43 protein-coding genes (1 of these 43 cut by a window edge) are annotated in these 57,671 nt (G+C 54.7%); 33 read left to right on the top strand and 10 right to left on the bottom strand.

Translation table 11 applies throughout. The features are described 5' to 3' along the window. Window positions 1-5: 5 nt before the first annotated feature. The 4 genes from cydC to U869_RS32775 all read right to left on the bottom strand — a co-directional run bounded on the left by cydC (window position 6) and on the right by U869_RS32775 (window position 5,266). On the bottom strand, window positions 6-1,742 hold the full coding sequence (gene cydC, locus U869_RS0113685) for a cysteine/glutathione ABC transporter ATP-binding protein/permease CydC (RefSeq protein WP_025119363.1): 1,737 nt from the start codon (window positions 1,740-1,742) through the stop codon (window positions 6-8). A 2-nt stretch (window positions 1,743-1,744) separates the two neighbouring features. Continuing rightward, complete coding sequence (gene cydD, locus U869_RS0113690; RefSeq protein ID WP_025119364.1) at window positions 1,745-3,511, bottom strand: cysteine/glutathione ABC transporter permease/ATP-binding protein CydD; 1,767 nt, start codon at window positions 3,509-3,511, stop codon at window positions 1,745-1,747. 309 nt (window positions 3,512-3,820) lie between these two features. Further along, window positions 3,821-4,792, bottom strand: a complete 972-nt coding sequence (gene trxB / locus U869_RS0113695) for a thioredoxin-disulfide reductase (protein WP_025119365.1) — start codon at window positions 4,790-4,792, stop codon at window positions 3,821-3,823. A gap of 351 nt (window positions 4,793-5,143) precedes the next feature. Next, window positions 5,144-5,266, bottom strand: a complete 123-nt coding sequence (locus U869_RS32775) for a hypothetical protein (RefSeq protein ID WP_255329449.1) — start codon at window positions 5,264-5,266, stop codon at window positions 5,144-5,146. 215 nt (window positions 5,267-5,481) lie between these two features. Here U869_RS32775 and lrp point away from each other — a divergent pair, with 215 nt between their 5' ends. From lrp to U869_RS0113760, 12 genes are all read left to right on the top strand, one after another. Beyond that, window positions 5,482-5,976, top strand: coding sequence for a leucine-responsive transcriptional regulator Lrp (gene lrp / locus U869_RS0113705; RefSeq protein ID WP_021804943.1), 495 nt, complete (start codon window positions 5,482-5,484; stop codon window positions 5,974-5,976). Between the two features lie 120 nt (window positions 5,977-6,096). Continuing rightward, a complete protein-coding gene (locus U869_RS0113710) occupies window positions 6,097-9,564 on the top strand; it encodes a DNA translocase FtsK 4TM domain-containing protein (RefSeq protein ID WP_025119366.1) in 3,468 nt (1,155 codons plus the stop codon). A 182-nt stretch (window positions 9,565-9,746) separates the two neighbouring features. Next, entirely contained in the window at window positions 9,747-10,358 is a 612-nt protein-coding gene (lolA, locus tag U869_RS0113715; protein WP_025119367.1) for an outer membrane lipoprotein chaperone LolA, read from the top strand. A gap of 7 nt (window positions 10,359-10,365) precedes the next feature. Continuing rightward, a complete protein-coding gene (locus tag U869_RS0113720) occupies window positions 10,366-11,709 on the top strand; it encodes a replication-associated recombination protein A (RefSeq protein ID WP_025119368.1) in 1,344 nt (447 codons plus the stop codon). Between the two features lie 108 nt (window positions 11,710-11,817). Next, window positions 11,818-13,110, top strand: coding sequence for a serine--tRNA ligase (gene serS, locus U869_RS0113725; RefSeq protein WP_025119369.1), 1,293 nt, complete (start codon window positions 11,818-11,820; stop codon window positions 13,108-13,110). Between the two features lie 233 nt (window positions 13,111-13,343). After that, window positions 13,344-15,797: a selenate/tellurate reductase subunit YnfE gene (gene ynfE, locus U869_RS0113730; protein ID WP_025119370.1), complete on the top strand. Its 2,454-nt coding sequence runs from the start codon at window positions 13,344-13,346 to the stop codon at window positions 15,795-15,797. Window positions 15,798-16,005: 208 nt separating this feature from the next. Continuing rightward, window positions 16,006-18,456: a dimethylsulfoxide reductase subunit A gene (gene dmsA / locus U869_RS0113735; RefSeq protein ID WP_025119371.1), complete on the top strand. Its 2,451-nt coding sequence runs from the start codon at window positions 16,006-16,008 to the stop codon at window positions 18,454-18,456. A 10-nt stretch (window positions 18,457-18,466) separates the two neighbouring features. Next, a complete protein-coding gene (locus tag U869_RS0113740; RefSeq protein ID WP_025119372.1) occupies window positions 18,467-19,084 on the top strand; it encodes a DMSO/selenate family reductase complex B subunit in 618 nt (205 codons plus the stop codon). Window position 19,085: 1 nt separating this feature from the next. Then, window positions 19,086-19,946, top strand: a complete 861-nt coding sequence (locus tag U869_RS0113745) for a dimethyl sulfoxide reductase anchor subunit family protein (RefSeq protein WP_025119373.1) — start codon at window positions 19,086-19,088, stop codon at window positions 19,944-19,946. A 48-nt stretch (window positions 19,947-19,994) separates the two neighbouring features. Then, window positions 19,995-20,603: a Tat proofreading chaperone DmsD gene (dmsD, locus tag U869_RS0113750; protein WP_025119374.1), complete on the top strand. Its 609-nt coding sequence runs from the start codon at window positions 19,995-19,997 to the stop codon at window positions 20,601-20,603. After that, a complete protein-coding gene (napF, locus tag U869_RS0113755) occupies window positions 20,603-21,169 on the top strand; it encodes a ferredoxin-type protein NapF (RefSeq protein WP_037408181.1) in 567 nt (188 codons plus the stop codon). The genes dmsD and napF overlap by 1 nt, the downstream gene beginning before the upstream one ends. Before the next feature lie 121 nt (window positions 21,170-21,290). Beyond that, the gene (locus tag U869_RS0113760; protein ID WP_025119376.1) at window positions 21,291-22,436 is read left to right on the top strand and encodes an MFS transporter; all 1,146 of its coding nucleotides are present in this window, start codon (window positions 21,291-21,293) and stop codon (window positions 22,434-22,436) included. 46 nt (window positions 22,437-22,482) lie between these two features. Here U869_RS0113760 and pflA read toward each other — a convergent pair whose 3' ends face one another. The 4 genes from pflA to ycaO all read right to left on the bottom strand — a co-directional run bounded on the left by pflA (window position 22,483) and on the right by ycaO (window position 28,942). Next, on the bottom strand, window positions 22,483-23,223 hold the full coding sequence (gene pflA / locus U869_RS0113765) for a pyruvate formate lyase 1-activating protein (RefSeq protein WP_024484611.1): 741 nt from the start codon (window positions 23,221-23,223) through the stop codon (window positions 22,483-22,485). Window positions 23,224-23,527: 304 nt separating this feature from the next. Beyond that, window positions 23,528-25,810 carry a formate C-acetyltransferase gene (gene pflB, locus U869_RS0113770; RefSeq protein ID WP_025119377.1) on the bottom strand — a complete coding sequence of 761 codons (2,283 nt, stop codon included), beginning with the start codon at window positions 25,808-25,810 and terminating at the stop codon, window positions 23,528-23,530. A 59-nt stretch (window positions 25,811-25,869) separates the two neighbouring features. Next, on the bottom strand, window positions 25,870-26,730 hold the full coding sequence (focA, locus tag U869_RS0113775; protein ID WP_025119378.1) for a formate transporter FocA: 861 nt from the start codon (window positions 26,728-26,730) through the stop codon (window positions 25,870-25,872). 448 nt (window positions 26,731-27,178) lie between these two features. Next, on the bottom strand, window positions 27,179-28,942 hold the full coding sequence (gene ycaO, locus U869_RS0113780; RefSeq protein WP_025119379.1) for a 30S ribosomal protein S12 methylthiotransferase accessory factor YcaO: 1,764 nt from the start codon (window positions 28,940-28,942) through the stop codon (window positions 27,179-27,181). A gap of 148 nt (window positions 28,943-29,090) precedes the next feature. On the opposite strand from ycaO, the gene ansB reads away from it, so the two are divergent. The 10 genes from ansB (at window position 29,091) to lpxK (ending at window position 42,183) form a co-directional block, all read left to right on the top strand. Then, the gene (gene ansB / locus U869_RS0113785; protein WP_025119380.1) at window positions 29,091-30,137 is read left to right on the top strand and encodes an L-asparaginase 2; all 1,047 of its coding nucleotides are present in this window, start codon (window positions 29,091-29,093) and stop codon (window positions 30,135-30,137) included. Window positions 30,138-30,222: 85 nt separating this feature from the next. Next, entirely contained in the window at window positions 30,223-30,915 is a 693-nt protein-coding gene (locus U869_RS0113790) for a DUF421 domain-containing protein (protein ID WP_025119381.1), read from the top strand. A 248-nt stretch (window positions 30,916-31,163) separates the two neighbouring features. Next, window positions 31,164-32,249, top strand: a complete 1,086-nt coding sequence (gene serC, locus U869_RS0113795; RefSeq protein WP_025119382.1) for a 3-phosphoserine/phosphohydroxythreonine transaminase — start codon at window positions 31,164-31,166, stop codon at window positions 32,247-32,249. Between the two features lie 116 nt (window positions 32,250-32,365). Beyond that, window positions 32,366-33,652 carry a 3-phosphoshikimate 1-carboxyvinyltransferase gene (aroA, locus tag U869_RS0113800; protein WP_025119383.1) on the top strand — a complete coding sequence of 429 codons (1,287 nt, stop codon included), beginning with the start codon at window positions 32,366-32,368 and terminating at the stop codon, window positions 33,650-33,652. A gap of 222 nt (window positions 33,653-33,874) precedes the next feature. Next, entirely contained in the window at window positions 33,875-34,564 is a 690-nt protein-coding gene (cmk, locus tag U869_RS0113805; RefSeq protein ID WP_025119384.1) for a (d)CMP kinase, read from the top strand. A gap of 190 nt (window positions 34,565-34,754) precedes the next feature. After that, the gene (gene rpsA / locus U869_RS0113810) at window positions 34,755-36,431 is read left to right on the top strand and encodes a 30S ribosomal protein S1 (protein ID WP_025119385.1); all 1,677 of its coding nucleotides are present in this window, start codon (window positions 34,755-34,757) and stop codon (window positions 36,429-36,431) included. Window positions 36,432-36,494: 63 nt separating this feature from the next. Next, a complete protein-coding gene (gene ihfB, locus U869_RS0113815) occupies window positions 36,495-36,779 on the top strand; it encodes an integration host factor subunit beta (RefSeq protein ID WP_004928264.1) in 285 nt (94 codons plus the stop codon). 375 nt (window positions 36,780-37,154) lie between these two features. Next, a complete protein-coding gene (locus tag U869_RS0113820) occupies window positions 37,155-39,425 on the top strand; it encodes a ComEC family protein (protein ID WP_255329508.1) in 2,271 nt (756 codons plus the stop codon). A 35-nt stretch (window positions 39,426-39,460) separates the two neighbouring features. Continuing rightward, window positions 39,461-41,206, top strand: coding sequence for a lipid A ABC transporter ATP-binding protein/permease MsbA (msbA, locus tag U869_RS0113825; protein WP_025119387.1), 1,746 nt, complete (start codon window positions 39,461-39,463; stop codon window positions 41,204-41,206). Beyond that, on the top strand, window positions 41,206-42,183 hold the full coding sequence (lpxK, locus tag U869_RS0113830; protein WP_025119388.1) for a tetraacyldisaccharide 4'-kinase: 978 nt from the start codon (window positions 41,206-41,208) through the stop codon (window positions 42,181-42,183). Before msbA ends, lpxK begins: the two co-directional genes overlap by 1 nt. Window position 42,184: 1 nt before the next feature. On the opposite strand, the gene U869_RS0113835 is transcribed toward lpxK, so the two are convergent. After that, complete coding sequence (locus U869_RS0113835) at window positions 42,185-43,591, bottom strand: VOC family protein (RefSeq protein WP_025119389.1); 1,407 nt, start codon at window positions 43,589-43,591, stop codon at window positions 42,185-42,187. Between the two features lie 517 nt (window positions 43,592-44,108). Here U869_RS0113835 and U869_RS0113840 point away from each other — a divergent pair. The 6 genes from U869_RS0113840 to U869_RS0113865 all read left to right on the top strand — a co-directional run bounded on the left by U869_RS0113840 (window position 44,109) and on the right by U869_RS0113865 (window position 48,359). Next, window positions 44,109-44,318 (top strand): cold shock domain-containing protein, encoded by a 210-nt coding sequence (locus U869_RS0113840; RefSeq protein WP_025119390.1) that lies wholly within the window; start codon window positions 44,109-44,111, stop codon window positions 44,316-44,318. A gap of 220 nt (window positions 44,319-44,538) precedes the next feature. Further along, window positions 44,539-44,760, top strand: a complete 222-nt coding sequence (locus U869_RS0113845) for a cold-shock protein (RefSeq protein ID WP_025119391.1) — start codon at window positions 44,539-44,541, stop codon at window positions 44,758-44,760. Between the two features lie 110 nt (window positions 44,761-44,870). Then, complete coding sequence (locus U869_RS0113850) at window positions 44,871-46,097, top strand: winged helix-turn-helix domain-containing protein (RefSeq protein WP_025119392.1); 1,227 nt, start codon at window positions 44,871-44,873, stop codon at window positions 46,095-46,097. 302 nt (window positions 46,098-46,399) lie between these two features. Further along, window positions 46,400-46,582, top strand: a complete 183-nt coding sequence (locus U869_RS0113855) for a Trm112 family protein (protein WP_025119393.1) — start codon at window positions 46,400-46,402, stop codon at window positions 46,580-46,582. Next, entirely contained in the window at window positions 46,579-47,328 is a 750-nt protein-coding gene (kdsB, locus tag U869_RS0113860) for a 3-deoxy-manno-octulosonate cytidylyltransferase (protein WP_025119394.1), read from the top strand. The genes U869_RS0113855 and kdsB overlap by 4 nt, the downstream gene beginning before the upstream one ends. 134 nt (window positions 47,329-47,462) lie before the next feature. After that, window positions 47,463-48,359, top strand: a complete 897-nt coding sequence (locus tag U869_RS0113865) for a YcbJ family phosphotransferase (protein WP_025119395.1) — start codon at window positions 47,463-47,465, stop codon at window positions 48,357-48,359. On the opposite strand, the gene elyC is transcribed toward U869_RS0113865, so the two are convergent. Then, on the bottom strand, window positions 48,356-49,129 hold the full coding sequence (gene elyC, locus U869_RS0113870; RefSeq protein ID WP_025119396.1) for an envelope biogenesis factor ElyC: 774 nt from the start codon (window positions 49,127-49,129) through the stop codon (window positions 48,356-48,358). The genes U869_RS0113865 and elyC overlap by 4 nt on opposite strands. Before the next feature lie 152 nt (window positions 49,130-49,281). Between elyC and cmoM the strand changes: the two genes are divergently transcribed. From cmoM to ldtD, 5 genes are all read left to right on the top strand, one after another. Continuing rightward, entirely contained in the window at window positions 49,282-50,067 is a 786-nt protein-coding gene (cmoM, locus tag U869_RS0113875; RefSeq protein ID WP_025119397.1) for a tRNA uridine 5-oxyacetic acid(34) methyltransferase CmoM, read from the top strand. Next, the gene (mukF, locus tag U869_RS0113880) at window positions 50,064-51,386 is read left to right on the top strand and encodes a chromosome partition protein MukF (RefSeq protein ID WP_025119398.1); all 1,323 of its coding nucleotides are present in this window, start codon (window positions 50,064-50,066) and stop codon (window positions 51,384-51,386) included. The genes cmoM and mukF overlap by 4 nt, the downstream gene beginning before the upstream one ends. Then, on the top strand, window positions 51,367-52,095 hold the full coding sequence (gene mukE / locus U869_RS0113885) for a chromosome partition protein MukE (RefSeq protein ID WP_025119399.1): 729 nt from the start codon (window positions 51,367-51,369) through the stop codon (window positions 52,093-52,095). Before mukF ends, mukE begins: the two co-directional genes overlap by 20 nt. Further along, a complete protein-coding gene (gene mukB, locus U869_RS0113890) occupies window positions 52,092-56,546 on the top strand; it encodes a chromosome partition protein MukB (RefSeq protein ID WP_025119400.1) in 4,455 nt (1,484 codons plus the stop codon). Before mukE ends, mukB begins: the two co-directional genes overlap by 4 nt. 204 nt (window positions 56,547-56,750) lie before the next feature. Next, window positions 56,751-57,671, top strand: the 5' portion of a protein-coding gene (gene ldtD, locus U869_RS0113895; RefSeq protein WP_025119401.1) for a L,D-transpeptidase. It continues 927 nt past the right edge of the window; only the first 921 of its 1,848 coding nucleotides appear in the window; its start codon is at window positions 56,751-56,753; the stop codon falls past the right edge of the window.

The raw sequence follows: 57,671 nt of genomic DNA on the forward strand, positions 1-57,671 counted from the left end.
CCGTTTTACAGCGATACATGGCTGATACGTTGATGGAACTGGGCATAACGGCCAGGCTGGCGCATCAGCGCGGCATGGCTGCCTTGTTCGACGATACTGCCGCCATCCATCACGCAGATGCGATCGAAATGTTCCAGCCCATATAATCGATGAGTGACCAGGATTAACGTCTTGCCTTGGCAATGCTGGCGGAGCAGGGCCAGGATCTGTTGCTCGGTTTCGGCATCCAATCCTTCGGTAGGTTCATCCAGCAACAACAGCGGTGCCTGATGCAGCAGGGCACGGGCAATGCCTAAACGGCGTTGTTCACCCCCGGAAAGCTGACGGCCACCTTCACCCAGCCAGGCATTCAGTCCTTCGTTTTCCAGCAACTTATCCAGCCCAACCTGTTGCAGGACGAGGTTTAACGCCTCATCGTTGGCGGCAGGGGCGGCGATACGCAGATTTTCACGCAGCGTAGAGCTGAAGATATGCACCCGTTGGCTCACCACCGTGGTCATGGCGCGCAGCGTTGCTTCATCATAGCTAGTCAGCGGCTGGCCGTTGAGCTGGATTTGGCCGCTGTCAACATTCCAGGCTCGGGTCAGCAATTGCAGCAGGGTCGATTTACCGCAGCCGGTACGACCCAACAGCGCGATGTGCTCGCCAGCGGCAATGGACAACGTCACGTTGTTCAACACCGGTAGCGGCTGGTCGGGATAGGTGAAGGACACCTCACTCAGTTGCAGCGCCGCGCCCGGTTGTGAAGCTGGGCCGCTGGCAGGGAAGGTGACTTCCGGTTGTTGATCGATGATTTGTTTGACGCGGGTGGCTGAAGCGATCACCTGGCCCAGATGTTGGAACGCGGCGGCAACGGGCATCATGGCTTCAAAAGAGGCCAGGGCGGCAAAGGCAAACAGGGCAATCAACGCTCCGGGTTGGGTGTCGCCACCGATCCCCGCAGCAGCAAGCCACATCAGCAGTGTGACGGTGAGGCCGCTGGCCAGGATCATCAATGCCTGAGTGATCCCCCCAAGCGAAGCCTGTTGCCACTGACGGCGCTGCCAACGCTGTTCGGTCGCGTTGAGTTTTTGGCGGAAAGTGTCTAGCGCACCGAACACCACCAGCTCGGCCTGCCCCTGTAGCCAGGCGGTCAGGTCTGTGCGGTATTGACTGCGTAACAGGGTCAACTCTTCCCCGATGGGCTTACCTGCGCGATAGAAAATCGGCGGTACGGCCAGCAGCAGCAATAACAAAATTCCGCCCAACGTCAGAGCCAGTGGAACATCCAGCCAGCTAAGGCCGAAAGTGACCACCACAATCACCACCGCAGCGCTGACCATCGGCGAAATAACGCGTAGGTAGAGGTGATCGAGCGTATCGACATCGGCCACCAGGCGGTTGAGCAGCTCAGCCTGACGGAAACGGGCAATACCACCCGGTGACAGCGGCAGGATCTTGCGGAAGGTGAATACCCGCAGATGGGACAATACGCGGAAAGTGGCATCATGGCTGACGACCCGTTCTGCATAACGGCCGGCGGTACGGAAGATTGCCGCGCCCCGTACGCCAGCGGCCGGTAGCATGTAGTTGAAGGTCGTCAACCCCGCCAGTCCGGCCAGCGAGGAGGCGGCCAGGAACCATCCGGACAAGGCCAGCAAGCCGATACTGGCCAGCAAGGTGACGATGGACAGGACGATGCCCAGCAAAATCAGGAACGTGTGGCGGCGATACAACGCCAGGAATGGCAGCAAAACGCGCATGATTAAAGCTCCCCGCTGCGGTGTGCAATCAGTTTGGCAAACAGACCGGGCTGGGCGCTGAGCGTGGCGTAGTTGCCCTGCTGCACGATCTTCCCGCTGTCCATCACCCAAATCTGGTCGTAATCTTCGGTATCTTCCAACTGGTGCGTGACCAGCAGGGTAGTTTGCTGATGGGAAGCCGCATTGAGCGCCTGCATCACCAGGCGTTCGCTGTGGGCGTCCAGACTGGCCGCAGGTTCATCCAGTAACAGCAAGCGGCGAGGGCTGAGCAGCGCCCGCGCTACGGCTACACGCTGAGCTTGCCCAACGGAAAGACGAGCCGCGCCATCACCCAGGTCAGTTTCCAGCCCCTTTGGCAGATGCGGCAGGAACTCGCTGACGTATGCCTGCTCGACGGCCTGTTGCAGCTGAGCCTCGCTGGCCTGAGGGTAACCGAGCAGAATATTTTCCCGCAGGGTTTGTGCTGGCAGATGGGGGTTTTGACCCACCCAGCCCAGTTGCTGACGCCAGTTAACCGCAGCCAGCTCGCGCAGCTCGATGCCGTTGATCTGCAATGAACCGCGATAGGGCAGAAAACCGAGTAGCAGATTCAACAGCGAGCTCTTCCCGGCACCGCTAAGCCCGACCAAGGCGATACGCTGATTGGGGAGTAGGGTAAAATCAAGCGGTCCGGCTAGCAGTACGCCATTGGGGGAGAGAATTTCCAGCTCCCGGGCCTGAACCGTCAGCGGCTCTTCGCTATTTAGCGTTTGCGCGCCATTCCCAACCTGCTCGCCTTCGGCTGCCAGGAAAGTTTCCAGTGCTTCAGCTGCGCCCACGGCCTGTGCTTTGGCGTGGTAAAACGCCCCCAGATCGCGCAACGGTTGGAAAAACTCCGGCGCCAGGATCAGCACCAGGAAACCGGCAAACAGCGTAACGCCTGTGCCGTAACTGCCAAAGTCCAGCTCACCGAGGTAGGAGAAGCCAAAATAGACCGCAACCATGGCGATGGAAAGCGAGGCGAAGAATTCCAGCACCGCAGAGGAGAGGAAGGCCAGGCGCAGTACTTCCATGGTGCGCTGGCGGAAATCTTCTGACGATTTGGCAATGTGGTCGGTTTCTGCCTGGCCGCGATTAAACAAACGCAACGTATCCAGGCCGCGCAGGCGATCGAGGAAGTTGCCGCTAAGCCGGGCCAATGCAACAAAGTTACGGCGGTTGGCATCGGCGGCCCCCATCCCGACCAGAGCCATAAACAGCGGGATCAGCGGGGCGGTCGCCAGCAGGATAAACCCGGCGGCCCAGTTGATAGGGAAGACGGTGATCAGGATCAGCAGCGGAATAAACACGGCCAGATACATTTGCGGCAGATAGCGGGAATAGTAATCCTGCATGTCTTCGATTTGCTCAACGATGATGCTGGCCCAACTACCGGCAGGTTTGCCCTGGATCCAGGCGGGGCCAAGCTGTTGCAGCTTATCCAATACCTGAGAGCGCATACGTTGGCGGATAACCTGCCCGCAGATAAAGCCAACCCGTTCACGCAGCCAGCTCAGGAAGGCCCGCAGGGCAAAGGTGGCTGCCAGCCAGATAAACGATGAGACAAGCTCAGCGCGAGGCTGGTGCTCAATAATCAGGGCATGGAGCAGGGAGGCCAACAGCCAGGCCTGGGCGACAATCAAAATGCCGCTTGCCAGACCTAACAGCATGGATAAACGCAGCCAACGCTGCGCCAACGTACTCTGTGTTTTGAGCCAACGGGTTAACTGGTGCTGTCTGGTTTTTTTCATCAGGTAGTCTGCGTCGCCGATGCCTGTTGTAGCAGGCTTGGTTAACGTACTGTTAAAAAAGTGTTTGTCTCAGCCGGAAATAAGACAAGTGAACGCTAATGTTACCTCGTCACTCGTTAGACGTGAAATAAATATCCCTTTCATAACTTGGGCAGCAGTCACGTTTTTAACGTGGATAGGGTTGTTTTGAACGTTTAACTGCGGGGGGATAAAAATAAGGCGGCCAATTGGCCGCCTTACTACTGCTGAAGCTTTATCAGCAGGTTCGCTACGTAGCGAACCTGCATGCTGCGCCCGTTTGCAGTTAAGTTATTTGCATTCTGCCTGCGCGATGCCGTCGAGATAGCGCTCGGCATCCAGTGCGGCCATACAGCCCGTTCCGGCGGAGGTGATCGCCTGGCGGTAAATATGATCCATCACGTCGCCTGCGGCAAATACACCCGGAATGGAGGTCTGGGTCGCGTTACCGTGAATACCGGACTGCACCTTGATATAGCCGTTTTCCAGCTCAAGCTGGCCACCGAAGATTGCGGTGTTCGGGCTGTGGCCGATGGCGATAAACACGCCAGCAAGCTCTAGCTCTTTGGTCTGCTCAGCGTCTTTGGTGCTGCGCAAGCGCATCCCGGTGACGCCCATCTGATCGCCCAACACTTCGTCCAGCGTGCAGTCGGTGTGCAGAACGATGTTGCCGTTCTTCACTTTTTCCATCAGGCGATTGATCAGGATCTTCTCGCTGCGGAAGCTGTCACGGCGGTGCACCAGATGAACTTCGGAGGCGATGTTTGACAGATATAGCGCTTCTTCCACGGCGGTGTTACCCCCACCCACCACGGCGACCTTCTGGTTGCGATAGAAGAAACCATCACAGGTGGCGCAGGCGGAAACCCCTTTGCCTTTGAACGCTTCTTCCGATGGCAGGCCTAAATAGCGAGCTGATGCGCCGGTAGCGATGATCAAAGCGTCACAGGTATATTCGCCGCTGTCACCGATCAGGCGGAAAGGGCGGTTCTGTAGGTCGACGCTGTTGATATGGTCAAACACGATCTGGGTGTCGAACTTTTCCGCGTGCTCGCGCATGCGTTCCATCAGTGCCGGGCCGGTCAAGCCTTCGGCATCGCCTGGCCAGTTCTCGACTTCGGTAGTGGTGGTCAACTGACCGCCTTGCTCCATGCCGGTGATCAATACCGGGTTCAGGTTGGCGCGTGCGGCATAAACCGCTGCGGTGTAGCCAGCCGGGCCAGAGCCCAGGATCAATAATTTGCTATGTTTAGCCGTGCCCATGAATAACCTCGTTTCCCACAATGGCGGACAATGGACCCGATTGTAGGGAAAATGCGGCAGTAAAAAAAGCGCCAGCGGATGTTGTTACCGATTTGTTTGATAACCTGGACCTATGAGCCGAGCTTTTATCGCCTGCCAGGGTGGGGCTCCGGCAGCGAAAATTTTGTACAGCAATAGGTTAAAAATGCGTTTTTTGTTGGGTTTATGTGGGTAACTGCGCGGTTTTGAATGGGGTAAATTCCTAACAAAAAATCAGGTGCCCAGTTTTGCTGGCGGTACGTTCTACTGATTTTACTTCTTTTACTTTGACAATCCGCTGCGCATTTGCGAAAACATCATAGGAAGAAGAAATTAACCCCGTGCCAGCAGCAAATCGTAGGCATTTTCGTCACCGAGGCAGAACATTGCCGGGTGGCGATGGGTGAGGGTGCGTTTGCCCTGGCGCAGGTTGATGGCTATCTCAACGTAAATCATTTGAATTCGTGGCCCGGAGGTGACAGACAGGCTGGGCAACGGCGGAAGATGGTAGTGACGAAGCACAAGGGCGGTTGGTAATACGCATCTTGTTCCCCGCAGGGGAATGAACCGCTAAACACAGGCATCGGGTCTTCGCTTGGAACAAATCCTTGCACATTGACGTTGGCTAGGGTGTGGCAAGTGCAGGGAAGAACATAAGAGAGACAATAATAATGGTAGATACTAAAAAACGCCCGGGTAAAGATCTCGACCGTATCGATCGCAACATCCTCAATGAGTTGCAGAAGGATGGGCGCATTTCGAACGTCGAACTTTCGAAGCGCGTGGGGTTATCCCCAACCCCTTGTTTGGAGCGTGTGCGCCGTCTTGAGCGTCAAGGCTTTATTCATGGGTATACCGCATTGCTTAACCCGCATTATCTGGATGCATCCTTGCTGGTCTTCGTGGAAATCACGCTGAACCGCGGTGCGCCAGACGTGTTTGAGCAATTCAACTCAGCGGTGCAAAAACTTGAAGAAATCCAGGAGTGTCATCTGGTTTCCGGTGATTTCGACTATCTGTTGAAAACCCGTGTGCCAGATATGTCAGCTTACCGTAAGCTGTTAGGCGAAACTCTGTTGCGTTTACCGGGGGTTAATGACACCCGTACTTACGTCGTGATGGAAGAAGTGAAACAGAGTAACCGTCTGGTTATCAAAACACGGTAAGGTGCAGGTGCAAAACCTGATTAAATTCGTTACACTCCTGTTTATTCATACAGTTTTGGCGCCGGGGAAGATTCCCGGCGCTGTTACTCTATCCGTCAACAGGAACCTGGAGTGCCTTTCTTGAGCCAGGAATACACAGAAGATAAAGAAGTTACCCTGAAAAAACTCAGCAGTGGGCGGCGTTTGCTCGAGGCTGTGTTGATCGTGGTGGCCATTTTTGCCGTTTACCTCATGGCTGCGTTGGTCAGTTTCAATCCTTCCGATCCCAGTTGGTCGCAAACTGCCTGGCATGAGCCGATCCACAATCTGGGCGGCGGCGTAGGCGCATGGTTGGCCGACACGTTGTTCTTCACCTTTGGGGTCCTTGCCTATGCGATCCCGCCGATTATGCTGGTGTTGTGCTTGTCGGGTTACCGTCGGCGCGATAACGGCGAGTACGTCGATTTCTTCGGACTTTCGTTGCGTTTGATCGGTACGTTGGCGCTGGTGCTTACCTCGTGTGGCCTGGCCGCGTTGAACGTTGACGATCTCTATTACTTCGCTTCCGGCGGGGTGATTGGCAGCCTGTTGAGCAATGCCATGTTGCCGTGGTTTAACGGTATTGGCGCCACGTTGGCGCTGCTTGGCATTTGGGCCGTGGGGTTGACCCTGTTCACCGGCTGGTCGTGGCTGGTGATTGCGGAAAAAATTGGTGGCGTGGTACTGGGAGTCGCTACCTTTATGACCAACCGTTCACGCCGTGAAGACCGCTATCACGACGATGATGACATCGTGCTCGATGATCGTGAGGAAAGCGGCCAACAACAGACAACCGCTGCTTTGGCCGAAGAAGAGAACGACGTGTTGTTCTCTGCGCCTTCCGTGACCGAAACCGCCGAGGAAGCCGCACAAGATGCCGCCGATCCTTTATTGAGCGGTTTGCGTGCCAGCGATGATGAAATCCCGCTAGCCGAATCCACTCCGGTCGTTAGCGATATCCCGGTGATGCCGAAAGCGGCCGTTCAGGCTCCTGTCACCGTGGCCCCGGTAGCGCCTGCTTCCATCAATCAACATTCATTAACCCCTGCGCAGCCACAAGACACACCGCCGCTGTATTCGTTTGAAGTGCCAGAAGAAACGCCGGCACCGAGAACGACACGCGTGGTGGAGCCTTATCGTGAAGAACGTGAGCCGCGCCTGGGTGATTGGCAGACCCCCGTTGCAGCAAAACCGGAGCCGTCACCGTTTGATTTCTCTGCGGCTCAGCGGGATAGCGACGATGTCATGGGTTCTACCGGCTTCAGCGCCACAGAAGCTGTGAAGCCAGCGGCAATTGCCGCAGCTACCGCAACCGCTGGCGCGGTAAACAACACCTTCATGCCGGCGTTTACTGCCACCAGCGATGCGGGTTCGCAGGTTAAGCAGGGCATCGGTCCAGAACTGCCACGGCCAAATCCGGTACGCATTCCTACCCGGCGCGAACTGGCCTCCTACGGCATCAAGCTGCCTTCACAGCGGATCGCGAAGCAGGAGCAGCGTAACCGTGGCGATGAGCCTTTGCCAGAGCCAGTCAGCCATCCGCAGGAAGAAGATGAAGCCTTGCAGGAAGCCGCGTTGCGCCAGGCCTTTGCCGAACAGCAAAGCCAACGCTACGGCGAAGAGTTCCCGCAAGACGAATCTCCACTGGATGACGAAGATGCGTTGCGTGAGGCCGAACTTGGCCAGGCATTTGCCGCGCAACAGCAGGCACGCTATGGCGTAGAAACACCGCAGCCTGAGCCAGAACCAGTCCCGGTGACGCATTCGGTGGATACCCGTCAGGCCTACAGCTTCTCGCCGATGGCAGATCTGGTGGATGACGGCCCAACCGAGCCGCTGTTTACCCTGTCGCCACAGCTTGAAGACAGCATTGAGCAGGAAAGCGAGCTGGAAGATGACGTGCCTTTCGGGCAGTTTGAGCCTGAGGTGCCCGCCTATCAGGCTCCGCGTCCGCCGACTCCGCCTACCTACCAGCCGCAACAGGCTTATCAGCCACCGGCTCAGCAGCAACCGCCAGCGCCGGCGATGGACAGCCTGATCCATCCGTTCCTGATGCGTAATGACATGCCGTTGCAGAAGCCGACAACGCCACTGCCAACGCTGGATCTGTTGACCGAGGCCCCGAAAGAGGTCGAACCGGTCGATACCTTTGCGCTGGAGCAGAAAGCACGGCTGGTGGAAGCCAGCCTGGCGGATTACCGCGTCAAGGCTGATGTGGTCGATATTCTGCCTGGCCCGGTCATTACTCGCTTTGAACTGGACTTGGCTCCTGGCGTCAAGGCTGCGCGTATCTCGAACCTGTCGCGCGATCTGGCCCGTTCCTTATCAACTTCCGCCGTGCGTGTGGTAGAGGTGATCCCTGGTAAGCCTTACGTCGGTCTGGAATTGCCGAACGTCAAGCGCCAAACCGTGTATCTGCGCGAAGTGCTGGATTGCCCGGCCTTCCGCGACAATCCATCGCCTTTGGCGATCGTATTGGGTAAAGATATCGCGGGCCAACCTGTGGTCGCCGATCTGGGTAAAATGCCGCATCTGCTGGTGGCCGGTACCACCGGTTCCGGTAAGTCGGTCGGGGTCAATGCCATGATCCTCAGCATCCTGTATAAAGCCACGCCAAAAGAAGTGCGCTTTATCATGATCGACCCGAAAATGCTGGAACTGTCGGTCTATGAAGGCATTCCACACCTATTGACCGATGTGGTTACCGATATGAAAGACGCCGCCAATGCATTGCGTTGGTGCGTGGCCGAAATGGAACGCCGCTATAAGCTGATGTCTGCTTTGGGGGTGCGTAACCTGGCGGGCTACAACGAGCGTGTCGATCAGGCCGAGGCCATGGGGCGGCCGATCCCGGATCCGTTCTGGAAGCCAAGCGACAGCATGGATATCACGCCGCCGGTATTGGAAAAAGAACCATACATCGTGGTGATGGTGGATGAGTTTGCCGATCTGATCATGACGGTGGGTAAAAAAGTTGAAGAACTGATTGCCCGTCTGGCACAGAAAGCGCGTGCTGCCGGTATCCACCTGGTGCTGGCAACGCAGCGTCCTTCGGTGGACGTGATCACCGGTTTGATCAAGGCCAACATCCCGACGCGCATCGCTTTTACCGTCTCGAGCAAGATCGACTCCCGTACCATTCTCGATCAGGGCGGTGCAGAATCCCTGCTGGGAATGGGGGACATGCTGTATCTGGCGCCGAACTCTTCGATACCGGTGCGTGTACACGGGGCGTTTGTGCGCGATCAGGAAGTTCATGCCGTAGTCAAAGACTGGAAAGCGCGTGAGCGGCCGCAGTACAAAGAGGGCATTCTCAGCGCCGGTGAAGACGGTGAGGGTGGCGCAAGCGGTGGTCTGGATGGCGATGAAGAGCTGGATCCGCTGTTTGATCAGGCGGTCGAGTTTGTGGTGGATAAACGCCGCGCCTCGATTTCCGGCGTACAGCGTCAGTTCCGCATTGGCTACAACCGTGCCGCGCGTATCATCGAGCAGATGGAAGCGCAGGGCATTGTCAGTGAGCAGGGGCATAACGGTAACCGTGAGGTTCTGGCCCCGCCACGGCACGATTGATCGCCATGGCAGTGTAAAATAATAAAAGGGCCGCTTAGCGGCCCTTGTGCAAAGAAGCGTAAACCCCTGCTTTATCGGAATTGTGCTCTGGTTGTCGGCCAAGTGCTTCGGGTAGAGTGGAGGTGTTCAGGGTTATATTGACCCAGCTTGCGGTAACCGCATTTCATAAGGTATCTGGAATAATGAAAAAACTGTTGATTGCCTGTTGTCTGCTTTCGGGATTCGCGTCTACTTCCGTGTTGGCGGATGCCGCGCAAGATTTGCAAGGTCGTCTGGCGAAAGTAAACAGTTTCCATGCCAGCTTCTCCCAATCGGTCACTAGTAGCGACGGTGCTACGGTGCAGCAAGGGGAAGGCGAATTATGGGTAAAACGCCCGAACCTGTTTAACTGGCATATGACCTCACCCGATGAGAGCGTGCTGGTTTCGGACGGTGAAACCCTGTGGTTCTACAACCCGTTCGTTGAGCAGGTGACGGCCACCTGGCTGAAAAATGCCACCGGCAATACGCCGTTTATGCTGATCACCCGTAACGATGCTAACGACTGGAAACAGTACAACGTGAAGCAGAAAGGGGATGACTTCGAACTGACACCCAAGGCCAGCAGCGGCAATCTGAAGCAGTTTGCCATTAGCGTAACCAATAGCGGCACCATCAAGAGCTTTACCGCGGTTGAGCAGGATGGCCAGCGCAGCGCCTATCAGTTGAAGAGCCAGCAGAGCAGCAGCGTTGATGCTGCCAAATTCAAATTTACCCCACCGAAGGGGGTGACGCTGGACGACCAGCGCCAGTGAGGTCTACGTGAGTAACATGTCACTCGATTTTTCCCACAATGAGTTCCAGCCCCTGGCCGCGCGTATGCGGCCAACCACGCTGGCGCAATACATTGGCCAGCAGCATTTGCTGGCCCCGGGCAAGCCGTTGCCACGCGCCATCGAGGCTGGGCAACTGCACTCGATGATCCTGTGGGGGCCACCGGGAACCGGGAAAACGACGCTGGCAGAGTTGATTGGTCGCTATGGCCGGGCCGATGTTGAGCGTATCTCGGCGGTAACTTCCGGCATCAAGGAGATCCGCGAAGCTATCGAGCGCGCCCGGCAAAACCGCGATGCTGGTCGCCGTACCATCCTGTTTGTTGACGAAGTCCACCGTTTCAACAAAAGCCAGCAGGATGCCTTCCTACCGCATATCGAAGACGGCACCATTACCTTTATCGGTGCCACGACGGAAAACCCATCTTTTGAGCTGAACTCGGCGTTGCTGTCCCGGGCGCGAGTGTATCTGCTCAAAGCGCTGACGGCGGATGACATCGGTCAGGTGCTGGATCAGGCGATGGAAGACAAGGCACGTGGTTTTGGCGATCAAAACATCGAGTTGCCAGCAGAAACCAGGCGCATGTTGTCGGAACTGGTGGGTGGCGATGCCCGCCGCGCCTTGAACAGCCTGGAGATGATGGCCGATATGGCTGAAATCGACGGCAAGGGCATGCGGGTATTAACCCCGGAGTTGCTTAAAGAGGTCTCTGGCGAACGCAGCGCGCGCTTCGATAACAAAGGCGATCGCTATTACGATCTGATTTCGGCGCTGCATAAATCGGTACGTGGTTCGGCACCGGATGCGGCTTTGTACTGGTATGCGCGTATTATTACCGCTGGTGGCGATCCGCTGTACGTGGCGCGCCGCTTGCTGGCAATTGCTTCCGAAGACGTCGGCAACGCCGATCCGCGCGGCATGCAAGTAGCGATAGCCGCTTGGGATTGCTTCACCCGCGTTGGCCCTGCGGAAGGTGAACGCGCCATCGCACAAGCGATCGTCTACCTGGCCTGTGCGCCAAAAAGCAACGCCGTCTATACCGCCTTTAAGGCCGCAATGCGCGATGCTAAAGAAATGGCGGACTATGACGTACCGGAACATCTGCGTAATGCCCCGACCAAGCTGATGAAAGAAATGGGGCTGGGCGCGGAATACCGCTATGCCCATGACGAACCCAACGCCTACGCGGCCGGAGAGAGCTATTTTCCGGCAGAAATGGCCACCACACGCTACTATCATCCAACCTCGCGCGGGCTGGAAGGCAAAATCGGTGAAAAGTTGGCATGGCTGGCTGAGCAGGATCAAAATAGCCAGACAAAACGCTACCGCTAGCGTTGCCGTTGCGGTAAGGTTAGCAGGTATCACACTTCTTTTATGCGGCTATACCGTTACCGTGTAAAACCTAATTTCTCTTTCAATAACAACAAGCACAGGATTAGCATGCTCGATCCCAATCTGCTGCGTAATGAGCTAGACGCAGTCGCCGTAAAACTGGCTCGTAGAGGCTTTAAACTCGATCTGGATCTGCTGCGTTCGCAAGAAGAGCGCCGTAAGGTTCTGCAAGTAGAAACTGAGACACTGCAGGCAGAACGTAACTCCCGATCGAAATCCATCGGCGCGGCCAAAGCGCGTGGTGAAGATATCGAGCCGCTGCGTAGCGAAGTGAACGAACTGGGTGACAAGCTGGATGCTGCCAAGGCTGCACTGGATAAGCTACAGAACGAGATCCGTGATTACGTGCTGCAAATGCCAAACGTGCCAGACGACGCGGTGCCAGATGGCAAAGACGATAGCGAAAACCTGGAAATCTGCCGCTGGGGCGAGCCACGTCAGTACGATTTCCCGGTACGCGATCACGTTGAGCTGGGCGAAATGGCCGGTGGATTGGATTTTGCCGCTGCGGTGAAACTGACCGGTGCACGTTTTGTGGTGATGAAAGGTCAAATGGCTCGCATGCACCGTGCGCTGGCCCAGTTTATGCTGGATCTGCACACGGAAAAGCACGGCTATCTGGAAACCTACGTGCCATATCTGGTGAACCATGCCACGTTGTACGGTACCGGCCAGTTGCCGAAGTTTGGTGAAGATCTGTTCCACACCAAACCGCTGGAAGAAGAATCAGAAACCAGCACCTATGCGCTGATCCCAACGGCGGAAGTGCCAGTGACCAACCTGGTACGTGACGAGATCCTCGATGAAGAAGATCTGCCGTTGAAGATGACCGCGCATACGCCATGCTTCCGTTCGGAAGCCGGTTCTTACGGCCGCGATACGCGTGGTCTGATCCGTATGCACCAGTTCGACAAGGTCGAAATGGTCCAGATCGTGCGTCCGGAAGATTCGATGAATGCGCTGGAAGAGTTGACCGGCCATGCAGAGAAAGTGTTGCAGCTGTTGAATCTGCCCTACCGCAAAGTGCTGCTGTGCACCGGCGATATCGGGTTTGGCTCCTGCAAAACCTACGATCTGGAAGTGTGGCTGCCTGCGCAGAATACCTACCGTGAGATCTCTTCCTGTTCCAACATGGGGGATTTCCAGGCTCGTCGTATGCAGGCGCGTTGCCGCAGCAAGACAGAGAAGAAACCGCGTCTGGTTCACACTCTGAACGGATCTGGATTGGCTGTGGGCCGTACCCTGGTTGCGGTGCTGGAAAACTACCAACAGGCGGATGGCCGTATTCAAGTTCCAGAGGTATTGCGTCCTTATATGGGCGGCCTGGAATATATCGGGTAATCAGCCTCACGTTCTATCGAAAGCGCCTACGGGCGCTTTTTTTTCGTTTGAATAATTTTCATTTACGAATGAAAGCGCTGTTTATTGACAGCAGACAAAGTTTCCTACTCCCTTTTGAGTAATATCCTCACCCATGGAGGGGATATTCCTACGCTAATTCAGCTTCCTCCTGTCTCTGCCTGCTAGCCAAGGCATGACTTTTCCCGTGATTAGGGCAAAACCTGGAGTGAGCTATGTCGAAGCCAACACCTGCAACACCATTATCCACCGGTATCAGCCGCCGCACACTGATGAAATCCGGCACGGTAGCTGGGCTGACGCTGGCCGCTGGCGGTTTGTCGTTGCCTTTCAGCCGTCATGCAGTAGCTGAGACTGTCGGAGCCGCCGTGCAACCCGCGCCGCAGGATAAAGTGGTGTGGGGGGCCTGCTCGGTCAACTGCGGCAGCCGCTGTGCGTTGCGGCTACACGTGCGTGATGACGAAGTTTACTGGGTAGAGACGGACAATACGGGTGATGATGTCTACGGCAATCATCAGGTACGTGCCTGTTTGCGTGGCCGTTCCATGCGTCGGCGCATGAATCATCCGGAACGTTTGAATTACCCAATGAAACGCGTCGGTAAACGTGGCGAAGGCAAATTCAAGCGCATCAGCTGGGAAGAGGCTTACAGCGAAATTGCCGGCAGTTTGCAACGTATCGTCGCCAAATACGGCAATGAAGCGGTTTATATCAACTACACCTCCGGTATTGTCGGTGGCAATATTACCCGCTCCTCACCTTATGCCTCGTTGGTTGCTCGCCTGATGAACTGTTATGGCGGTTTTCTCAGCCACTATGGCACCTACAGCACCGCCCAGATTTCCTGCGCGATGCCTTATACCTACGGCAGCAACGACGGCAACAGTACCTCGGATATCGAGAACAGCAAGCTGGTCGTCCTGTTCGGCAACAACCCGGCAGAAACCCGCATGAGCGGTGGTGGCATCACCTACTTCCTGGAGCAGGCTCGGGAACGTTCAAACGCGCGCATGATCGTCATCGATCCGCGCTATACGGATACGGCAGCCGGGCGGGAAGATGAGTGGATCCCTATCCGGCCTGGCACCGATGCGGCACTGGTCGCCGGATTGGCGCACGTGCTGATCAGCGAGGATCTCGTAGACCAACCGTTCCTGGATAAATATTGCGTGGGTTACGATGAGAAAACCATGCCCGCCGGAGCTCCTGCCAATGGCCACTACAAGGCTTACATCCTGGGCCAAGGCCAGGATGGTGTAGAGAAAACCCCACAGTGGGCATCCCAGATCACTGGCATTCCGGTCGATCGTATCATCAAGCTGGCGCGTGAGATTGGCAGTACCAAACCGGCCTATATCTCGCAAGGTTGGGGGCCACAGCGCCAGGCTAACGGTGAACTGACGTCACGTGCCATTGCCATGCTACCAATCCTGACGGGAAACGTGGGGATCAGCGGCGGTAACAGCGGTGCGCGTGAGTCCACCTACACCATTACCATCGAACGCATGCCAGTGCTGGAAAACCCGGTAAAAACGCAGATTTCCTGCTTCAGCTGGACCGATGCCATCGCTCGTGGCCCGGAAATGACCGCCAAGCGCGATGGGGTGCGCGGCAAAGACAAGCTGGATGTGCCGATCAAGTTCATCTGGAACTATGCCGGTAACACCATCACCAACCAGCACTCCGATATCAATAAAACCCACGATATTCTGCAGGATGACTCCCAGTGCGAAATGATCGTGGTGCTGGAAAACTTTATGACCTCCTCGGCGAAATACGCCGATATTCTGCTGCCGGATCTGATGACGGTTGAGCAGGAAGACATTATTCCAAACGACTACGCTGGCAATATGGGCTACCTGATCTTTATCCAGCCAGCCACCTCTGCCAAGTTTGAACGTAAACCCATCTATGAAGTGATGAGCGAGGTGGCGCGCCGCCTGGGGCCAGAGGTACACCAGAAATTCACCGAGGGGCGTACCCAGGAGCAGTGGCTGCAATACCTTTATGCCAAGATGCTGGAGAAGGATCCTCAGTTACCGTCGTACGAAGCCTTGCGCAGCATCGGGATCTACAAGCGCAAAGATCCCAATGGGCACTTTGTGGCTTATAAGAAATTCCGTGACGATCCCACCAGCAACCCGCTGAAAACACCTTCAGGCAAGATCGAAATCTATTCTGCCAAGTTGGCTGAAATTGCCAGCAGCTGGGAGTTGGAGAAAGACGAAACCATCAGCCCGCTGCCGGTTTATGCCTCAACCTTTGAAGGTTGGGATGATCCGTTGCGTAACACCTATCCGTTGCAAATGTTCGGTTTCCACTACAAGGCTCGGACTCACTCCAGCTACGGCAATATCGACGTCTTGCAGGCTGCCTGCCCGCAGGAAGTGTGGATCAACCCACTGGATGCCAGCCAGCGCGGCATTGCCAGTGGTGAAGCGGTGCGAGTCTTTAATGGCCGTGGTGAAGTGCGTGTGGCCGCGAAGGTGACGCCACGCATCATGCCGGGCGTAGTAGCAATGGGGCAGGGTGCCTGGCATCAGGCCAATATGAACGGCGATCGTATCGATCACGGTGCCTGCATGAATACGCTGACTACCCATCGGCCATCGCCGCTGGCGAAAGGCAATCCGCAACATACCAATCTGATCGAGATCGAAAAGGTGTGAAATAACAATCATTATCAATAAAGGCTGTTATATCAACTATTTATTGATTGTGAACAAAGCGGAACTACCTCTTTTGGAGGATAGTTCCGCTTAGAGCAGGTCACAATAAAAATTCGATTACCTGCTGTATAAAACCGATCTGCAGAGGTGATTGCAGATTTTTTAAGCCATACCCCTGGCTGATTGAAGCAACCCAGAGCGAAATATTATGAGCGAGTCCCCCAAAAAACCTCTAACCGGCTTTCAGTGCTCCAGGCGAAAGCTGGTTAAAAACAGCGCCATTGGCGGGCTTGCCCTTGCCGTTGGCGGAGTATCCCTGCCTTTCAGCCGTCGTGCCAGTGCCGAAAGCTCACCAGCGCCAACCCTTGCCAAACCCGCAGAAAAAGTGGTGTGGAGTGCCTGTACCGTAAACTGCGGCAGCCGTTGCCCACTGCGGATGCACGTGGTTGACGGCGAGATCAAGTATGTCGAAACCGATAATACCGGTAACGATGTTTATGAAGAGCTACATCAGGTCCGTGCCTGCCTGCGTGGGCGCTCTATGCGCCGTCGCGTGTATAACCCAGACCGTCTGAAATATCCGATGTTGCGCGTCGGCAAACGGGGCGAAGGCAAATTCAAGCGCATCAGTTGGGATGAGGCCTACACGCTCATCGCCGATAACATGAAGCGCATCATCAAAGACTATGGCAATGAAGCCATCTATTTGAACTACGGCACCGGCACCTTAGGTGGCACGATCACCCGTTCATGGCCGCCAGGTTCTACGTTGATTGCTCGTCTGATGAACTGCTGCGGCGGTTATCTGAACCACTATGGTGACTACAGTACCGCGCAGATCGCCATGGGGTTGAATTACACCTACGGCGGTTGGGCAGACGGTAACAGCCCGACAGATATCGAAAACAGCAAGCTGGTGGTGTTGTTTGGCAATAACCCAGGCGAAACCCGCATGAGCGGCGGTGGGGTCACTTATCTGCTGGAGCAGGCGCGTGAGCGTTCGAATGCCCGCATGATTGTGATCGACCCGCGCTACACCGATACCGCAGCGGGCAGGGAGGACGAGTGGATCCCAATTCGTCCAGGCACCGATGCGGCACTGGTTGCCGGGTTGGCGCATGTACTGATCAACGAGAATTTGGTCGATCAGCCGTTCCTGGATAAATACTGCGTCGGTTACGACGAAAAGACGTTGCCTGCTGGGGCTCCGGCCAATGGCCACTATAAAGCCTATATTCTGGGCCAGGGTGACGATGGCATTGAGAAAACGCCTGCCTGGGCGTCGAAGATTACCGGTATTCCGGTTGACCGTATCATCAAACTGGCGCGCGAAATTGGCAGCACCAAGCCGGCATTTATTTCTCAGGGCTGGGGGCCGCAGCGTCATGCCAACGGCGAGTTGACCTCTCGCGCCATTGCCATGTTGCCGATCCTTACTGGTAACGTCGGGGTTCATGGTGGTAACTCCGGTGCGCGTGAAGGCTCTTACGATCTACCGTTTGTCCGCATGCCGACGCTGGAAAATCCGGTGAAAACCAGTATCTCCATGTTCCTGTGGACCGATGCCATTCTGCGTGGGCCGGAAATGACCGCCAAGCGCGACGGCGTACAGGGCAAGGACAAACTGGATGTGCCGATCAAATTTATCTGGAACTACGCCAGTAACTGCCTGATCAACCAACATTCGGAAATCAACCGCACCCACGACATTCTGCAAGATGACAAGAAGTGCGAGATGATCGTGGTGATCGATAACCACATGACCTCATCGGCGAAGTATGCCGATCTGGTATTGCCGGACTGCACGGCCTCCGAGCAGATGGATTTCTGCCTGGATGCCTCAAGCGGCAATATGGGCTACGTTATCTTTGCCGACCAGGCCATCAAGCCGAAGTTTGAATGCAAAAACATCTATGAGATGACCAGCGAGCTCGCTCGTCGTATGGGCGTCGAGCAGGAGTTTACCGAAGGACGTACCCAGGAAGAATGGCTGCGTCATCTTTACCAGCAATCTCGTGAGGCTATTCCGGCACTGCTGGAGTTTGAGCAGTTCCTTAAGCAAGGGATCTTCAAACAGCGCGATCCGGATGGCCATTACGTGGCCTACAAAGGTTTCCGCGATAATCCTCAGGCCAACCCGCTGAGCACGCCTTCCGGCAAGATCGAGATTTATTCCGCTCAACTTGCGGAGCTGGCGGCTACCTGGGAACTGGAAAAGGACGATGTGATCCATCCGCTACCGGTGTATGCGGCCGGTTTTGAAAGTCTTGACGATCCGTTAAGCGGGAAATATCCGTTGATGATGACCGGTTTCCACTACAAGGCCAGAACTCACTCCACCTACGGCAACGTTGACGTGCTGAAAGCCGCCTGCCGCCAGGAAATGTGGATCAACCCGATCGATGCGCAATCCCGCGGGATCGCCAATGGCGACCTTATCCGCATCTACAACGATCGGGGTGAGGTACGTATCAATGCCAAGGTGACGCCGCGCATGTTGCCGGGCGTGGTCGCTATGGGCGAAGGAGCCTGGTATGCGCCGGACGGTAGCCGTATCGATCACGCAGGCAGTATCAACGTGCTGACCACCCAGCGCCCATCGCCACTGGCCAAGGGTAACCCTTCTCACACCAATCTGGTCCAGGTCGCCAAACTTTAAGGAGTAGCTGATGACTACGCAATATGGATTCTACATTGATTCAAGTCGTTGCACCGGCTGCAAAACCTGCGAGCTGGCCTGCAAAGACTATAAAAACCTGACCCCAGACGTCAGTTTCCGCCGTATCTATGAGTATGCCGGGGGGGATTGGCAGCAGGACGGCGATAGCTGGCACCAGAATGTGTTTGCCTATTATCTGTCGATCGCCTGTAACCACTGCGAAGACCCGGCTTGTACCAAGGTGTGTCCGAGCGGTGCCATGCACAAGCGTGAAGACGGCTTTGTGGTGGTGAACGAAGAGGTATGCATCGGCTGTCGCTACTGCCATATGGCCTGCCCATACGGCGCACCGCAGTACAACGAAGCGAAAGGGCACATGACCAAGTGCGACGGCTGTTATGAGCGTGTCGCCGTTGGCCACAAGCCGATTTGTGTCGAGTCTTGCCCGCTGCGTGCCTTGGACTTTGGCCCGATCGACGAACTGCGTAAACAATATGGCACCCTGGCGCAAGTGGCACCGTTACCGGCCGCGCATTTCACCAAACCGTGCATCGTACTGAAACCTAACGCCAACAGCCGCCCGAGTGGTGACACTACCGGCCATCTGGCTAATCCGAAGGAGGTTTAAAATGGGAACGGGATGGCATGAATGGCCGCTGATGGTGTTCACCGTATTAGGTCAGTTTGTGGTGGGCGGCATTATTGTTATGGGGCTGGCGTTGATCGCCGGTAATCTGACCGATCGCCAGAGCAAGGCGGTACACGGTTCTATGTTTTTCCTGTGGTTGCTGATGGGGATCGCCTTTATCGCTTCCGTGCTGCACCTAGGGACGCCGATCAGGGCATTCAACTCGTTAAACCGCATTGGTGAATCGGCGCTGAGTAATGAAATTGCCAGCGGTTCGGTATTTTTTGCGGTTGGCGGCCTCTATTGGCTGCTGGCAGTGCTGAAAAAAATGCCACCGGCGTTGGGCAAAGTCTGGCTGGTGGTCACCATGGTGCTGGGCCTGCTGTTTGTCTACGCCATGACGCGCGTTTATCAGATCGATACCGTACCAACTTGGCATAACGGCTATACGACGCTGAACTTCTTCCTGTCGGTGTTGATCGGTGGCCCGCTGTTGGGCGTGTTGCTGTTGCGTGCGGTTGGCCTGGAAGTGGCTGGCCGTGGCCAACTGATGATGCTCAGCGTGTTGGCATTGTTGCTTAGCCTATGCTCGGCGCTGTTGCAAGGCAGTGAGCTGGCCACCATCAGCAGCTCGGTACAGCAGGCATCTGCACTGATCCCGGAATATGGTCAGTTGATGGTTTGGCGACTGGTATTGCTGGTTGTCGGCCTGGGTTGCTGGATTTGCCCGCAGTTACGCCGTGGTAACGCCAGTGTAATGGGGTTGACCTTGGGCTTTGTGTTAGTCTTTGCCGGTGAGTTGATTGGCCGTGGCGTGTTCTACGGCCTGCATATGACCGTTGGCATGGCCGTGGCTGGCTAACGTTAATCTGGGCGCGGCCTGGCTGCGCCCCTGGAGAAGCCCCAAGTTATGATGCTTGAAAAAATTGCCCTGACTGGCCGTGTGCTAGGTGTTTTATTGTACGCTCCACCGGAGAGCAAAGAGTGCCAGCCATTACTGGACTCTTTGGCCGATCCACAGTGGTTGACCGAATGGCCCTATGAAGGCGCTCAAGAGGCTGCGGCCCTGATTGCCGAAGGTCTGACGGGCAACCAATCAGAGACGCTGTCAGAGGCTTATCAACGCTTGTTTGTTGGCCCACATACGCTGGCGGCACCTCCTTGGGGTTCAGTCTATCTGGATAGAGAGAGCGTGCTGTTTGGCGATTCGACGCTGCGTCTGCGCCAATGGCTGCGGGTGAACGGTATCGAAGCCCAGCGCGACCAGAATGAACCGGAGGACCATATTGGTACTTTGCTGATGATGGCGGCGTGGTTGGCCGAAGAGAAGCAGCACAAAATGATTTCCGGGCTGATTGCGCTGCACCTGTTGCCTTGGGCTCCGCGTTATCTGGAACTGTTGCAGCAACATGCTGGGCATCCGTTCTATCAAGGGGTGGCGCAGCTGGCACAAATCACGCTTGCGGCCTGGGCGGAAGAGTGCCCATCACCGGTGCCGAGCCTGGAGCTGTATTTCTGATGAACAACGACCAGCAGTTGTCTGCGCAAGGCAATAGCCGACGCCGGTTGCTGACTGGTTGGTTGGATCGTAATAAAGCCTTGCCGGAGCGGGAAACGCCATCTGTGACATTGCCTGCGGTGGCTCGTCCACCTCAGGCTTTGCCGGAGGCGTTGTTCAGCGCGTTGTGCAACGGCTGTGGCGGCTGCGTGAGCAGCTGCCCGTACGGTTTATTGAGCCTCGATCAAGGCAAGGCGGTATTGAGCATTGATTTCACCGAGTGTTATGCCTGCCGTAAATGTACCACCGCCTGCCAAACCGGAGCGCTGCGTGACAAAATGCCCTGTGATACGCTGCTGCGCCCGCAAATCAGCCACAGTTGTCTGGGCCGGCAAGACAGTTGCCGGATGTGTACCATCAACTGCCCACAACAGGCCTTGACCTTCCACCTTTCAGTCAGCGGCACCCGCCAATTACAATGTGACGATACACTGTGCAATGGTTGTGGGCTGTGCAAACTATCTTGCTTCCATGGGCATATTTCTCTGGCTGCCTCAGGTGAAAAATCGTTGCCGGAACAGCTATAAAGTCGGTTTTTCCCCGCTGTTAAACATATTGTGCGATCGCCCATTAAGCGCCGATTGACTTTTTTATCGCCAGTGGCATGATGCGCGCACTCTACTTCGTTTGTTCGGTTTCAATTTCACTATGTCCGCATATTCTCGCCCAGTGCTCATGTTGCTCTGCGGCCTATTGCTGCTTACGGTTTCCATCGCCGTTTTGAATACCTTGGTTCCCCTCTGGTTAACGCATGCCCAATTGCCGACCTGGCAAGTGGGGGTTGTCAGCTCGTCTTATTTTACCGGTAACCTGTTGGGAACGCTGGTGGCGGGCAAACTGATCAAACGCATTGGCTTTACTCGCAGCTATCATCTTGCCTGCCTGGTCTTCGCCTTGGCGACCGTGGGGATGGTGCTGTCGCTGGACTTCTGGAGCTGGATCGGCTGGCGCTTTTTTGCCGGGGTAGGGTGCGCCTGGATCTGGGTGATTGTTGAGAGTGCGCTGTTGCGCAGCGGTAATTTGAGTAACCGTGGACAACTGCTGGCGGCGTATATGATGGTTTACTATCTTGGCACCGTTGCCGGGCAGTTGCTGCTAAGCCGCGTTTCAACCCAACTGTTGGATGTCGTGCCTTGGGTGACCGCCATTGTGATGGCCGCCATGTTGCCGATGCTGTTTGCACGGGTGAATCATCAGGATGAAGAACCGCAACAGGCCTCTATTTGGCCGATGTTCAAGCGCCGTGACGCTCGGCTGGGCATCAATGGCTGCATTATCTCGGGCATTGTGCTGGGCTCGCTGTACGGCCTGATGCCGCTGTATTTGAACCATCAGGGGATGAGCGATGCCAACGTGGGTTACTGGATGGCGCTGCTGGTGAGTTCCGGCATCATTGGCCAGTGGCCTATCGGACGCTTGGCCGATCGCTATGGTCGCTTACTGGTGCTGCGTATCCAGGTGTTCGTGGTGATCCTTGCCAGTATCGCGATGCTGGGTAACTATGCGATGGCCCCGGCGTTATTTATTCTGGGTTGTGCTGGTTTTACTCTGTATCCGGTGGCCATGTCCTGGGCCTGCGAAAAGGTATTGCCGCATCAGTTGGTGGCGATGAACCAGGCATTGTTGATGAGCTATACCGTCGGCAGCCTGCTAGGCCCATCGATGACGTCGATGTTGATGCAAAGCTACTCCGACAGGTTGTTGTTTGTGATGATTGCGGTGGTGGCGCTGGTTTATCTGGTGATGCTGCTAAAGAAACCGGATCATCATCACACCCCTTTGGCTGCGGCCTGAATATAAAAAAACCGGCGGATGCGCCGGTTTTTTTGAATGAAATAACTTAATAGATCACTTTGTGGCCGTAACTTTCCAGGATCCCTTTCACGCGATCCATGGTGTCGGCCTTTGGTGGATGAACGCCGTCCAGCTTGTACTCTTCACCCATCGCTATCCACTTGTGCTTGCCAAGCTCATGGTAAGGCAGCAGCTCAATCTTCTCGATATTGGTCATATCCTTGGTGAACTCACCGAGCAGATGCGTCGATTTGTCATCATCAGACCAGCCCGGAACGACCACGTAGCGGATCCAGGTACGTTGATTACGTTTGGCCAGATAACGGGCAAATTCCAGCGTGCGATGGTTGGAAACCCCCACCAGGTTCTGGTGAATATCGTCATTCATCTGTTTCAGATCGAGCATCACCAGGTCGGTGGTATCCAGCAGTTCGTCGATCACCGGGTCGTAGCGGCGGACAAAACCGTTAGTGTCCAGACAAGTGCTGATCCCTTCCTTGTGGCAGGCGCGGAACCAGTCGCGGACAAATTCGGCCTGGAGGATCGCTTCGCCACCGGATGCCGTCACGCCGCCACCAGAAGCGTTCATAAAGTGACGGTAGGCCACGGTATCGGTCATCAACTCTTCAACCGTGACCTCTTTGCCACCATGGGTGTCCCAGGTATCGCGGTTATGGCAGTACAAGCAGCGCATCAGGCAACCCTGGAAGAACACGATAAAGCGGATACCTGGGCCATCAACGGTGCCACAGGATTCGAAAGAGTGGATGCGGCCTTTCAAGGACATTGCGGGTTTCTCCAAAATTGACTGTCAAACGCAGTCTAAATAGGCAGGTAGCTGTCGGGCAGGGATCGGCGATGTGACCAGTGGCCAAGTGAAAAAGATCCCTGTTACCGGATTACGTGCCGGATAACTGTTTTGCCGGATATCCATGCAGTATATACCCTTCACAAGGTAAGCAGCAGCGTAGATGCCTGGCAAAACAGACTCTACTTCAGAGTCAGGTGTTGCTTAGTAAAAAGGCCGGAATATCCGGCCTTGGTAAGACTTGTTCAGCGGGGCAGAGCGATCCGCCCCGGCGAAACCCTGATTAGATCGACTGGGTGAAAGTACGAGTAATCACGTCTTGTTGCTGTTCTTTGGTCAACGAGTTGAAACGCACTGCGTAGCCAGATACGCGGATGGTCAGCTGAGGATATCTCTCAGGGTTTTCCATCGCGTCCAGCAGCATTTCACGGTTCATCACGTTCACGTTCAGATGCTGACCGCCTTCGATTGACGCTTCGTGGTGGAAGTAACCATCCATCAGACCCGCCAGGTTGGCTTTACGCACGTCGTCATCTTTACCCAACGCGTTAGGTACGATGGAGAAGGTGTAAGAGATACCATCTTTCGCATAGGCAAACGGCAGTTTGGCTACGGAGGTCAGGGAGGCTACAGCACCTTTCTGATCGCGGCCGTGCATTGGGTTGGCACCTGGACCGAATGGAGCGCCAGCGCGACGACCATCTGGAGTGTTACCGGTTTTCTTACCATAAACCACGTTAGAGGTGATGGTCAGCACGGACTGAGTTGGTACCGCATTACGGTAGGTACGCAGTTTCTGAATTTTCTTCATGAAACGTTCTACCAGGTCACAAGCGATGTCATCTACGCGAGAATCGTTGTTACCGAACTGCGGATATTCACCTTCGATTTTGAAGTCGACAGCCAGGCCGTCTTCGTCACGGATGGTGGATACTTTGGCATATTTGATAGCAGACAGGGAGTCAGCTGCTACAGACAGACCTGCGATACCACAAGCCATGGTGCGATAAACATCACGGTCATGCAGAGCCATCAGCGCAGCTTCATAGCTGTACTTGTCGTGCATGTAGTGAATGATATTCAACGAGGTCACATACTGCTTGGCCAGCCAGTCCATGAAGTGGTCCATACGTTCCATGACTTTGTCATAGTCCAGCACGGTGTCCATCATTGGCGCTTCTTTCGGGCCAACCTGCATTTTCAGTTTTTCATCAACGCCGCCGTTGATTGCGTACAACATGGTTTTCGCCAGGTTGGCACGCGCACCGAAGAACTGCATTTGCTTACCGACAATCATCGGGCTGACGCAACAGGCGATGGCATAGTCATCGTTGTTGAAGTCTGGGCGCATCAGGTCGTCGTTTTCATACTGTACGGAGGAGGTGTCGATAGACACTTTCGCAGCGTATTTCTTGAAGTTCAACGGCAGTTTTTCAGACCACAGGATGGTCATGTTTGGCTCTGGAGATGGCCCCATGGTGTACAGCGTGTTCAGGAAGCGGAAGCTGTTTTTGGTAACCAGCGTACGACCATCAACACCCATACCTGCCAGGGATTCAGTTGCCCAGATTGGGTCACCAGAGAACAGCTCATCATATTCAGGAGTACGCAGGAAGCGAACCATACGCAGTTTCATGACCAGATGGTCGATCAGTTCCTGAGCTTGCAGTTCGTCCAGTTTACCGGCCTTGATATCGCGTTCGATGAACACGTCCAGGAAGGTAGACACGCGGCCGAAGGACATGGCTGCACCGTTCTGGGATTTTACTGCGGCCAGGTAGCCGAAGTAGGTCCACTGTACGGCTTCTTGAGCGGTGGAAGCTGGGCCAGAAATGTCGTAGCCGTATTTGGCTGCCATTTCTTTAATCTGAGCCAGGGCGCGATGCTGTTCAGCAATTTCTTCACGCAGCTGGATGGTCATTTCCAGATCTTCACCATTTTCCAGGCGGCTCTGCAGAGACTTGAACTGGTTCAGTTTGTCGGCCATCAGGAAGTCGATGCCGTACAGTGCAACGCGACGGTAGTCACCGATGATACGGCCACGGCCATACGCATCTGGCAGACCGGTCAGCACGCCTGACTTACGGCAGTTCAGGATGTCTTTGGTGTAAACATCGAATACGCCCTGGTTGTGGGTCTTGCGGTATTCGGTGAACACTTTCTTAACCTGTGGATCCAGTTCACGGCCATAAACCTTGCATGAACCTTCAACCATCTTGATGCCGCCGAATGGGATCAGCGCGCGCTTCAGAGGAGCATCGGTCTGCAAACCAACAATGGTTTCCAGATCTTTGTTGATATAGCCCGCATCATGAGAAGTCACAGTGGAGACGACGTTAGTATCGAAATCAACTGGCGCATGGGTGCGGTTTTCCAGTTTGATCCCTTCCATAACCTTGTCCCACAGGGTGGTAGTGGCTTGACTTGCGCCAGCCAGGAAGGATTCATCACCCTCGTAAGGAGTGTAGTTTTTCTGGATGAAGTCACGCACGTTGACTTCTTTCTGCCAGTCACCTTCGCTGAAACCTTGCCAAGCGGTCGCTAACTTCTCGTTAAGTTCGGTCATTATACACCTACCTTCTAATGTGGATTTCTTGTAAACCCGGCGCCGTGCCGGCCAACAGATTAATGCTTCTGTTCGCCACCACGCAGATAAATTACCCAGTAAGTCAACCCAACCAGCAGACCACCGCCAATGATGTTACCAATGGTGACGGGGATCAGGTTGTCGATGATAAAGTTGCTTACGGTCAGATGAGCGAATTGCTCGGGTGTTGCTCCTACGGCTTGCCAAAACTCTGGCGTGGCGAAGTGTTTAACCACTATACCCATAGGGATCATAAACATGTTGGCGATACTGTGCTCAAAGCCACTGGCAACAAACATGGCTACCGGCAGGATCATGGCGAACATCTTGTCCATCAGGCTGCGGCCGGAGTAGCTCATCCAGACGGCCAGACAAACCATCAGGTTAGCCAGGATGCCGAGACAGACGGCTTCGATAAAGGTGTGATGCAGTTTATGGTCGGCGGTTTGCAGTACGTTCAAACCCCACAGGCCATTGGCCGCCATATACTCGCCAGAGAACCAGATCAGAGCTACAAAGAACAGCGCACCAATCAGGTTACCAATATAGACGTTCAGCCAGTTAAGAGCCAGTTGCCCCCAGGTAATACGCCCGCTGGCTTTGGCAATCACGGTCAGTACGGTGGAGGTAAACAGGTCAGCCCCACAGACGACGACCAGCATCAAACCCATAGAAAAGCAGATACCACCCACCAGCTTGGCGAGGCCGAAAGGAATGGCGGCGGTGCCGGTGGTCGCAGTGATATAGAAAACGAACGCGATAGAAATGAACACACCTGCGGTGATCGCTAAATAAAAAGTCGTTAGCGGACGCTTGGTGGCTTTATAAACCCCTGCATCTTCGGCAACTTTCGCCATCGCGGCAGGTAACAGCATATCGAAGGGGTTGTCAGCTCTCACACTAACTCTCGCTCTTAAGGGTTATTACAATACATTGAGATACTAGCAAAGCAGTATAGGGTAAAAATTGACTTGGATCATATCGCGCAGAAGTAAAAGGCCTGAAAACCGCAAAATGTGTAAGGGTTATTGGCTTAATGTATTGATTTTTAATTAAAAAATATTTTTTAATGTTTATAAAAAATTTTGAATTTGACGTCGGATTTGACTGGGAAGGGTTAAATCTTTGTACTTATTATCGCTTTTTGATCAATATTGATTAATTGATCGCTCATTAATATTTTACGCTGCCGTAACAATTGGCGATTTAATTTGCCGGTTGGCCGATAAGTGCGCTTTTTATGAAAATATTCATCGCCTGGATTAGCCGTTTTTTTGATCGGCGACGAACCAGGACTGCTTCTTTGGGAGTAACGCCGGTAAAATTTTACCGGCGTTTCAAGCTAGCTTACGCCTGTGCCCAATGACGGCGTTTGGCGGTTTGTAGCTTTTCGTAAGCCGCCAACAGCGCCTGATGGGCCGGTAGGGCCTTCAATTCACTGTCGATGGCAAACAGGCCGTTGAAGCGTTCTTCGCCGCTCATGGCTGCAGAGGCCGCATCAACCGCGTCCTGACCATACATCTTCACGAAGGCCGTGTGATACTGGGCAGGTTCACGCTCTGGCTCCAGTGCCAACAGCAGCAGCGTTTGCAGACAGCGGTAATAGTTGCTGCGCTCTGGGGTAAACAGCGATGCGTTGAACTCCTGCGTCCACTCGGCCCAGATCAGCGCCTGCTCCAGATCGCCACCGGCCAGTGCCAGCATGGATTTCAGTTCGCCGACGCGCAGCGTGTACCAGGCGTTGTCTTTACCTGAGGCAATGCCCAGCAATTCACGTACGCGGGTGAAATCGTCCAGCCCTTCATCATCCAATTGCTGGATCAGCGCCAGGTATTTTTCAGGCTCCAACTCGCTGCCCGGTAGTTGCAGCAGGGTTTCGCGCAGGTGTGCGCCCATGCTGTTGTTCGCCAGCAACAGATCTTCTGCCGGATAGATATCAGACATCCCCGGAACGATGATGCGGCAGGCGTAAACATCCAGGTGCTCGTAATCGGCGATGTACACTTCGGCGTCTTCTTTATTGAAGATGCTCATCAGGGTGGCGAACTCTTCCTGCGTGCTGCCGCTGAAACTCCAGTCGACAAACGGGTAGTCGGCATCCTGCTTGAACATATCCCAGGAAATCAAACCGCTGGAATCGATAAAGTGGGTTTCCAGATTGGCGTGCTCGGCCACTTCTTCGTCATCGAAGGTTGGCGCGGTAAACACATCCAGATCTTTCAAGCCGCGGCCTTGCAGCAGTTCGGTAACGGTACGCTCCAGCGCGACCCCAAAATCAGGGTGGGCACCAAAGGACGCAAAGCAGGTGCCGTTGGCAGGGTTAAACAACACCACGCAGATCACCGGATAGTTGCCGCCTAGCGAGGCATCATAGGACAGGATCGGGAAGCCTTCTGCTTCCAACGTGGCGATAGCCTCAACCACGCCAGGGTAGCGGTTCAGCACTTCGCTCGGGATTTCCGGCAGGCTGATAGATTCGGCGATGATGCGATTCTTCACATAACGCTCGAACACCTCGGAAAGGCCCTGCACCCGCGCTTCGTTGGCGGTGTTGCCTGCGGACATGCCGTTGGACACGTACAGGTTGCCGATAATATTCATCGGGATATACACGGTCTGCTGATCCGACTGGCGGGAGAATGGCAGGGCACAGATACCACGATCGCTATTGCCCGATTGCAGATCGATCAGATCGCTGGCAGTCAGTTCCTGCTCCGGATCGTAGAAGGCGTGCGTGCGCTCATCCAGAATGCCCTGCGGCAGCGTATTGTCCGCCGGGATTGGGAACCATTTTTCATTAGGGTAATGAACGAAATCGCCTTCGGCAATCTGTTGGCCCAAATAGAAATCGGCAAAGAAATAGTTGGTCGACAGGCGTTCGAAATATTCGCCCAGCGCGGAAGCCAGCGCGGCCTTCTTGCTGGCACCCTTACCGTTGGTGAAGCACAGTGGGCAATCGCGATCGCGGATATGCACTGACCAGACGTGTGGCACCGGATTCAGCCAGGAGGCTTCTTCGATATTGAAACCCAGATCGGTTAATTTCTGCTGAAAACGGGCGATGGAGTCTTCCAGCGCAGCGTCTTTGCCAGGAATAAAAGTTTGCGTCATTGTCTTCACTTATTTGGCGTACTAAAAACGCGCAATGATACGGGGTTTTGCTCTCAAGCTCCACGTATTCCGAAAGCCGATCAGATGTCACAGTTTTTATGGGGATAAAGACGATAATTCAGCGGGTTAACCATAATGGAGAAACGTAATGAAATCAGTGAAACTCAGCGTGTTGGCAATCTTGTTGGCCGGGGCTTGTGGCTCGGCATTGGCGTTACCGAATATCACCTTGCTGGCAACGGGTGGCACTATTGCTGGTGGTGGCGACTCGGCAACCAAGTCCAACTATACAGCGGGTAAACTGGGCGTTGAGGCATTGGTAGATGCCGTACCTGAGTTGAAAAAGGTGGCCAACGTGCAGGGTGAACAGGTCGTTAATATCGGTTCGCAGGATATGAATGACGAAGTGTGGCTCAAACTGGTCAAAAAAATTAACGCTGATTGTGCCAAAACCGATGGGTTTGTGATCACTCACGGAACCGACACGCTGGAGGAGACCGCGTATTTCCTGGATCTCACCGTCAAGTGCGATAAACCGGTAGTGATTGTTGGGGCGATGCGCCCGGCAACCGCCATGAGCGCCGATGGTCCGTTCAACCTGTATAACGCCGTGGTCACGGCTGCCGATCCACAGTCAGCCAAGCGGGGCGTGCTGGTGGTGATGAATGATACGGTGCTTGATGGTCGCGACGTGACGAAAACCAATACCACAGGCGTACAGACTTTCCAGTCACCTAACTATGGTCCGCTGGGGTTCATCCATAACGGCAAAATCGATTACCAACGTACTCCACAACGTAAACACACCACTGAAACCCCGTTTAACGTGGACCAGATGAACACGCTGCCACAGGTTGGCATTATCTATAACTATGCCAATGCGTCGGATGCACCGGCCAAGGCGCTGATTGCCGAAGGCTATCAGGGGATCGTCAGCGCAGGTGTAGGCAATGGCAACCTGTATAAAACCGTGTTTGATACGCTGGCGACGGCGGCGCATAACGGCGTGGCGGTAGTGCGTTCCTCCCGCGTGCCTACCGGTTCCACTACCGAAGATGCGGAAGTGGATGATACCAAGCTCGGTTTTGTGGCTGCGGGTACCTTGAATCCGCAAAAAGCGCGCATTCTATTACAGTTGGCATTAACCCAGACCAAGGATGCTAAACAGATCCAGGCGATGTTTAATCAGTATTGATCTCCGAACTTGTGGGGGCGTAATGCCCCCATTTTTCCCACCCAGACTATGCTGTATGAAATCCCCCTTACGCAGGACCGATTTCATGCAGGCATTTGATATCCAAAGAATGGCATTTGATGAAACCACGCCGGAGTTCCTGGCCGAAGTGGCGCTACGCTGCCTGTTTACCTTTTTGCTGGTGTTTATCTTTTTAAAAATGACCGGGCGGCGTGGCGTACGTCAAATGTCGCTATTTGAGGTGCTGATTATTCTGACGCTGGGATCGGCAGCCGGTGACGTGGCGTTTTATCATAATGTCCCTCTGTTGCCCGTGCTGATGGTGTTCGTATGCATGATGGTGATGTACCGCTTTTCCACCTGGCTGATGGATCGCTTCCAGAGGCTCCAGATCTGGATGGAGGGTGAGCCACTGATCCTGGTCAGCGAGGGGCTGTTCGATTGGGACATCCTGTGCCGGGAAAATATCACCCACGATGAGTTCTTTATGGAACTCCGCCAAGCCGGGGTTGAACACCTCGGGCAGGTCAGGTTGGCCATACTGGAGGTGAATGGCACCATATCGGTGTATTTCTATCCGGATGATCAGGTTCGGCCCGGATTACCAGTATTACCGGCAAAATGCGTCAAGAGCCTGACCCAGATCGAGACCAAGGGAGACTATGCCTGCGGCATGTGTAGCCTGATTTCAACTTTGACGCCATCGCCTGACAACCTCTGCCCACGCTGTGGCAACCGTAAATGGATAGCGGCAATGACCCATAGCCGGGTTAGCTGAATACAGCACAAAAAACCGCGTTAACCCGCTGAATACGCCAGTGTCACAGCGTTTTATGGCACAAATAAACCCTGAGGCCGCACAGCCTGTTATTTGCGGTCTTGTCAGTTTCCCACCCTTGGAACAATAAGCATTGCAGCCGGGTTACGTGAGTGATAAAACCGATAGCGTTGGTTAACATCAGCGTTAACTTCGGGCATATGTCGAAAGCCGTTTGTTACGGCGCACAGTGAATGTGGTGAGGGGAAATGACTCAGGTTTATAATTTTAGCTCTGGTCCGGCGATGCTGCCGGTGGAAGTGTTGCGTCGTGCTGAACAAGAGCTGTGCAACTGGCACGGTCTTGGCACTTCGGTAATGGAAATCAGCCATCGCAGTAAAGAATTCATCGCCGTCGCCGAACAGTCCGAACAGGATCTGCGCGATCTGCTGAAAGTCCCCGCCAACTATAAAGTGTTGTTCTGCCACGGTGGTGCCCGCGCGCAATTCGCCGCGTTGCCGCTGAACCTGTTGGGTGATAACACCACTGCCGACTATATCGATGGCGGCTACTGGGCGCACAGCGCGATCACCGAAGCGGAAAAATACTGCCAGCCGAAGGTGATTGACGTTAAAACCACTGTTGACGGTCTAAGCGGCATCAAGCCGATGAAAGAGTGGCAACTGAGCGATAACGCGGCTTACGTGCACTACTGCCCGAACGAAACCATCGATGGTGTTGCCATTGATGAAACGCCAGACTTTGGCGATAAAGTGGTGATCGGCGATTACTCTTCGACCATCCTTTCCCGTCCGTTAGACGTCAGCCGTTTCGGCGTGATCTATGCGGGCGCACAGAAAAACATTGGCCCGGCAGGTCTGACGCTGGTGATCGTTCGTGACGACCTGTTGGGTAAAGCGCGCCGTGAAGTCCCTTCGATCCTGGATTACACCGTGCTGGCCGAAAATGACTCGATGTTCAACACGCCGCCAACTTTCGCCTGGTATCTGTCTGGCCTGGTGTTCAAATGGCTGAAAGAGCAGGGCGGCCTGGTGGAGATGCAAAAACGTAACCAGGCCAAGGCCGAGTTGCTGTATAGCACCATCGATCAGTCCGATTTCTACCGTAGCCGCGTGGCCATTGCTAACCGCTCCTGGATGAACGTGCCGTTCCAGCTTGCAGACGCCGCACTGGATAAAGTGTTCCTGAGCGAAGCAGAGGCCATTGGCCTGCAAGCGCTGAAGGGTCACCGCGTAGTAGGCGGCATGCGTGCTTCCATCTATAATGCGATGCCGCTAGCGGGCGTGAAGACCCTGACCGACTTTATGGTCGACTTTGAACGTCGCCATGGTTGATTGCCACCGCCCGCACTGAGCGAGCGGTCGTACCGCTGTTGTCCTTTTGCATTAAAGCGGCTCCGGCATTATTCCGGGGCCGTTTCGTTTATCAGATTCTGGAGAGTTTTGTTCACATGGTGGATTCCCTGACGTTACAACCGGTTGCTTTGGTCGATGGCACCGTTAACTTACCCGGCTCCAAGAGCGTATCCAATCGGGCCTTGCTTTTGGCTGCACTGGCGCGGGGAACGACCCGGCTTACCAACCTGCTGGACAGCGACGACGTGCGTCATATGCTGAATGCCTTGCAGGCGCTGGGAGTGAATTACCAACTCTCCGACGATCGCACCACCTGTTCCGTTGAGGGCAACGCGGGTCCATTGGTTGCCAAGCAACCGTTGGAACTGTTCCTCGGTAATGCCGGTACGGCAATGCGCCCTTTGGCAGCAGCATTGTGCCTGGGAGAGGGCGATGTCGTGTTGACCGGCGAGCCACGCATGAAGGAGCGGCCGATCGGCCATCTGGTGGATGCCTTACGCCAGGGCGGAGCGCAAATCGATTATCTTGAGCAAACAGACTACCCACCGGTGCGTTTACGTGGCGGTTTCCGCGGCGGCGACGTCAGCGTTGACGGCAGCGTTTCCAGCCAGTTCCTGACCGCCTTGTTGATGATGGCACCGTTAGCGGCCCAAGACACCGCGATCCATATCAAGGGTGAGCTGGTTTCCAAGCCGTATATCGATATTACTCTGCACCTGATGAACACTTTCGGTGTTGAGGTCACGCACGACAACTATCGCGTGTTCCATATTCGTGGTCAGCAGACTTACCGCTCTCCAGGCGACTATCTGGTAGAAGGCGATGCCTCTTCTGCTTCCTATTTCCTGGCCGCTGCGGCAATTAAAGGCGGCACCGTGCGCGTTACTGGTATCGGTAAAAAAAGCGTGCAGGGCGATACCAAATTTGCCGACGTGCTGGAAAAGATGGGCGCGCGTATCACCTGGGGCGATGATTTTATCGAATGCAGCCGCGGCGAGTTGAAAGGCATCGATATGGATATGAACCATATCCCGGATGCGGCGATGACGATTGCCACCACCGCGCTGTTCGCGACCGGGCCGACTACTATTCGCAATATTTATAACTGGCGGGTGAAGGAAACCGACCGTCTGGCGGCGATGGCGACAGAACTGCGTAAAGTTGGCGCAGAGGTGGATGAAGGTGAGGATTACATCCACGTCGTGCCGCCAAGCAAGCTGCAGTTTGCCGAGATTGGCACCTACAACGATCACCGTATGGCGATGTGTTTCTCGCTGGTGGCGCTGTCCGATACGCCGGTGACCATTCTTGACCCGAAATGTACCGCCAAGACCTTCCCGGACTATTTTGAGCAGTTGGCGCGTATCAGCCAGTTGGCATAATCCTCCGTTTTTCTTATCAAAGGCCTCATTCGAGGCCTTTTTGTTCCTCCCTCCCGCATACCCGCTATACTTTTTTGCGTATTAGTGCCCATATTTTCGACAACCAGACAGTTCTAGGTAACAGTAAACCCCACAGGCGCGTATAATACGCCCCCGAATCTGCTCCTACCGGGGCAGAGAGCAGGTGTGTTCCTGTGAGGTTTCTACCTGAAGGAGAGAGAAATGACGGCTACATTTCCGGTGATAACCGTTGATGGACCAAGTGGTGCGGGCAAAGGCACGTTGTGCAAAGCGCTGGCAGAATCCCTTGGTTGGCGTTTGCTGGATTCCGGCGCGATTTATCGCGTACTGGCTCTGGCAGCGTTGCACCATCAGGTGGATATCACCTCTGAAGAGGCGTTAGTCCCCTTGGCCGCCCATCTCGACGTCCGATTTATTGCTCAGGACGGCAAGCTGCAGGTGATTTTGGAAGGTGAGGACGTCAGTAATGAGATCCGCACCGAGACCGTTGGCAATACGGCTTCGCAAACGGCGGCATTCCCACGCGTTCGCGAGGCGCTGTTACGCCGTCAACGTGCATTTCGCGAGACACCGGGCCTGATCGCCGATGGCCGTGATATGGGTACCGTGGTGTTCCCGGATGCACCGGTTAAAATTTTCCTCGACGCTTCTTCGGAAGAGCGAGCGCATCGTCGCATGCTACAGTTGCAGGAAAAAGGCTTTAATGTTAACTTTGAACGTCTTTTAGCCGAGATAAAGGAACGGGATGACCGTGACCGTAATCGGGCTATTGCGCCACTGGTACCGGCTCTCGATGCGCTCGTGTTGGATTCTACCAGCATGTCAATCGAGGAAGTGATCCAGCGGGCGTTGGCATATGCACACGAAGTTTTGGCGTTGCCGCAGCAATAAGCGCGGCGGCGTGATTATCTTTTTGTATATTTGTCATCGTATTGCATGGCAGTAACTGAATATATCGGGTAAAATTTTACCCCTGTAACCTAAACCCTGTCGGCATGGAGCCAATGGCGGGGTATGTCAAACAACCCCATTCGGCGGGATGCTAAATGGACGTTAAACTATAGAACCCTGAAGATTAAACATGACTGAATCTTTCGCTCAACTCTTTGAAGAATCCCTGAAAACAATCGAAACCCGTCCGGGTTCCATCGTTCGTGGTGTTGTTGTTGCTATCGATAAAGATATCGTACTGGTTGACGCCGGTCTGAAATCTGAGTCTGCCATCCCGGCTGAGCAATTCAAAAACGCCCAGGGCGAGCTGGAAATCCAGGTTGGTGACGAAGTTGACGTTGCGCTGGACGCTGTTGAAGATGGCTTCGGTGAAACTCTGCTGTCCCGTGAGAAAGCTAAGCGTCACGAAGCTTGGATCACGCTGGAAAAAGCTTACGAAGAAGCTGAAACTGTCGTCGGTGTTATCAACGGCAAAGTTAAGGGTGGCTTCACTGTAGAGCTGAACGGTATTCGTGCGTTCCTGCCAGGTTCTCTGGTTGACGTGCGTCCAGTTCGCGACACTCTGCACCTGGAAGGCAAAGAGCTTGAGTTTAAAGTCATCAAGCTGGACCAGAAGCGCAACAACGTTGTTGTTTCTCGTCGTGCAGTAATCGAATCCGAGAACAGCGCAGAGCGCGATCAACTGCTGGAAAACCTGCAGGAAGGCATGGAAGTTAAAGGTATCGTTAAGAACCTCACTGACTACGGTGCATTCGTGGATCTGGGTGGTGTTGACGGCCTGCTGCACATCACTGACATGGCTTGGAAACGCGTTAAGCACCCAAGCGAAATTGTCAACGTGGGCGACGAAATCACTGTCAAGGTGCTGAAGTTCGACCGCGAGCGTACTCGTGTATCTCTGGGCCTGAAGCAACTGGGCGAAGATCCATGGGTTGCTATCGCTAAACGTTACCCAGAAGGCACCAAGCTGACTGGTCGTGTTACCAACCTGACTGATTACGGCTGCTTCGTGGAAATCGAAGAAGGCGTTGAAGGTCTGGTACACGTTTCTGAAATGGATTGGACCAACAAAAACATCCATCCGTCCAAAGTTGTTAACGTGGGCGATGTAGTGGAAGTGATGGTTCTGGACATCGATGAAGAGCGTCGTCGTATCTCCCTGGGCCTGAAGCAGTGCAAAAATAACCCATGGCAGCAATTCGCAGAAACCCACAACAAGGGCGACCGCGTTGAAGGTAAAATCAAGTCTATCACTGACTTCGGTATCTTCATCGGCCTGGACGGCGGTATCGACGGCCTGGTTCACCTGTCTGACATCTCCTGGAACGTTGCAGGCGAAGAAGCAGTTCGTGAATACAAGAAAGGCGACGAAATCGCAGCTGTGGTTCTGCAAGTTGACGCAGAGCGCGAGCGCATCTCCCTGGGCGTGAAGCAACTGGCTGAAGATCCGTTCAATAACTACCTGTCTATGAACAAGAAAGGTACTATTGTTACTGGTAAAGTCACTGCAGTTGACGCCAAAGGTGCTACAGTTGAATTGGCAGGCGGCGTAGAAGGTTACCTGCGTGCTTCTGAAGCCTCTCGCGACCGTATTGAAGACGCAACTCTGGTTCTGAACGTTGGTGACGAAGTTGAAGCTAAATTCACTGGCGTTGACCGTAAGAACCGCGTTGTAAGCCTCTCCGTCCGTGCTAAGGACGAAGCAGACGAGAAAGATGCAATCGCTACGGTTAACAGCAGTAAGCCGGAAGAAAGCAACTTCTCCAACGCTATGGCTGAAGCCTTCAAAGCGGCTAAAGGCGAGTAATGACGGGGGGCGGTTTGTTAACCGCCCCGATACGGTAGTTTAGCTGCAAAGCTTGGAGGTACTATGACCAAGTCTGAACTTATTGAAAGACTTGCTGGCCAGCAATCTCATATTCCGGCGAAGGCCGTTGAGGATGCAGTGAAAGAGATGCTCGAACACATGGCAGCTACGCTTGCCGAGGGTGAGCGCATCGAGATCCGCGGATTCGGCAGTTTTTCGCTTCACTACCGTGCTCCGCGCGTCGGCCGTAACCCTAAAACGGGTGATAAAGTTGAGTTGGACGGCAAGTACGTCCCTCACTTCAAGCCAGGTAAAGAGTTACGTGACCGTGCCAATATCTATGGCTAGTCGCTGACCACCCATAGTGTTGTTGCTTGTAAAGAATATAAACGGTGCCTTAGGGTGCCGTTTTTTTTCGCCTGTAAAATCTTCCTCCATTGTTATTCCTACCAAGTCTTGTGTTTCTTCACGCAATCGTCCCTGCAAATGATCGATAACCCACGGATTGTTTGCGTCCCACTTTCCTGAACAAAATTCCGCAACTGGCGCTTAGACGGTTGAGAAGTAACCTCTGTTGCAGAGGCTATTTCCCCGCGACCCAATCCTAGGTGCTGAGGTCAGGCACGGGAGCTAATTTGTAGCACGCTCAGTCCCCTAGCCCTTTGGGAGAGGGCTAGGGTGAGGGGCGTTTAACTGAGTGTCATCACTGCAAGGAGCGCGAAAATCAGGATCTCACTGGACATGGCCGCCATCGCTTTGGTGATAGGGATGCTGCCAATACTGTGGTTACCCCAATTGCCGTCGTTACCTGTATTGCTAGGGTTGGCGGTTGTGGCGTTGTGGCTATGGCGTCATAAACCGAACCCATGGGGCCGGGCACTGTGCTGCTGCCTGCTGGGTTTTATCTACGCCACCGGCAGCGCCAACCTGCTGATGCAACAGGTAGCAACATTAACGACTAGCGGCGATAAAGTCGTGATAGCCTCCGTGCAAAGCATTTGGCTGGATGGGGCTGAGATGCCACAGGTTCAACTGCGTATAGAGCAGGTCAGTGGGCATTGGTTGGTTCCCGCGCTGTTCTTTAAGGCTAACTGGCGCGGTGAAAAGCCCTGTGCGGGTCAACGTTGGGAACTGAAGGTTCGTTTCCGTCCGGTGCACAGCAGCCTGAATGAAGGGGGATTTAACGGGCAACGCTGGGCGATTGCCAATCGGCAACCGTTGCAGGGTTTTATACGAACCGCAACTATGTTGAATGAGGGCTGCTACTGGCGGCAGCACATCGTTAAGCAGACGGATCAAGCGCTCATGCCGCTGGCGCAACGCTCGGTGTTGCTAGCGCTAGCCTTTGGTGAGCGGGCACTGATGGGTAATGAGCTGCGTGGGCAACTGATGAAAACCGGTGTGGCTCACCTGATGGCTATTTCTGGTCTACATATTTCCCTTGCCGGAGCCTTTGCCTGGGGGCTGGCGCGTGGCGTACAGTATTTATTGCCTGCGCGTTATATCGGCTACCGCTTCCCGTTGATCGTTGGCTGGCTGATGGCGCTGTGCTATGTCTGGTTAGCAGGGGGACAACCTCCGGCGATGCGTGCCTTTATCGCCTTGTCCCTATGGTTCTGGCTTCGTCTCAACGGCGTTATCTGTACTTCCTGGCAAATCTGGCTGTGGTGTATCAGCCTATTGTTGCTGTGTGATCCGATGTCCGTGCTCTCGGACAGTCTCTGGCTTTCCGCCTTGGCGGTTGCGGCTTTAATCTTCTGGTTTGAATGGGCAGCGCTGCCAAGGCGTTTCAGCGCATTTTGGGGCTGGGCACCTTTGCGTTGGCTGCACATCCAACTGGGGATGACGCTGTTGCTGATGCCATTACAGTTTGGCTTGTTTCATGGCTTGAGCTGGACATCGTTGCCCGCCAACCTGTGGGCGGTACCGATTGTTTCCCTGCTATCGGTGCCGTTGATCTTGCTGGCATTGATGCTGTTCTTTATTCCGCCGCTAAGTCGCTGGTGTTGGCAACTGGCCGATCTTACCGTTGGTTGGGCCCTATGGCCGCTACCTTGGCTCGAACAGGGGTGGCTACAGGTAGGCGCTGCCCTGCTGCATTTTAGCGTCTTTGGCTGGTTGGCGGTGGTTTGCTGGCGCTTTCGCTGGTGGTTTTACTTTCCTGTCGGTTGTGCCGTCGTTGTGCTGGGGGGCTTACTCTGGCGGGAAAGGGCACCAGATTATCGCTGGAGGGTCGATATGATCGACGTGGGCCACGGCCTGGCCGTGGTGATCGAAAAGCAGGGCAAAGCGGTTATCTATGATACGGGAAACCGTTGGCAGACCTCCAGCGCGGCAGAACGCATGATCTTGCCATTATTGCGTTGGCGGCAGATAGCGCTGGAGCAAATCATTATCAGCCATAGTCATCTGGATCATATTGGTGGTTTGCCGGTATTGGCAGCGGCGTTCCCGCAGGCCAGTGTACGTACGCCGATAATCAACGTTGGCCCACTGCCTTGCGTACAAGGGCAGCGTTGGGTGTGGCGCGGGCTAAACTTTCAGGTACTGTGGCCGCCAGAGCGAAAAGAGCAGGCAGGTAATGATGATTCCTGCGTCGTACGTGTCGATGATGGGAAGTTCAGCCTGTTGTTGACTGGCGATATTGAAAGCCGGGCCGAGCAGGCGTTGCTGAAGCAACGTGCGAATTTACCCAGCACGTTCCTCCAGGTACCACATCACGGCAGCAAGACATCTTCAACGCCGCCATTCTTGCGGGCTGTTGCCCCTGAGTTGGCTTTAGCCTCGGCTTCTCGTTACAACGTCTGGCGCTTACCCGCAGAGAAAATCGTCAAACGCTACCGGGAAAATCACATTTCCTGGCGTGATACGGCCCGCTCAGGGCAGTTGAGCCTGCTGTTTTATGATAACTATTGGCAGGTTAAAGGCTTTCGCGAACAACTAAATCCGCGTTGGTACCATCAGCGGTTTGGCGTCGAGGGTGATAATGAGTAGAATAGGCCGCTATTTCTTCCGATGCTGGTATTTGCATGATGAATGATAAAGATCTTTCCACCTGGCAGACATTTCGTCGCCTCTGGCCGATGATAAAACCCTACCGTACCGGGTTGACTGTCGCAGCCGTTGCGTTAGTGTTCAACGCAGGCGGGGATGCGCTGATGCTGTCCCTGCTCAAGCCGCTATTGGATGGATTTGGCAAAACCGACAGCCGCGTGTTGCTCTGGATGCCTCTGGTAGTTATTGGCCTGATGATCATGCGTGGTATCACCAGCTATATCTCCACCTACTGTATTTCCTGGGTGTCTGGCATGGTGGTGATGCAAATGCGTCGCCGTCTGTTCGGCCATATGATGAGAATGCCGGTCGCCTTTTTTGACCAGCAGTCCACCGGGACGCTGCTTTCACGTATCACCTATGACTCCGAGCAGGTAGCTTCCTCCTCTTCTGGTGCACTGGTTACCGTAGTGCGTGAAGGGGCCTCGATCATCGGCCTGTTTATCGTGATGTTTTATAACAGCTGGCAGCTTTCGCTGATCTTGATCGTGCTGGCACCTATCGTTGCTTTTACTATCCGCATGGTCTCCAAGCGTTTTCGTAACATCAGCAAAAACATGCAGAACACCATGGGGCAGGTAACCACCAGTGCCGAGCAGATGCTGAAAGGGCATAAAGAGGTGCTGATCTTCGGTGGCCAACAGGTGGAAACCGAACGTTTCAATACGGTCAGCAACCGCATGCGTCAGCAGGGTATGAAGCTGGTTTCTGCGTCTTCTATCTCCGACCCTATCATTCAGTTGATCGCTTCGCTGGCATTGGCGTTTGTGTTGTTCGCCGCTAGCTTCCCTAGCGTGATGGAAACATTGACCGCCGGCACCATTACCGTTGTGTTCTCCTCCATGATTGCCTTGATGCGTCCGCTGAAATCACTGACTAACGTGAATGCCCAGTTCCAACGTGGGATGGCAGCCTGCCAGACGCTGTTCTCCATCCTGGATATGGAACAGGAAAAAGACTCAGGGACTCGCCAGATCGAACGCGCCAAAGGGGACATCGAATTCCGCAACGTGACCTTCTACTACCCAGGGCGTGATACCCCGGCGCTGCGTGATATCAATCTGAGCATTTCAGAAGGTAAAACGGTGGCGTTGGTTGGTCGTTCCGGTTCAGGTAAATCGACGATTGCCAACCTGCTGACGCGCTTCTACGACATCCAGGAAGGGCAGATCCTGATGGATGGTCATGACCTGCGGGAATACACCTTGGCCTCGCTACGCGATCAGGTTGCGCTGGTATCGCAGAACGTTCACTTGTTCAATGACACTATCGCCAACAATATTGCCTATGCTCGTGAAGAACGCTACAGCCGCGAAGAGATTGAGAAAGCGGCGCGCATGGCCTATGCCACCGACTTTATTGATAAAATGGAGAAAGGTCTGGATACGGTGATTGGTGAGAACGGCGTGATGCTTTCCGGTGGGCAGCGTCAACGTATTGCCATCGCTCGTGCCTTGCTGCGCGATTGTCCGATCCTGATCCTGGATGAAGCGACCTCCGCGCTGGATACCGAATCCGAACGTGCGATCCAGTCGGCGTTGGACGAGCTACAGAAAAACCGTACCTCGCTGGTGATTGCCCACCGCCTGTCAACCATCGAGAAAGCCGATGAGATCCTGGTGGTTGAAGACGGGCGTATTGTTGAACGTGGCCAGCATGCCGAGTTAATCGAGCAGAAAGGGGCTTACGCACAACTTCACCGTATGCAGTTTGGTCAGTAATGATCGAGCGCATCTGGTCCGGTAGTTCACTGATATACCTGCTGCTGTTGCCGTTTTCCTGGCTGTATGGCCTGGTGAGCGGTCTGATCCGCCTTAGCTACCGCTGCGGTTTACGCAAAAGTTGGCGCGCGCCGGTGCCTGTCGTTATTGTGGGCAACCTCACTGCGGGGGGGAACGGTAAAACGCCGATGGTGATCTGGCTGGTGGAGCAGTTACAGCAGCGTGGCTACCGGGTCGGCGTGGTTTCCAGAGGCTATGGCGGCAAATCGGCTGTCTATCCGTTGGTGCTGAACGAGCAAACCACCACCCGACAGGCCGGCGATGAGCCGGTGCTGATCTATCAGCGTACCGGGGCACCGGTGGCTATTTCGCCGAAGCGTGCCGAAGCGGTGCAAGCCTTGCTAAACCAGGGTGAACTGGATTTGATCATCACCGACGACGGCCTCCAGCACTATGCCTTGCAGCGTGATTTTGAGCTGGTGGTCATCGATGGCGTGCGTCGTTTTGGTAATGGCTGGTGGTTACCCGCAGGCCCAATGCGTGAACGTGTTGCCCGCTTAAAAACGGTGAATGCCTGCGTGGCAAATGGGGGGATCGCCCAACCCGGAGAGATCGCCATGAAGCTCCGGGCGCAGGATGCGGTGAATATCGCCAGCGGTGAACGCCGTCCGGCGATCGAACTGCCCCACGTGGTGGCTATGGCTGGGATCGGCCATCCACCACGCTTTTTCGCCACGTTGGAAAAGTTGGGGGTTGAGGTCGATCGCGAAGTGGCCTTTGCCGATCATCAGGAATACCATCACGGGCAGTTAGCCGCACTGGTGAGCCAGGGCCAAACGCTGCTGATGACCGAGAAGGATGCGGTGAAATGCCGTGCCTTTGCCCAGCCTGACTGGTGGTATCTGCCGGTTGAGGCGGTGCTTCCCACCGAACAGGCCGAGCAACTGCTGCAAGACATCCAAAAGTTGGTCAAATAATTCAAGCTTCCAATGCGCGCAGTCCCAGGGCTTGCGCGCAAGCTTGCAGTGAGCGCTGTTGTGTTTGCTGGTAGAGTTCCATTTCATCAATCACGCTAACCCCTAATGCCTGTTCAAACGCCGTACGGCTTGATGCCGCCGCATACTGCGTATGGCGGCTATCCCCCAGATTCGACTGAAAAATCCCGGCGGCACTGACCGGCAGGAAATCTTCATACACCAGCGGCTGGAAGCGGATGTAGTCCAGAGCGATGAGTTGTTCGAGCGTGCTGTGCTGCTCTATGGTGTCTTTTGCCGCCAGCCCGCACTCGGTAGGGAAATAGCGGAACCAGGCTAATTGTTGCAGTCGTAGTGTATTGTAATCATCTGGGAAAGCCCGGAAATGTTCAGCCAGCAGTTGGTAATAGCGTGGCGCGTTATCTTCCGTGGCCGGGACTTGTAATTCATCCTGGGTGGCCTGTAGCAGGCGATCGTAAAGCGCTCGCCCTTTGGCGGTCAGGGCCACGCCCCGTTGTTCAATCTCACCGAAACGCGCGGTGTGATGCCCTCGCACCTGTTGACCATCCGCTTCGATAAACAGCACTTCTTCCTCTAACGCTTTGAAACTGGTCTGGCGTAACAGGATAGGGCAGTGGCGCGTCGGCGGGCCTTCGATCACCGCTTTAGGCGGAATACCGCGTTCCGGCATTGCCGCTTGTACCCGATCGATATCCAGCGTTCTTGGCGTCAGATGATTGATATGGGGCCCTTTGAAGGCGACGATATCGGCGATCAGGCGATGTTGCTGGTGCAATTGTTGATACTCGCTGGCGCTGACGGTGGCCAAACGGTGCCAACGGAAAGTTTCTAGCGCTTGGGCAACGAATTCCTGTGCCTGCTCGGCATCTAGTCCGCCCTGAACCTCGTGTAACGCCATCAACTCCAAGGCACGCTCGGTAAAAATGCGGCGACGATCCAGCAGCCGTTGTGCCAGTTCGCGTAGCGCCACATTCTCGATCAACTCGAGTCGTAACAGCGAGGTGAAGATGCGGAACGGGCTGGCTTGTAGATCGGCTTCATGCACGGCGCGAAAGGCGGTGGAGTGGACGGGGACACCGGCAACGGTCAGATCGTAATAACCCACTGCCGACATCCCCATCACGGCAAACAACCGCCGTAAGATCTGCAACTCGGCAGCGGTACCAACGCGAATAGCGCCGTGGCGCTCCATAGATAATCGACCGATTTCACCGGTAATCTGTAACCCGTGGGCCAAGGCGGAGTCTTCACTCAGCACCTGCCGGTTGGTTTCTGCGACCAGTTCGATCAAGTCTCCGTACAGTGGCACCTCTTGTTGATACATGGCCGACATCGCCAGGGAAAATTTGGCGCGAATTTCATTCGGCGAGACGAAGTGCAGGTCGATCATGCTGCTAGCTCCTTAGCTCAATAAAATCTGAAAAATGCGGTTTAGGCCGCCAATAGTGCTGGCTGGATGCGCACTTACCGTGTTTTTGACTCAAGTCTAGTCAGTTGGTTCGTGATTTGTTATCGATTGGCTAACGATATTAGTGTTTTATGCGTTAGCTCTCATTTGCAGCGATCGCCGCTAAGGATGAGTAAGGGGAGGAATGTTCCCGGAGTGGGGTTAAAATTGCAGTAATTAAATTTATTAAAATCAGAGTCATAAGAATTTTCTTTGCCAGCATAGCTAAAAAGTGTGATAAACCTCTTGTCTTGATGATGAGTTTATGAGTAAATGCATACCGGCCTGTGATGCAGCGCTATTTATGTACGAGTATAGAGTCAAGTAGTTCCTCCCAAGACGTTATCATCTGATTCCGCTTCAAAGACGAACCTTCTAAGTACCTGCCATAAGTAATGATTCTGACAAACGGCCAAATTGCCATAGGGCAGGTTTTGTAAATATTTAAAAGGTAATAGTAATGTCTAAGAAGACTGGTCAGGTTAAGTGGTTCAATGAAAGTAAAGGTTTTGGTTTTATTGAACAGCAAGATGGCGGCAAGGATGTATTCGTACACTTCTCTGCAATCATGACCGACGGTTTCAAGACTCTGGCAGAAGGCCAGCGTGTTGAGTATACCATTCAGGACAGCCCGCGCGGGCCGGCTGCCGCCAACGTTGTTGCTCTGTAAGTTTACAGGTCACCGCGTTACGAGAGCTTAATACAACCATAATGATGCCTTGGCGCTGATTTATGCGGAAGATATTAGGTTCAACAAGCCCGCTTTTTGGCGGGTTTTTTAATTTTTGCTCACGAGAGGTTTGTTACGAAAAACTTTAGGATGGGCTGGTAGCATCCAAACAATAATAACAAGAACGTTGTTAGGGATGCTCAAGTGAAAGGATATAAATATGTTTAAGAATACTGTATTAAAAATGGGCCACGTGAAATGGTTTGATCAGGCTCAAGGCTATGGTTTTATTTCACCGGTCGATGGTAGTGACGAAATTTATGTTAGCCGCCGTGCTATCGCCAATACCAAGAACAAGTCATTAAACGAAGGTCAGAACGTCGAGTTCTCGATCTATCGTAGCTCTCACGGGCTGTCAGCGGCAGACGTTATCGCGTTCTGATCCGCACTTTCCTCGCCAGTGCCGGTGCCGCCACCCCAAGCACTGGCGAAGAAAATTTCCCCAAAATCCTCTATCATCAGGCCATTGCTCAAATGACCTTGGATATCAGGATGCCAATCCCAGTTATTTCGCTTTCTTCTGCCCGCGCGCTTCATCTTGCCGCTCAAGGGCTGCTATCCCCGATCAAACGCCAGGCTCGCCCCGATGATGTCGTTACCGCCATTGAACGTATGGGCTTGTTGCAAATTGACACCATCAGCGTGGTGGCCCGTAGCCCTTACCTGGTGCTGTTCAGCCGCCTGGGCGACTATCGGCCAGAGTGGCTGGAGCAAGCCTTGGCTAGCCGCAAGCTGTTTGAGTATTGGGCGCACGAAGCCTGTTTTCTCCCTATCGATGATTTTGGTCTGTTACGCCACCGTATGTTGCAACCGCAGGGGATGGGGTGGAAATACTCGCAAGAGTGGATGCAGCAACATCAGCAGGCTATCGACGAACTGCTTCAACATATCGCGGTTCAGGGGCCGGTGCGCTCGGCCGATTTCAGCGCTGAGAAAAAAGGTGCTAATGGCTGGTGGGATTGGAAGCCGGAAAAACGCCATCTGGAAATTCTGTTTACCTCCGGCAAGCTGATGGTGGCGGAACGGCGTAATTTCCATCGTGTCTACGATCTCACCGAACGATTATTGCCGCAGTGGGATGACAGCGTGCACGCTCTCCCATCAGAGGTGGCACACCAACAGATGCTCAGCCGTAGCTGCCGTTATCTGGGCGTGTTTAAAGCCGAATGGCTGGCAGATTATTACCGTTTAAAACGTGTCGCACCTAAACCGTTGTTGGCAACGTTAGTGGAGCAAGGGGAGATCTCAAAGGTTGCGATTGAAGGGATGGAAGGGGAGTTTTATGTCCATCAGTCGCTCGTAGCCGAGCTGGCGTTGGCAGAGCAGGGGAAGTTGAAATCCACGGTGACCTGTTTGTTATCTCCGTTTGATCCTGTGGTGTGGGATCGTCGGCGTGCGCTGGAACTGTTCAACTTTGATTATCGGCTGGAATGCTACACGCCAAAAGAAAAGCGCCAGTATGGTTATTTCACGCTGCCGCTGTTGCAGCGCGGCGAGTTGATTGGCCGGGTGGATGCGAAGATGCACCGTAAGCAGGGTATTTTTGAGGTGATCAGTTGCCATCTGCAACCCGGGGTCAAGCTGGGCAAGCAACGCTGTCAGGATGTTCGTCAAGCTATTACCCGCACGGCAAAATGGCACGGGGCGCAGCGGGTCTCGTTAGGGGACGTGCCAGCAATTCTGGCTGCGGAGTGGGGACAAGGCTGGGAAGTAGAATAACGAACAACGTTGTCAACGAGGGTAAAACGAATTCCAACGTTGCCCGCTATGTTTTTTAATTGCTGTAGTTGGCAAACAGCGCGATGATTTTATGAATACGTTTGATCATTTGCAGGTTCTCATTTTTTTGTGATGTATATCACAAAAAATTCTACGCCTGCCGATTGTCCGATTCAACCCCCGCAGAAAAATTTCCCGTTCGGCAACCGTCTGAGCAAATCAGGCGGTGATTAACCGGCCCCATGGCGTTATGCTATCCTCACGCACTTTCCCTGTTAGCATATCTTCCCCCTGGAGGAAGCATGGATCACCGTTTACTCGAAATCGTTGCCTGCCCGGTCTGCAACGGCAAGCTCTATTTCAACAAAGAACATCAGGAACTGGTCTGCAAACTGGACGGCCTAGCCTACCCATTGCGTGATGGTATTCCGGTATTGCTGGAAAACGAAGCGCGTACCATTCCACTGGACGAGAAGCACGCATGAGTTTTATCGCTATCATCCCGGCGCGTTATGCGTCCACCCGCTTGCCGGGTAAACCGTTGGCGGATATCCACGGCAAGCCGATGGTGGTGCATGTGATGGAACGTGCCCGTGAATCAGGGGCTTCCCGCGTGATCGTTGCCACCGATCATCCTGAAGTAGCCAAAGCGGTCGAGGCTGCTGGCGGTGAGGTCTGCATGACCAGCCCGGATCACCATTCCGGTACTGAGCGCCTGGCGGAAGTGATCGAAAAATGTGGCTTTGCCGATGACGAGATCATCGTCAATGTGCAAGGCGATGAGCCGATGATCCCACCGGTTATCGTACGTCAGGTGGCAGAAAACCTGGCGGCCAGTAGCGCAGGGATGGCCACGCTAGCGGTGCCGATCGAAACCGCAGAAGAAGCCTTCAACCCGAATGCGGTCAAGGTGGTAATGGATGCCCAAGGCTATGCGCTCTATTTCTCACGCGCCACCATTCCTTGGGATCGTGAACGCTTTGCTCAGTCTAAAGAGACTATCGGCAACAGCCTGCTGCGGCATATCGGGATTTACTCTTACCGTGCCGGCTTTGTCCGCCGCTACGTCAGTTGGCAGCCAAGCCAGCTGGAACAGATTGAACTGCTGGAGCAACTGCGGGTGCTGTGGTACGGCGAAAAGATCCACGTTGCGGTGGCGCAGGTCATTCCGAGCGTTGGCGTCGATACGCCAGAAGACTTGCAACGGGTGCGGGACTGCATCAAGCGTTAAGCCGTCTATTGGCCGGGGATCCCGGCCATCTCAATTCCCTGATTTATCCCTTTTATTGATCTACGTTGAAGAATTTCTCCGCTCGCCGTTCAATGATGTCAGATGCTTGTCCTTAATCTGGAGGGTTTCGCCCCATGGAGCAGCTGCGTGCCGAATTGAGTATTGTGCTGGGGGAGTCCGTCGGTCGTCTGGAACGCGTCAGCGAACAGCCCTATGCCCATCTGTATTCGCTGTACGATCGCCAGGATAATGCGATCCCGTTGATGGCAAAAAGCTTTGTCTGCGAGGGCATTGCCCAGCAGGAGGCGTATAAGCTCTCCATGCTGGCGCGTGAAGGGGATATTCGCCTGCCCACGGTGTTTGGCGTGGTCTACACCCGGCAAGCCCCCTACAAAGAGATTTTGCTGATTGAACGCCTGCGTGGCGTATCGGTCGAGGCTCCAACCCGTACCTTGGCCCGCTGGGAAGCGTTGATGGATCAAATTGTTGACGGCATGCTGGCTTGGCACCGCATCGATAGCCATGGCTGCGTCGGCACGGTAGACAGTACGCAGGAAAATGACTGGTTCAGTTGGTATCAGCAGCGTATCGAGGTGCTTTGGTCAACGCTGAGTAACCTGAATTCCCCGCTGTTAAGCATGGAAGATCGCCGCCTGTTGTACCGCACGCGCGAAATGTTGACTGAATTTTTTGCCGGTTTTGACGATCCTTGCGTGCTGGTGCACGGTAATCTGGGGTTACGTAGCATGTTGAAAGATGTCAAAACCGACCAACTGCTGGCGATGCTCAACCCAGGCATGATGCTGTGGGCACCACGGGAATATGAGCTGTTCAGGCTCTGCGAAGCGGGGATGCCGGATCGTTTGATGTTCCACTATCTACAACGTGCGCCGGTGGCGGAGTCTTTCCTGTCTCGTCGCTGGCTCTACGTGGTGTGGGAAGCGGTGGCCAGGATGATCCATACCGGCAAGCTGGATCGTCCGGCGTTCGATCAGGCCGCGCAACAGCTACGGCCTTGGCTGGCAAATTAATCGCTGCTGGCCTCGTCGTCTCCTTTTAGCCGTTGCCACAGGCTGCCCAGCGTTTCGTATGCCGCCCGCTCGCTGTGTCCAAGGAACATGGCAGAAGGCATCACCCGATCCCAGATATTCAACGGTGAGGTAATGGCCAGCTGATTGGCCGGAGCCGGGATAGGATGCAGGCCTTGGGCCTCGAAGAAGCGCATGGCACGCGGCAGGTGATTAGCGGATGTCACCAGCAAAAACGGCTGTTGTCCCACCAATTTAGCGACCTCTGCCGCTTCTTGCTCGGTATCTCGCGGGCGATCTACCAGTACGATGTCGCTGGCTGGCACGCCCAGGCTTTCAGCCACCAGCGCTGCGGTAGCCGCGCTGCTTCGCGTTTTCGCGCCTTTTCCACCGGTGAAGACCAGCTTGCTACCTGGGTGTGACAGGTATAGCCTGACGCCTTCCGTCACCCGTGGCAGGCTGTTGTTGAGCAGGTTGGAACTGGGTGCCCAGTCTGGGTTATAGGTGTAACCACCGCCCAGCACCACGATATAGTCAACCGGGCCGTTGCCCCGATAGGTTGGGTAGCTGGCTTCCAGTGGCCGCAACAGGCGGTCGGCGACCGGTTGCAGGCTGAGCAGCAGCAACAGCAGCCAGCTCAGGCTTAACATGACTTTGCCGCTTTTCTGCCAGCGGGTAAACCACAGCAGCAATAGTGCCAGCCCCATGATCAACAGCAGCGCGGGTAGCGGCATCATCAGGTTGCCAATAAATTTTTTCAGGTGAAATAACATCAAAAATCAGGTCCTTTTGGGCGAAAAAGCGACATCTGGCCGCATTCATGCTGCAAGAAGATTTATTCTAAGCCAGTCTGTGCCAAAATAGCAGGTTTGAATGGGCAGGCGTTTTGCCGCAGGCCAAGATTTAATCAGCGGAGCCGTAGTCCATGCAGGATCGCAATTTTGACGATATTGCCGAGAAGTTTGCGCGTAATATTTACGGCACCACCAAGGGAAAAATCCGTCAGGCGGTGGTCTGGCAGGATCTGACCACGCTGCTGGCCCAGTTGCCGCAGCGGCCACTGCGCATTCTGGATGCCGGTGGGGGCGAAGGCCATATGGCCTGCCAACTGGCAGAATTAGGACATCAGGTCTTGTTGTGCGATCTTTCTGGTGAGATGATCCAACGCGCCGCGTTGCTTGCCGAGCAGAAAGGTGTGAGCCACAACATGCAATTCATACAAAGTTCGGCACAAGAGATCGGTCAGCATTTGGCACAGCCGGTTGATCTGATATTGTTCCATGCCGTGTTGGAGTGGATCGCCGAACCGCAGGTGGCATTACAGGCGTTGTTTGACTGCCTGGTGCCCGGCGGCGCGCTATCATTGATGTTCTTTAATGCCAACGGTCTGTTGATGCGTAACGTGGTGTTGGGGAATTTCCAACTGGTGGATCCCGAGGTCAGACGGCGTCGCAAGCGCTCGCTGTCGCCGCAGTATCCACACAGCCCACCGCTGGTCTACGGCTGGCTGGAGCAGATGGGCATGCAGATTTCAGGGAAAACCGGCGTGAGGGTTTTCCATGATTATCTGCAAAGCAGGCAGTTGCAGACACAAAAATTTGAAGAACTGCTGGCGCTTGAACAGCACTATTGTCGGCAAGAGCCGTACGTGAGTTTGGGGCGCTATATTCACGTCATGGCGCATAAACCGAACCTGAAGGACGAACTATGAGTGAATTTTCCCAGACAGTACCCGAACTGGTCGCCTGGGCACGGAAAAATGATTTCTCTATTTCGCTCCCCACTGAGCGTCTTGCGTTTTTGCTGGCTATCGCCACGTTAAATGGTGAGCGGCTGGACGGCGAGATGAGCGAAGGTGAGCTGGTTGATGCATTTCGCCATGTCAGCAAAGGGTTTGAACAGACGCATGAAACGGTGGCGATCCGCGCCAACAATGCGATTAACGACATGGTGCGCCAGCGCCTGTTGAACCGCTTTACCAGCGAGTTGGCGGATGGCAATGCCATCTATCGTCTGACGCCGCTGGGCATTGGTATTACCGATTACTATATCCGCCAGCGTGAGTTTTCGACCCTGCGTCTTTCCATGCAGTTGTCGATCGTGGCGGAGGAGCTGAAGCGTGCCGCAGACGCTGCCGAAGAGGGTGGCGATGATTTCCATTGGCACCGTAACGTCTTTGCCCCACTGAAATATTCGGTGGCGGAGATCTTCGACAGTATCGACCTGACCCAGCGCCTGATGGATGAACAGCAGCAGAGCGTGAAAACCGATATCGCGGCGCTGCTCAACCAGGATTGGCGTGCGGCGATCTCCAGCTGTGAGATGCTGCTGTCGGAAACCTCCGGCACCCTGCGTGAACTACAGGATACGCTGGAGGCCGCAGGTGATAAACTCCAGGCCAACCTGCTGCGTATTCAGGACGCCACGCTGGGAGAGATGGAGCTGGGCTTTGTCGACAAGCTGGTGTTTGATTTGCAAAGCAAGCTGGATCGCATCATCAGTTGGGGCCAACAGGCGATTGACCTGTGGATCGGCTATGACCGCCACGTGCACAAGTTTATCCGTACCGCGATCGATATGGATAAAAACCGCGTGTTCGCCCAGCGCCTGCGCCAATCGGTACAAAACTACTTCGATAATCCTTGGACATTGACCCATGCCAGCGCCGATCGTCTGCTCGATATGCGTGACGAAGAGTTGGCGTTGCGCAGTGAAGAGGTCACCGGGGAGTTGCCGTCAGATCTGGAATATGAAGAGTTCAGCGAAATTCGCGAACAGCTGGCCGCGATGATCGAACAGGCACTGAAGGTGTATCAAGAACAAAAAATACCGCTCAATTTAGGAGAGGTAATGCGCGATTATCTGGCGCAATATCCGCGAGTACGTCACTTTGACGTTGCCCGCATAGTGGTCGACCAGGCAGTGCGCCTTGGTGTGGCTGAAGCTGATTTTTCAGGGTTGTCCGCGCAGTGGCAGGCAATCAATGATTACGGAGCCAAGGTACAGGCCCATGTCATCGACAAATATTGAACAAGTAATGCCAGTCAAGCTGGCCAAGGCATTGTCTAACACGCTGTTTCCGGCATTAGATAGCCAATTGCGCGCAGGTCGTCACATCGGTATCGATGAGTTGGACAACCACGCATTCCTCATGGATTTTCAAGACGAGCTGGAAGAGTTTTATACCCGTTACAGCGTCGAGCTGATCCGGGCGCCGGAAGGGTTCTTCTATTTGCGCCCGCGCTCCACCACGCTGATTCCACGTTCGGTGCTTTCCGAGCTGGACATGATGGTCGGCAAGATCCTGTGCTATCTCTACCTGAGCCCGGAACGCCTGGCGCATGAAGGGATCTTCAGCCAGCAGGAGCTGTACGATGAGCTGCTGAGCCTGGCGGATGAGAACAAGCTGCTGAAGTTCGTCAACCAGCGCTCCACCGGTTCGGATCTCGATCGTCAGAAGCTGCACGAAAAAGTGCGCTCTTCGCTCAATCGCCTGCGCCGCTTGGGCATGGTGTATTTCATGGGCACTGACAACAGCAAATTCCGTATTACCGAGGCGGTATTCCGCTTCGGTGCCGATGTGCGCAGCGGTGACGATCCGCGTGAAGCCCAGTTGCGGATGATCCGCGACGGTGAGGCCATGCCGGTTGAAAACAGCCTGTCACTGAACGATGAGAGCGATGCGGAAGATGCGCAGGCAGAGACCACCCCGGACAGTGCAGAGGATGAACAGGAATGATTGAACGCGGTAAATTTCGCTCATTGACGCTGGTTAACTGGAACGGTTTCTTTGCCCGCACCTTTGATCTGGATGAGTTGGTCACCACGCTTTCGGGCGGTAACGGGGCGGGTAAGTCCACCACCATGGCGGCTTTCGTCACGGCGCTGATCCCGGATCTGACGTTGCTGCACTTTCGTAACACCACCGAAGCCGGTGCCACCAGCGGCTCACGCGACAAAGGCCTGCACGGTAAATTGCGCGCCGGTGTCTGCTACTCCACGTTGGACGTGGTCAACTCGCGCCACCAGCGTGTGGTGGTGGGGGTTCGTCTACAACAGGTAGCGGGGCGCGATCGCAAGGTTGATATCAAACCCTTCACCATTCAGGGGCTGCCAACGGCGGTACAACCGACCGAGCTGCTGACCCAGACCGTGGGCGAACGTCAGGCCCGTGTCCTGTCGTTGCAGGAGCTGAAAGAACGTGTTGAAGAGATGGAAGGGGTGCAGTTCAAGCAGTTCAACTCCATCACCGATTATCACGCCCTGATGTTTGATCTGGGGGTGCTGCCTAAGCGCCTGCGTACTTCTGCCGACCGCAGCAAGTTCTATCGCCTGATCGAAGCCTCGCTGTACGGCGGGATTTCCAGTGCCATCACGCGCTCGCTGCGTGATTACCTGCTGCCGGAAAACGGCGGTGTGCGTAAAGCGTTCCAGGATATGGAAGCCGCACTGCGCGAGAACCGCATGACGCTGGAAGCGATCCGCGTCACCCAGTCGGATCGCGATCTGTTCAAACATCTGATCTCCGAAGCGACCTCCTATGTGGCTGCTGACTACATGCGCCACGCCAATGAACGGCGTATCCATCTCGATGGGGCGTTGGTCTTGCGCAACGAGTTGCTGAGCAGCCGTAAACAGCTGGCTGCCGAGCAGTTCCGCCATGTCGAAATGTCGCGTGAACTGCATGAGCAAAGTGGTGCCGAATCCGATCTGGAAACCGATTATCAAGCCGCTAGCGACCACTTGAATCTGGTACAGACGGCGATGCGCCAGCAGGAAAAGATCGAGCGTTATGAAGGCGATCTGGAAGAGCTGACCTACCGTCTGGAAGAACAGAACGAAGTCGTCGCAGAAGCAGGTGAACAGCAGGCCGAAAACGAAGCGCGTGCCGAAGCGGCGGAGCTGGAAGTTGATGAGCTGAAAAGCCAGCTCGCCGATTACCAGCAGGCGCTGGACGTGCAGCAAACCCGTGCCATTCAATATCAGCAGGCACTGCAGGCTCTTGAGCGTGCTCGTGCGCTGTGCCAGGTGCCGGATCTCACCGCCGAAAATGCCGAAGAGTGGCTGGATACATTCCAGGCGCGTGAGCAGGAAGCGACCGAGTCCCTGTTGCAACTGGAGCAGAAACTCAGTGTGGCGGACGCGGCACACAGCCAGTTCGAACAGGCTTATCAGCTGGTGGGCAAAATTGCAGGTGAAGTCAGCCGCAGTGAAGCCTGGCAGACTGCGCGTGAACTGTTGCGTGACTGGCCTTCGCAGCAGCATCAGGCGGAGCGTGTACAGCCGTTGCGGATGCGTTTAAGCGAGTTGGAACAGCGTCTGCGCTCGCAGCAGGATGCCGAACGTCTGTTGCAGGAATTCTGTAAACGCCATGGGCAGAGCTATCAACCGGATGAGCTGGATGCCTTGCAGCAAGAGCTGGAAGAACGTTTAGAGTCGCTGTCGCAAAGCGTCAGCGATGCCGGTGAGCGCCGGATGGAAATGCGCCAAGAGCTGGAGCAAATCCAACAACGCATCAAAGAGCTGACCGCCAGGGCACCGATTTGGCTGGCCGCGCAGGATTCACTGACTCAGCTCAGCGAGCAAAGCGGTGAGGCCTTCGAAGATAGCCAGCAAGTTACCGAATACATGCAGCAACTGCTGGAGCGCGAACGCGAAACCACCGTTGAGCGTGATGAAGTGGCCAGCCGCAAGCGTGAAATAGAAGCGCAGGTCGAACGCCTCAGCCAGCCGAGTGGGGCTGAAGATCAGCGTCTGGTGACGTTGGCCGAGCGCTTTGGCGGCGTGCTGCTGTCGGAAATCTATGACGATGTCACAATTGACGACGCCCCGTACTTCTCGGCGCTGTACGGCCCGTCGCGCCACGCCATTGTGGTGCCGGATCTATCGCTGGTGCGTGATCAACTGCAAGGTCTGGAAGACTGTCCGGAAGATCTCTACCTGATCGAAGGGGATCCGCAGTCGTTCGATGACAGCGTGTTTGCCGTTGAAGAGCAAGACAAAGCGGTGGTGGTGAAAATCGCCGATCGCCAGTGGCGTTACTCTCGTTATCCGGAAGTGCCGTTGTTTGGCCGTGCTGCCCGCGAAAATCGTTTGGAAGTGCTGTACGCAGAGCGTGATTCGTTGGCCGAACGCTATGCCACCTTGTCATTTGACGTACAGAAAACCCAGCGTTCTCACCAGGCGTTCAGCCGCTTTATCGGTTCTCACCTTGCCGTGGCGTTTGACGCCGATCCCGAAGCGGATATCCGTGCTCTGAACAGTCGCCGTGGTGAAATCGAGCGTGCGCTCAATAACCACGAAGCGCAGAACCAGCAGCAGCGCCAGCAATATGAGCAGGCCAAAGAGGGCATTTCCGCGCTCAACCGCCTGATACCGCTGGTGTCACTGTTAAATGATGAAACCTTGCAGGATCGTGTCGAAGAGATCCGCGAGGAAATGGAAGAAGCGCAGGATGCTGCGCGTTATATCCAACAGCACGGTGTTGCTTTAGCCAAGCTGGAGCCAGTGTTGCCGGTACTGCAAAGCGATCCGGAACAGCACGAACAGTTGCAACAGGACTATGTACAGGCTCAGGCTACCCAGCGCCAGGCCAAGCAGCAGGCCTTTGCCCTGACGGAAGTGGTGCAGCGCCGCGCGCACTTCAGCTATACCGATTCTGCCGGTATGCAGAATGCTGATAACGATCTCAACGATAAGCTGCGTCAGCGCTTGGAACATGCAGAGGCCGAACGTACTCGCGCGCGTGAGCAATTGCGCCAGTACCAGGCGCAGTTTACGCAATACAGCCAGGTGTTGGCCTCGCTGAAAAGCTCTTATGACGCCAAGCGCGACATGCTTAAAGAGCTGAGCCAGGAGCTGGTGGACATTGGCGTGCAGGCCGATGCCAATGCCGAAGCCCGTGCGCGCCAGCGTCGGGATGAATTACATGCGTCGTTGAGTAATAACCGTAATCGCCGTAATCAGTTGGAGAAGCAACTGACCTTCTGCGAAGCGGAAATGGACAGCCTGCAAAAGAGACTGCGCAAGCTGGAGCGTGATTATTACCAACTGCGTGAGCAGGTGGTGACCGCCAAAGCGGGCTGGTGTGCCGTGATGCGTATGGTGAAAGACAACGGAGTTGAACGCCGTCTGCACCGTCGTGAACTGGCCTATATGGACGGTGACGAGCTGCGTTCAATGTCGGATAAGGCGTTGGGTGCGCTGCGTCTGGCGGTGGCGGATAACGAACATCTGCGCGACGTACTGCGCCTGTCGGAAGATCCCAAACGGCCTGAGCGCAAGATCCAGTTCTTCATCGCGGTTTATCAGCATCTGCGCGAGCGTATCCGTCAGGATATTATCCGTACCGACGATCCGGTTGAAGCCATCGAACAGATGGAGATCGAACTGGGTCGTCTGACCGAAGAGTTGACCGCGCGTGAGCAAAAACTGGCGATCAGTTCGAAGAGCGTGGCGAACATTATCCGCAAGACCATCCAGCGCGAGCAGAACCGTATCCGGATGCTCAACCAGGGGTTGCAAGCGGTGTCCTTCGGCCAGGTGAAGAGTGTGCGGTTGAACGTCAACGTACGCGAAGCGCATGCCACCTTGCTGGACGTGCTCTCCGAACAGCAGGAACAGCACCAGGATCTGTTCAACAGCAACCGCCTGACCTTCTCGGAGGCCTTGGCCAAACTGTATCAGCGTCTGAATCCGCAGATCGACATGGGCCAGCGCACGCCGCAAACCATCGGTGAAGAGCTGCTTGATTACCGTAACTACCTGGAGCTGGAAGTGGAAGTTTTCCGTGGTTCCGACGGTTGGCTACGTGCAGAAAGTGGTGCGCTGTCCACCGGGGAAGCGATCGGTACAGGCATGTCGATTCTGGTCATGGTGGTACAGAGCTGGGAAGAGGAATCACGCCGCCTGCGGGGTAAAGATATTTCGCCTTGCCGTTTGCTGTTCCTTGATGAAGCCGCGCGCCTGGATGCCAAATCCATCGCCACGCTGTTTGAGCTGTGCGATCGTCTGGAGATGCAGCTGATTATCGCCGCGCCAGAAAACATCAGCCCGGAAAAAGGCACTACCTATAAACTGGTGCGTAAGGTGTTCCAGAATCACGAGCATGTGCACGTGGTGGGCCTGCGCGGATTTGCCAGTGAACAACCGGCTTTGGGCGCAGTAGCGACAGAAACGTCGCAAAGCTAAAAAAACGCCCTATAAATCTGAAAATAGCCACCTTTTGGTGGCTATTTTTTTGCGCTACGAGGATGATAGGCCTGTTTTTTTTCCGGTGGTATGCCGGGATGACGGAGTTATTTACGGTGCTCAGAGCAAAAGCGCCGTTCTGTTTGTATACTGAAACTAATAATAGTCTGTGCGGTATTTTTGTGAGCCTACAGGGGGCAAGGGATGTTGCTTAAAAATGGAAACTCAGTACGACGTCTGGCATTGAGTTGCGCAATCGCGTGTGGTTTTGCCGTGTCGTTTTCCGCATGGGCAACTGTACCGGCGTTGCCGGTGGTGTCATCATCATCGGGGATGTCCGTGGCACAAAGTCGTGCCGAACTGCTTGCGGCGTTGCCGAAAAGCGTAGTGCCGTATTATCTCTCTACCTTGGCACCGCTGTATGCCGCCAACCAGATGCAGCCTATGTGGCAGGATCGGGAAGCGGTGCTGCAATTTCAGCAGCAACTGGCCGAGCTGGCGATTTCTGGTGTACAACCACAATTTACCCAGTGGGTAAAACTGCTGACCGATCCGGCTATCACCGATATGGCGCGTGATATTGTGCTGTCGGATGCCATGCTGGGTTATTTGCAGTTTGTGTCCTCGATCGGGGCCAACGGCAATAACTGGCTGTACAGCAATATTCCTTACAAGCTGAGCGTGCCAGCGAATACGGTGATTAACCAGTGGCAGCTCTCGATGCATCAGGGAAAAACGCTGGCTTATGTCAACTCGTTGGCTCCGCAACATCCTCAGTACGCCAAAATGCATCAGGCACTGCGTGAGATGCTGGCCGATGGTCGTCCGTGGCCGCAAATGGCCAATGGGGCAAGCCTGCGCCCTGGGCAACTCAGCGACGATATTCCCGCGCTGCGTGATATTCTGGCACGTACCGGTATGCTAAGCGCCAGCCCGGCGAAGAGCGCTTCACCAGAGCCTGAAGTGACCAATGCAAGTGCCGCGACCCCGGCAGCGGATGACGATCTCTCGGTGGATGAAGAGAAGACCCGCGATACCGCAGGGAGCGTCGTCAGCCCGGCAGCGGCACCAATCAAAGATCTTGCTCCATCTCCAGAGGCGACCGCACAGGTACAACCTGCCAGC

The sequence above is a fragment of the Serratia sp. H1w genome (assembly GCF_000633355.1).
In the GTDB taxonomy this organism is placed as follows: Bacteria; Pseudomonadota; Gammaproteobacteria; order Enterobacterales; family Enterobacteriaceae; genus Chania.

Excerpts from the sequence above, each read along its gene's own strand:
- napF (WP_037408181.1), top strand. The coding sequence starts at position 20,603 with ATGAACAACGACCAGCAGTTGTCTGCGCAAGGCAATAGCCGACGCCGG.
- pflB (WP_025119377.1), bottom strand. The coding sequence starts at position 25,810 with ATGACCGAACTTAACGAGAAGTTAGCGACCGCTTGGCAAGGTTTCAGC.
- mukB (WP_025119400.1), top strand. The coding sequence starts at position 52,092 with ATGATTGAACGCGGTAAATTTCGCTCATTGACGCTGGTTAACTGGAAC.
- U869_RS0113740 (WP_025119372.1), top strand. The coding sequence starts at position 18,467 with ATGACTACGCAATATGGATTCTACATTGATTCAAGTCGTTGCACCGGC.
- U869_RS0113835 (WP_025119389.1), bottom strand. The coding sequence starts at position 43,591 with ATGATCGACCTGCACTTCGTCTCGCCGAATGAAATTCGCGCCAAATTT.
- cydC (WP_025119363.1), bottom strand. The coding sequence starts at position 1,742 with ATGCGCGTTTTGCTGCCATTCCTGGCGTTGTATCGCCGCCACACGTTC.
- cmk (WP_025119384.1), top strand. The coding sequence starts at position 33,875 with ATGACGGCTACATTTCCGGTGATAACCGTTGATGGACCAAGTGGTGCG.
- mukF (WP_025119398.1), top strand. The coding sequence starts at position 50,064 with ATGAGTGAATTTTCCCAGACAGTACCCGAACTGGTCGCCTGGGCACGG.
- aroA (WP_025119383.1), top strand. The coding sequence starts at position 32,366 with ATGGTGGATTCCCTGACGTTACAACCGGTTGCTTTGGTCGATGGCACC.
- lpxK (WP_025119388.1), top strand. The coding sequence starts at position 41,206 with ATGATCGAGCGCATCTGGTCCGGTAGTTCACTGATATACCTGCTGCTG.
- trxB (WP_025119365.1), bottom strand. The coding sequence starts at position 4,792 with ATGGGCACGGCTAAACATAGCAAATTATTGATCCTGGGCTCTGGCCCG.
- U869_RS0113855 (WP_025119393.1), top strand. The coding sequence starts at position 46,400 with ATGGATCACCGTTTACTCGAAATCGTTGCCTGCCCGGTCTGCAACGGC.
- lolA (WP_025119367.1), top strand. The coding sequence starts at position 9,747 with ATGAAAAAACTGTTGATTGCCTGTTGTCTGCTTTCGGGATTCGCGTCT.
- U869_RS0113850 (WP_025119392.1), top strand. The coding sequence starts at position 44,871 with ATGCCAATCCCAGTTATTTCGCTTTCTTCTGCCCGCGCGCTTCATCTT.
- pflA (WP_024484611.1), bottom strand. The coding sequence starts at position 23,223 with ATGTCCTTGAAAGGCCGCATCCACTCTTTCGAATCCTGTGGCACCGTT.
- ycaO (WP_025119379.1), bottom strand. The coding sequence starts at position 28,942 with ATGACGCAAACTTTTATTCCTGGCAAAGACGCTGCGCTGGAAGACTCC.
- elyC (WP_025119396.1), bottom strand. The coding sequence starts at position 49,129 with ATGTTATTTCACCTGAAAAAATTTATTGGCAACCTGATGATGCCGCTA.
- cmoM (WP_025119397.1), top strand. The coding sequence starts at position 49,282 with ATGCAGGATCGCAATTTTGACGATATTGCCGAGAAGTTTGCGCGTAAT.
- U869_RS0113745 (WP_025119373.1), top strand. The coding sequence starts at position 19,086 with ATGGGAACGGGATGGCATGAATGGCCGCTGATGGTGTTCACCGTATTA.
- dmsD (WP_025119374.1), top strand. The coding sequence starts at position 19,995 with ATGATGCTTGAAAAAATTGCCCTGACTGGCCGTGTGCTAGGTGTTTTA.
- dmsA (WP_025119371.1), top strand. The coding sequence starts at position 16,006 with ATGAGCGAGTCCCCCAAAAAACCTCTAACCGGCTTTCAGTGCTCCAGG.
- mukE (WP_025119399.1), top strand. The coding sequence starts at position 51,367 with ATGTCATCGACAAATATTGAACAAGTAATGCCAGTCAAGCTGGCCAAG.
- lrp (WP_021804943.1), top strand. The coding sequence starts at position 5,482 with ATGGTAGATACTAAAAAACGCCCGGGTAAAGATCTCGACCGTATCGAT.
- msbA (WP_025119387.1), top strand. The coding sequence starts at position 39,461 with ATGATGAATGATAAAGATCTTTCCACCTGGCAGACATTTCGTCGCCTC.
- U869_RS0113790 (WP_025119381.1), top strand. The coding sequence starts at position 30,223 with ATGCAGGCATTTGATATCCAAAGAATGGCATTTGATGAAACCACGCCG.
- ihfB (WP_004928264.1), top strand. The coding sequence starts at position 36,495 with ATGACCAAGTCTGAACTTATTGAAAGACTTGCTGGCCAGCAATCTCAT.
- ynfE (WP_025119370.1), top strand. The coding sequence starts at position 13,344 with ATGTCGAAGCCAACACCTGCAACACCATTATCCACCGGTATCAGCCGC.
- U869_RS0113845 (WP_025119391.1), top strand. The coding sequence starts at position 44,539 with ATGTTTAAGAATACTGTATTAAAAATGGGCCACGTGAAATGGTTTGAT.
- ansB (WP_025119380.1), top strand. The coding sequence starts at position 29,091 with ATGAAATCAGTGAAACTCAGCGTGTTGGCAATCTTGTTGGCCGGGGCT.
- kdsB (WP_025119394.1), top strand. The coding sequence starts at position 46,579 with ATGAGTTTTATCGCTATCATCCCGGCGCGTTATGCGTCCACCCGCTTG.
- U869_RS32775 (WP_255329449.1), bottom strand. The coding sequence starts at position 5,266 with ATGATTTACGTTGAGATAGCCATCAACCTGCGCCAGGGCAAACGCACC.
- U869_RS0113840 (WP_025119390.1), top strand. The coding sequence starts at position 44,109 with ATGTCTAAGAAGACTGGTCAGGTTAAGTGGTTCAATGAAAGTAAAGGT.
- serS (WP_025119369.1), top strand. The coding sequence starts at position 11,818 with ATGCTCGATCCCAATCTGCTGCGTAATGAGCTAGACGCAGTCGCCGTA.
- cydD (WP_025119364.1), bottom strand. The coding sequence starts at position 3,511 with ATGAAAAAAACCAGACAGCACCAGTTAACCCGTTGGCTCAAAACACAG.
- U869_RS0113760 (WP_025119376.1), top strand. The coding sequence starts at position 21,291 with ATGTCCGCATATTCTCGCCCAGTGCTCATGTTGCTCTGCGGCCTATTG.
- serC (WP_025119382.1), top strand. The coding sequence starts at position 31,164 with ATGACTCAGGTTTATAATTTTAGCTCTGGTCCGGCGATGCTGCCGGTG.
- rpsA (WP_025119385.1), top strand. The coding sequence starts at position 34,755 with ATGACTGAATCTTTCGCTCAACTCTTTGAAGAATCCCTGAAAACAATC.
- U869_RS0113865 (WP_025119395.1), top strand. The coding sequence starts at position 47,463 with ATGGAGCAGCTGCGTGCCGAATTGAGTATTGTGCTGGGGGAGTCCGTC.